Raw genomic sequence first — 57,407 nt, forward strand, 5'->3', positions numbered from 1 at the left:
CATTTTTTTTTTGGTTGTGGGGGTTTTTTTTTTTTTTATCCCCGCGGGGGGGGGGGCGGCCCCGCCCCCCCCCCCCCCCGCCCGTCGGACGCACAGCGGACGGTCTACCGCAGGAAGGGGTCCACCGCGACGGCCACGAAGAGCAGCGACACATAGGTGATGGACCAGTGGAACAGGCGCATCTCCTTGAGCTTGCCGCCGGTCACCTCGGACTTGGCCCGGTTGAGGAGCGCGTGCGCCTCCCACAGCCACCAGCCTCCCGCGGCCAGCGCGACCGCGGTGTAGAACCAGCCGGTGTAGCCGAGCGGGGTGAGCAGCAACGACACCACGACCATGACCCAGCTGTAGGCCACGATCTGCTTGGCGACCACCTTGTTGGAGGCGATCACCGGGAGCATCGGCACGCCCGCGCGCGCGTAGTCGTCCTTCACCTTCATGGACAGCGGCCAGTAGTGCGGCGGCGTCCAGAAGAAGATGACGAGGAAGAGGACGAGCGGCGCCCAGGACAGCGAGTCGGTGACCGCGGACCAGCCGATCAGCACCGGCATGCAGCCGGCGATGCCGCCCCACACGATGTTCTGCGACGTACGCCGTTTGAGGATCATCGTGTAGACGACGACGTAGAAGAGGAGCGCGCCGAGGGAGAGCCAGGCGGACAGCCAGTTGACGGTGAGGCCGAACAGGAGGGTCGAGACGACCGCCAGGGTGATGCCGAAGGCCAGGCACTCGCGCGGGCCGACCATGCCCGTGACCAGGGGGCGCTGCGAGGTGCGGTCCATCAGCGCGTCGATGTCGCGGTCGATGTACATGTTGAGCGCGTTGGCGCCGCCCGCCGACAGGTAGCCGCCCAGGCAGGTCAGCAGCACCAGCTGCAGATCGGGCACACCCTGCTGCGCCAGGAACATCACCGGAACGGTGGTGATGAGCAGCAGCTCGATGATCCGCGGCTTGGTCAACGCCACGAACGCCTTGACACGGGCCCCGATCGGCCGGTGACTCGGGCTCTGGCTCGTCCCGATAACCCCCGCAGGACGGGATTCAACGGCCGTCACTCGCACCCCTGACAGAGACATCCCAGCAAGCCCTCCCGGATGAAGCGGCGGTAAAGGCTCGCGCGTACCACGCCACCTTAGACGTTGCCCAGACCCGGACATTCGCGGGGGTCCGGTCGTGTTGGACGGGGTCGCTCACGACACGGATCCCGGCTCGATTGAGCAACCGGATGAGCGGCTCCGTATTCATCTGCCGAATGCGCATACTTCCCAGTCAGGAGGCGGATCGCCGGGATCCTGGGCAGTCTGGAAGGACTCGGGGGAAGCACGTCCCACGGGGGTAGGCTCGACTTCGCCGGTCTGTACTCGTCCGGCATCCGAAAGCATGTGGAGAGGAGCCCTGACCCAGGGTGAGCACCAAGCCGACCACCACAGACCTCGAGTGGACCGAACTGGACCAGCGGGCCGTGGACACCGCCCGCGTCCTGGCCGCCGATGCCGTACAGAAGGTCGGCAACGGCCATCCCGGTACGGCGATGAGCCTGGCGCCCGCCGCGTACACCCTCTTCCAGAAGGTGATGCGGCACGACCCCTCGGACGCCGACTGGGTCGGGCGGGACCGTTTCGTCCTGTCCGCCGGCCATTCGTCCCTGACCCTCTACACCCAGCTGTACCTGGCCGGTTTCGGTCTGGAGCTGGACGACCTCAAGGCGTTCCGCACCTGGGGTTCGAAGACGCCGGGTCACCCCGAGTACGGGCACACCACCGGCGTGGAGACGACGACCGGGCCGCTGGGCCAGGGGGTCGCCAACGCGGTCGGCATGGCGATGGCCGCCCGCTACGAGCGCGGTCTGTTCGACCCCGAGGCCGCCGCCGGCACGTCCCCGTTCGACCACTTCGTGTACTGCGTCGCCGGTGACGGCTGTCTGCAGGAGGGCATCTCCGCCGAGGCGTCCTCGATGGCCGGCCACCAGAATCTCGGCAACCTGATCCTGCTGTGGGACGACAACCACATCTCGATCGAGGGCGACACCGAGACGGCCGTCTCCGAGGACACCGTCAAGCGGTACGAGGCCTACGGCTGGCACGTGCAGCGGGTCGCCCCGAAGCCGGACGGCGACCTGGACCCGAGCGCGCTCTACGACGCGATCGAGGAGGCGAAGAAGGTCACCGACCGGCCGTCGTTCATCGCGATGCGTTCGATCATCGCCTGGCCGGCGCCCAACGCGCAGAACACCGAGGCCGCACACGGCTCGGCGCTCGGCGACGACGAGGTGGCCGCCACCAAGCGGGTGCTGGGCTTCGACCCGGAGCAGACCTTCGAGGTGACCGACGAGGTCATCGGCCACACCCGTGGGGCGCTGGAGCGCGGCAAGCGGGCGCGGGCCGAGTGGGAGAAGTCGTTCCAGGAGTGGCGGAGCAACAACGCGGAGCGCGCGGCCGAGTTCGACCGGGTCGCGGCCGGCGAGCTGCCCAAGGGCTGGGAGGAGAAGCTTCCGGTCTTCGAGCCGGGCAAGGCGGTCGCCACGCGCGCCGCGTCCGGCAAGGTGCTCCAGGCGCTCGGCGCGGTCGTCCCCGAGCTGTGGGGCGGCTCGGCCGACCTCGCGGGCTCCAACAACACGACGATCGACAAGACGTCGTCGTTCCTCCCGGCGGGCAACCCGCTGCCCGAGGCGAACCCGTACGGCCGCACGATCCACTTCGGCATCCGCGAGCACTCCATGGCCGCGGAGATGAACGGCATCGCGCTGCACGGCAACACCCGCGTCTACGGCGGCACCTTCCTGGTGTTCTCCGACTACATGCGCAACGCGGTACGGCTGTCCGCCCTGATGCACCTGCCGGTGACGTACGTGTGGACGCACGACTCCATCGGGCTGGGCGAGGACGGCCCGACCCACCAGCCCGTCGAGCACCTGGCCTCGCTGCGCGCCATCCCCGGCCTGAACGTCGTCCGCCCCGCGGACGCCAACGAGACCGCGATCGCCTGGCGGGAGATCCTCAAGCGCTGGACGAAGGAGTTCGGCAAGGGCGCCCCGCACGGTCTGGCCCTCACCCGCCAGGGCGTGCCGACCTACGGGCCGAACGAGGACGCCGCACGCGGTGGCTACGTGCTGTTCGAGGCCGAAGGCGGCGCTCCGCAGGTCGTTCTGATCGCCACCGGTTCCGAGGTGCACGTCGCCGTCGGGGCGCGCGAGCAGTTGCAGGCCGCCGGCGTGCCGACGCGCGTGGTGTCCATGCCGTCGGTGGAGTGGTTCGAGGAGCAGGACCAGGGGTACCGGGACAGCGTGCTGCCGCCGGCCGTGAAGGCCCGCGTCGCCGTCGAGGCGGGCATCGGCCTCACCTGGCACAAGTACGTGGGGGACGCCGGACGCATCGTGTCGCTGGAGCACTTCGGCGCGTCCGCCGACGGCAAGGTGCTGTTCGAGGAGTACGGCTTCACCCCTGAGAACGTGGCTGCCGTCGCCCGGGAATCACTGGCCACGACTCAGCGCTGACGCTCACATACGACACGAAACGTAGGAGATGGAATTTCCATGACAGACGCACTCAAGCGCCTTTCCGACGAAGGCGTCGCGATCTGGCTGGACGACCTGTCGCGCAAGCGGATCACGTCCGGCAACCTCGCCGAGCTGATCGACCAGCAGCACGTCGTGGGCGTCACCACCAACCCGTCGATCTTCCAGAAGGCGATCTCCGAGGGCGACGGCTACGAGCAGCAGCTCGCCGACCTCGCCGCCCGCAGGGTCACGGTCGAAGAGGCCATCCGGATGATCACGACGGCGGACGTCCGCGACGCCGCCGACATCCTGCGCCCGGTCTTCGACGCCACCGACGGCCAGGACGGCCGGGTCTCCATCGAGGTCGACCCGCGTCTCGCGCACAACACGCGCTCCACCGTGGCCGAGGCCAAGCAGCTGGCCTGGCTGGTGGACCGGCCCAACACCCTGATCAAGATCCCGGCGACCGAGGCCGGCATCCCGGCGATCGCCGAGACCATCGGTCTGGGCATCAGCGTCAACGTCACGCTGATCTTCTCCCTGGAGCGCTACCGCAAGGTCATGGACGCGTTCCTGACCGGTCTGGAGAAGGCCAAGGAGCGCGGCCTGGACCTGTCGAAGATCCACTCGGTGGCGTCGTTCTTCGTGTCCCGGGTGGACACCGAGATCGACAAGCGCATCGACGCGCTCGGTACCGACGCCGCCAAGGCGTTGCGCGGCAAGGCCGCCGTCGCCAACGCGCGCCTGGCCTACCAGGCGTACGAGGAGGTCTTCGCCACCGACCGCTGGAACGCGCTGGAACGCGCCGGCGCCAACAAGCAGCGTCCGCTGTGGGCCTCCACCGGGGTGAAGGACAAGGCGTACAAGTCCACGATGTACGTCGACGACCTGGTGGCGCCGAACACGGTGAACACCATGCCGGAGGCCACGCTGGAGGCCACCGAGGAGTCGGGCGAGATCACCGGCAACACCATCGCCGGCACCTACGCGCAGGCCCGCGCCGACCTCGACGCCGTGGAGAAGCTCGGCATCGCGTACGACGACGTCGTACGGCTGCTGGAGGAAGAGGGCGTCCAGAAGTTCGAGGCGTCCTGGACCGACCTGCTGAAGTCGACCGAGGCGGAGCTCGCGCGCCTCGCCCCTTCGGAGGGCTGAGATCTTGTCGAGCAGCAATCCGCTGCGTGACCCGGCAGACCGGCGGCTCCCGCGTATCGCGGGGCCGTCGGGCCTGGTCATCTTCGGGGTCACGGGCGACCTGTCGCGCAAGAAGCTGATGCCGGCGGTGTACGACCTCGCCAACCGGGGTCTGCTGCCGCCGGGCTTCTCGCTGGTCGGTTTCGCCCGCCGCGAGTGGGCCCACGAGGACTTCACGCAGGAGGTCCACGACGCGGTCAAGGAGCACGCCCGCACCCCCTTCCGCGAGGAGGTCTGGCAGCAGCTCGTCCAGGGCATGCGGTTCGTCCAGGGCACCTTCGACGACGACGAGTCCTTCGAGCGGCTGCGCGGCACGATCGAGGAGCTGGACAAGGCGCAGGGTACGGGCGGGAACTTCGCGTTCTATCTGTCGGTGCCGCCGCGTTCCTTCCCGGTGGTCATCCAGCAGCTGAAGAAGCACGGGCTGGCCGACCAGTCGAGCGGTTCCTGGCGGCGCGCGGTGATCGAGAAGCCGTTCGGCCACGACCTGAGGTCGGCCGAGGAGCTCAACGCGATCGTGCACGAGGTGTTCGCCCCGGACCAGGTCTTCCGGATCGACCACTACCTGGGCAAGGAGACCGTCCAGAACATCCTGGCCCTGCGCTTCGCGAACACGATGTTCGAGCCGGTCTGGAACCGGTCCTTCGTCGACCACGTGCAGATCACCATGGCCGAGGACATCGGCATCGGCGGCCGGGCCGGCTACTACGACGGCATCGGCGCCGCCCGCGACGTCATCCAGAACCACCTGCTCCAGCTCATGGCACTGACCGCCATGGAGGAGCCGGCGTCCTTCGACGCGGACGCGCTGGCCGCGGAGAAGACCAAGGTGCTCGGCGCCGTGCGGCTGCCGAAGGACCTGGGCCGGGACACCGTGCGCGGGCAGTACGCGGCGGGCTGGCAGGGCGGCGCGAAGGCGGTCGGGTACCTGGAGGAGGAGGGCATCGACGCCTCCTCGAACACCGACACGTACGCCGCGATCAAGCTGGGCGTGGACAACCGCCGCTGGGCGGGCGTCCCCTTCTACCTGCGCACCGGCAAGCGGCTGGGCCGCCGGGTCACCGAGATCGCGGTCGTGTTCCAGCGGGCTCCGCACTCGCCGTTCGACACGACGGCCACCGAGGAGCTCGGGTCGAACGCCATCGTGATCCGCGTCCAGCCGGACGAGGGTGTCACGGTGCGGTTCGGCTCGAAGGTTCCCGGTACGTCGATGGAGATCCGCGACGTGTCGATGGACTTCGCCTACGGCGAGTCGTTCACGGAGTCCAGCCCGGAGGCGTACGAGCGGCTCATCCTCGACGTGCTGCTCGGCGACTCCAACCTCTTCCCGCGCACCGAGGAGGTCGAGCTGTCCTGGAAGATCCTCGACCCGATCGAGGAGTACTGGGACAACCACGGCAGGCCGGCCCAGTATCCGGCCGGTACCTGGGGGCCCGTCGAGGCGGACCACATGCTCGAGCGAGACGGACGGAGCTGGCGCCGGCCATGAAGACAGCCCTCACGGACACCACGGCCAGCAAGATCAACAAATCGCTGGTGAAGGCCCGCCGGGCCATCGGCACCCCGGCGGTCGGCATGGTGCTCACCCTGGTCATCGTGACCGACGAGGAGAACGCCTACGACGCGCTGAAGTCCGCCGGGGACGCCTCGCGCGAGCATCCCTCGCGCACCCTGGTCGTCATCAAGCGCGTCTCCCGCCCGCACCGCGGCCGTACGCAGTCCCGGCTGGACGCCGAGGTGCTGGTCGGCGCCGACGCGGGCACCGGCGAGACAGTGGTGCTGCGGCTGTACGGCGAGGTCGCCGACCACGCCCAGTCGGTGGTGCTGCCACTGCTGCTGCCGGACGCCCCGGTGGTGGTCTGGTGGCCGGTCGACGCGCCGCTGGACCCGGCCGGCGATCCGCTGGGCGCGCTGGGCCAGCGCCGGGTGACCGACACCTACGCCTGCGAGCAGCCGGTGCGGGAGCTCGCCGCCCGCGCCGACTCCTACACCCCGGGCGACACCGACCTGTCCTGGACGCGGATCACGCCCTGGCGTTCGATGCTGGCGGCGGCCCTGGACCAGGTGACCTGCGAGGTGCAGGGCGTCGAGGTGGAGGGCGAGGAGTCCAACCCGAGCTGTGAGCTGCTGGCGATGTGGCTCGCGGACCGGCTGGGCGTCCCCGTGAAGCGTTCGCTGTCCGCCGGTCCCGGGCTCACGGCGGTCCGTCTGACGACCGACTGCGGCCCGATCGTGCTGGACCGGGCCGACGGTTCGCTGGCGACACTGTCGATCCAGGGCCAGCCGGGGCGTGCGGTGGCGCTCAAGCGCCGGGCCACGTCGGAGCTGATCGCGGAGGAGCTGCGCCGGCTGGACCCGGACGACACGTACGCGTCGGCGTTGCGGTACGGGGTCGAGCGGCTGCGGAACCCGGCGCACCGGTCGGCGGGTGAGTCGCCGGCCAAAGGAGAAGAGGCAAAAGGAGCAGGAACAAAGGGGGCGGGGAGCCCCGCTCCCGGCGAAGCGGCTGCGGAAGGTTCCCGGGCCGCCGCGGCGACGGCGCAGGCACCGGTGAAGGGGGCGGCGGCGACATGAGCACGGCACCGCAGCTCGTCGTGCACCGCGACAAGGAGCTGATGGCACAGGCCGCGGCGGCCCGGCTGATCACCCGGGTCGTGGACGCGCAGGCCTCGCGGGGCTCGGCGTCCGTGGTCCTGACCGGCGGCCGCAACGGCAACGGCCTGCTGGCCGCGCTCGCGGCGGCGCCGGCCCGGGAGGCGGTCGACTGGGGCCGGATCGACCTGTGGTGGGGCGACGAGCGGTTCCTGCCGGACGGCGACCCGGAGCGCAATGTCACCCAGGCGCGCGAGGCGCTGCTCGACGCGGTGCCGCTGGACCCGGAGCGCGTGCACGCCGTGCCCGCGTCCGACGGACCGTACGGCACCGACGTGGACGCTGCGGCGGCCGCGTACGCGGAGGAGCTGGCCCGTGCCGCGGGACCGACGAACCACGGCGGGGTGCCGGAGTTCGACGTGCTGATGCTGGGTGTCGGCCCGGACACCCACGTGGCGTCCCTCTTCCCGGAGCTGCCCGCGGTCCGGGAGACGGAGCGCACGGTGGTCGGCGTCCACGGCGCGCCCAAGCCGCCGCCGACCAGGGTGACGCTCACCCTGCCGGCGATCCGTACGGCCCGCGAGGTGTGGCTGCTGGCGGCCGGCGAGGACAAGGCGGAGGCCGCGGCGATCGCCCTGTCGGGCGCGGGCGAGATCCAGGCCCCGGCGGCGGGCGCGTACGGCCGGGCCCGCACCCTGTGGCTCCTGGACGCGGCGGCGGCCTCGCAGCTGCCGCGGGCGCTGTATCCACCGGCGTCGGCCTGATCGGCCCGTCTGGTGGTGCCCCCTGCTCGAGCGAAGCCGGGAGCTTGGGGGAGGGAAGGGGCGGCGGGGGCGAAAAACCCTCACCGCCCCTCCCCGTCCCTCACTTCACCGACCCCGCCATCACCCCCTGCACGAAGTGCCGCTGGAAGGCGAAGAACACGACCACCGGCACCACCAGGGACAGAAACGCCCCCGGTGCGAGCACATCGATGTTGCTGCCGAACTGGCGGATCTGCGACTGGAGTTCCACTGTCAGTGGCTGCGCGGAGCTGTCGGCGAAGAGCAGGGCGACCAGCATGTCGTTCCAGACCCAGAGGAACTGGAAGACGGCGAGGCTGGCGATCGCCGGGCGGCCGACGGGCAGGACGAGCCGGGTGAAGATACGCCACTCGCTGCCACCGTCCATCCGGGCGGCCTCCAGCATCTCCTTGGGCATCTCGGCGAAGTAGTTCCGCAGCAGGAACACCGCGAACGGCAGCCCGTACGCCACGTGGAACAGCACGACTCCGGGAATGGTCCCGAACAGCCCCAGCTGGCCGAAGAGTTTGGCGACCGGCAGCAGCCCGATCTGCACGGGCACGACCAGCAGCGCCACCACGAGGAGGAAGACCGCCTCGCGGCCGGGGAAGTCCAGCCAGGCGAAGGCGTATCCGGCGAGCGCCGCGACGACCACGACCAGGACCGTGGTCGGCACCGAGATCAGCACGGTGTTCCAGAACGCCTGGGTCATGCCCGAGTTCTTCAGCAGGGCCGCGTAGTTGTCGAAGGACAGCTGCCCGGGGCTGGTGAACACGGTCCACCAGCCGCCCTTGGCCGTGTCCTCGGCGGAGCGCATCGAGGACAGGAACAGGCCGGCCAGCGGGGTCATCCACACCAGGCCGATCACGACCAGGAACGCCTGCACCACGGCGTTGCCCAGGCCGCGCCGGATCGCGTTCATCGCTGACTCCTTCTGAAGCGGTGGACGTTGAAGACCATGGCGGGTACGACCAGCAGCAGGAGCAGTACACCGAGGGCGCTGCCCAGTCCCTGGTTGTTGCCGCCGCCGAACGACACCAGCCACATCTGGGTGGCGAGCACGGTCGCGTCCTCCTGCACGGGTCCGGGCGCGATGATGTAGACGAGGTCGAAGACCTTCATCACGTTGATCACCAGGGTCACGAAGACGACGGTGAGGACGGGTGCGAGCAGCGGGACGGTGATCCGGCGGAAGATCTGCCATTCGTTCGCGCCGTCCATCCGCGCCGCCTCCAGCGCGTCCCGCGGCAGGGTGGAGAGGCCCGCGCCGATCATCACCATGGCGAAGCCGGTCCAGATCCACAGGTAGGCCCCGATGATCGCCGGGGTGACCAGGGTGGGGCCGAGCCAGGAGATGCCGTCGTAGGGGGGCGCGAAGTTGGCGGCGGGCAGCTCGATGGCGTACGGGCCGCTGTCCAGGCCGGTGAAGGAGAACGAGCCGTCGGCGGCGGTCGTCGTGCTCGCGACGGTGCGTCCGTCACGGACCGCCTCGACCTTCATCCCGGGCAGTCCGCTCTCCTCCCGGTCGACGACCCCCGGTTCCCCGCCGCCGCCGGGGGTGAAGTCGAGGTAGACCACGCCGCGGACCTCGTCGGCGCCGGCCTCCTGGCCGGTGGCCGCCCCGAGCGCGGGGGCGGCACCGTCGGGGAGGTCCTTGGGGGCGACGCCGACCAGGCCGAGGGCCGTGACGGTGCCCGGTGAGACGTCCGCGCCGGTCGCGTACGCGCCGTCGGTCTGCTGCGTCAGGCCCGCCCCGGCACCCCCTCCCCCGCTTCCGTCCCCGCCGCCGGTGTCCTCGCGGGCGCGGGCGGCCGGGTAGGAGGAGCTGCCCTTGAAGGCGTCGTGGAGGGAGACGGCGGCGGCGTTCAGCACGCCCTTGTCGGGGTCGTCGTCGTAGGCGAGCCGGAAGATGATGCCGGCCGCCAGGAAGGACACCGCCATCGGCATGAACAGCAGCAGTTTGAAGGCGGTGGCCCAGCGGACCTTCTCCACCAGCACGGCGAGGATCAGTCCGAGGCCGGTGAGCAGGGTGGGGGCGATCACGACCCAGATCGCGGTGTTGCGGACGGCCTTGAGGGTGACCGGGTCGCGGAACATCTCGGTGTAGTTCTCGGCGCCCACGAACCGGGTGCCGGAGGCGTCGAAGAGGCTGCGGCCGACGGAGAACAGCACCGGGTACACGACCAGCGCGCCCAGCAGGAGCAGCGCGGGCAGCACGAACAGCGCGGCCACGACGCGCCCCCGCCGGCGCAGGCGCCGGCGGCGGGCGTCGTCGGGGTGCGGGGGTGCCGGAGGGCTCGCCTCTTTCACCAGGGTGGCGGTCATGGCCGTCAGTTCCCGTACGCCTTGGCCGCCGCCTTCTCCAGCTCGGCCGCGGTCTTCTTCGGGTCGGACGGGTCGCGCAGGAAGTCCTGGAGGATCTTCCACTCGCCGGTGCCCTTGGTGCCGCCGAAGGCCGCCGGGGCCTGGTCCGACATGTCGAAGCGGACCGAGTCGCCGGCCTCGACGAGGGACTCGGCGGTGGCGCGGGTGACGTCGTCGCCGTAGGAGGCGAGGTCGAGCTTCGTGTTCGGGGAGAGGAAGCCGCCGGCCTCGGCCCACACGGCGGCTGCCTCGGGGGTGGCCAGGTACTCGAGCAGTGCCATGCCCGCCTCGGCGTTCTTGCCGTCCTTGAGCACCACGGCCGCGTCGCCGCCGCTGACCACCGGTGCCTCGCCGTCGCCGACCGGCGGGAACGGGAAGAAGTCCGCGTCGGTGCCGATGGTCCTGCCGAACTGGTCCTTGGCGACGCCGGCCACGAAGTCGCCCTCGTAGACCATGGCGGCGTCCGGCTCGGGACCGAAGACCTTCTCCACCGAGCCGGGGAAGTCGGTGTTCAGCGCTTCCTTCCGACCTCCGGCGAGAAGCTGCTCGTCCTTGAAGAGGTCGCCGAGCGTGGTGAGCGCCTCGACCACCGTCGGGTCGGTCCACTTGATCTCGTGCGCGGCGAGGGCGTCGTACTTCTCGGGGCCGGCCTGGGAGAGGTAGACGTTCTCGAACCAGTCGGTCAGCGTCCAGCCGTCCTGCCCGGCGACCGAGAAGGCGGCGAGGCCGGAGTCGGAGATCGTCCGCCCGTCCTTCAGCAGGGCGTCGTAGGTCTTCGGCGGGGTGACCCCGGCCTGTTCGAGGGCCTCGGGGCTGTACCAGACGGTCGACTTGTGGGCGGCCTTGAAGTAGAGGCCGTACAGGGTTCCGTCGACGCTGCCGTAGTTCCGCCAGACTTCGGCGAAGTTGGCCTCGACGGTGCCCTGGACCTTCTTGTCCAGCGGCTTGAGCCAGCCCTGCTCGGCGAACTGCTTCAGGACACCGACCTGCGGGACCATCACGACGTCGGGGGCGTTGCCGCCCTCGATCTTGCTGCCGACGACGGTGGAGACGTTGTCGCCGGTGGACACGAATTGGGTCGTGGCGCCGGTCTTCTCGGTGAAGGCGTCCAGCACCTTCTGGAAGTTCTTCTGCTCGCTGCCGGACCAGACGCCGGCGACCGAGACGGTCTGGCCGCCGAGCGCCTTGTCGCCGCCGCCGGCCGCGACGGGCTCGCCCGAGCCGCAGGCGGTGGCGCCGAGGGCGAGCACGAGGGCGGTGCAGCCGGTGAGCAGGGTGGTACGTCGTCGCATCATCGTTGATGTCCCTTCGGGATACGTTCCGGGTATGTGAAGCGGGTGGGGTTCGGGATAGGTGGAGCGGGCCGGTTCAGGAGCCGTCGATCCACCAGGCGGCCGTGGAGCCGGGCAGGACCCCGGGCGGGCACGGGCCGCTGGCGAGCAGCGGGGTGCCGAGGACCGGGGCGGGTACGGGGGCGGTGCCGAAGTTGACGGCGCACACCAGGTCGTCGGCGCGGACGAACGCCAGGACGTCCGGCCCGGTCTCCATCCAGCGCAGCGTGCCCTCGCCCAACTGGGGCAGTGCGGCACGCAGTTGCAGACCGTCGCGGTACAGGTGCCAGGAGGAGCGGGTGTCGGCGAGGGCCCGGTCGGTGGCGTGTTCGGCGAACCAGTCGGGCTGCGGCAGCCAGGGGGCGGCCCCTTCGGCGCCGGAGGTGAAGCCGAACGGGGAGGCCTGCCCCGACCAGGGCAGCGGCACCCGGCACCCGTCGCGGATCCGGGCGCGGCTGCCGGTGCGGCGGAAGATCGGGTCGGTGAGCACGTCGTCGGGGAGGTCGACGACCTCGGGCAGGCCCAGTTCCTCCCCCTGGTAGATGTACGCGGCGCCGGGCAGCGCCAGCATCAGCAGCGCGGCGGCGCGGGCGCGGGCGGTGCCGAGGCCGCTGCCCTGGGGGGCGGGTTCGCCGTAGCGGGTGACGGTGCGGACCTGGTCGTGGTTGTTGAGGACCCAGGTGACGGTCGAGCCGGTGCCGGCGATGTCCTGCATGGCCTCGGAGATGACCTTGCGGAAGGCGTCGGCGTCCCAGGGTGCGCCGAGCAGGTCGAAGAAGAAGGCCTGGTGCAGTTCGTCGGGGCGCACGTACATGGCGTGTTCGCGGGCGCTCGGGACGGAGACCTCGCCGACCAGGAGCCGCTCGCGGCCGTCGCGCCGCGTGTACTCCTCGCACACCGCGCGCCAGTGCCGCCACACCTCGTGCACCTCGGGCTGGTTCCAGGCCAGCGGGTTGACCGAGTCGCGGGTGCGGGCGTCGGCCTCCGGGTCCGGGGAATCGGGCAGGTCCGGATGTTTGAAGAGTCCGGCGGCGACATCGATGCGGAAGCCGTCGGCGCCGCGGTCCAGCCAGAACCGCAGGGTGTGGTCGAAGTCGGCGGCGACCTCGGAGTTGCGCCAGTTCCAGTCCGGCTGTTCGGGCGTGAACATGTGCAGGTACCACTGGCCGGGCCGGCCGTCCGGCTCGGTGACGCGGGTCCAGGCGGGCCCGCCGAACATGGCATGCCAGTTGTTGGGCGGTTCGGCGCCGTCCGGTCCACGGCCGTCGGCGAAGTGGAAACGGGCGCGCTGCGGGCTGCCGGGCGGCGTGGCGAGCGCCTCACGGAACCAGGGGTGCTCGCTGGAGCAGTGGTTGGGGACGATGTCCAGCAGCACCTTGACGTCGAGCCGCCGGGCGGCCCCCACCAGCAGGTCGAACTCCGCGAGGTCGCCGAAGACCGGGTCGACGTCACGGTGGTCGGCGACGTCGTAGCCGTGGTCGTGCTGCGGCGAGGGGTAGACGGGGCTCAGCCAGATCCCGTCCACGCCCAGCTTCTTCAGGTACGGCAGGCCCGTCCTGACCCCGGCGAGGTCGCCGATGCCGTCGCCGGTGCTGTCCAGGAAGCTGCGGACGTACACCTGGTAGATCACTGCGTCGCGCCACCAGTGGTGGGTGTCGATGCGCTTGGGACTCACCCCGTCGACCTGTCTGTGCGTGCGGAGACCCGGGGTTCCGGGCCGACGGCGCCATCGCCGTTATGCATGCATGTTAGGTAGGCGTGTCGCAAAGGTGTCAATGAACCGGCGCAAGCTACCGGGCAGTCACTGTAAGGAAATCGCTTCTTAAGAGGATGTAACGGACACGGTTGAGACATCCGCGTTACCCAACAGGTAACTAGAGATGGATGTCCGGGTGGGAGGCCCGGGGCCGGCGCGTCTAGCGCGCGGAGACGGCGGCGAGTTCGCGTGCCAGCCGTCGCACCGCGGACTCGGGCGTCTGCCGCCCGGTCATCGCGTCGCGCACCACCGCCTGCACGACCAGGCTCACCTGGTCGTAGCGCGGGCTCTTGGGGCGCGGGGCGGCGGCGAGCACGCTCTCGCGCAGCGTCGGCAGGTACGGGAACCGCCGGACCAGTTCCGGGTCGTCGTACAGCGCCGCCCGTACGGGCGGCAGCGCGCCGCGGGTGAGCACCTGACGCTGGACGGGCTCGCTGGTGAGGTACGTGATGAGCCGCGCGGCGGAGTCGGGGTGCCGCGCGTGGGCGGCGACGGCGAGGTTGGAGCCGCCGAGGACACTGGTCCCCGGTCCGTCCGGCCCCGGCAGGGGTACGGCGCCGACCTTGCCGGCGACCGCGGAGCCCTCGGCGGACGCGGCGACGTAGGCGTAGGGCCAGTTGCGCAGGAAGAGCAGCCTGCCGTCCTGGAAGGCCTGCTTGGACTCCTCCTCCTTGTAGGTCAGCGCCTCCTGGGGGATCCAGCCGTCGCGGACCCCGCGGGCGAGGAACCCGATGCCCTCGCGGGCCGCCCGGGAGTCGACGGTGACGCGCTCGCCCTCGTCGCCCAGGATGGTGCCGCCCGCCGAGTAGACGGCCTCGGCCGCGTTGACCGTCAGGCCCTCGTAGGGCAGGAACTGGCCGGCGTAGCCGCCGAGTCCGTGCGCCGGGGCGAGGGTCTTCGCGGCCCGCTCCAGGTCCTCCCAGGTTCGCGGCGGTGCCACGCCCTCGGCGTCGAGCACGTCCGCGCGGTACAGGAGCAGCCCGGCGTTGGTCACGTACGGGACGGCGTACAGCCGGCCGTCGTAGGTCGCGGTGTCCACCACACCCGGCAGGAAGGTGTCCAGTGGGAAGCGGTCGCGCGGCAGCGGGCGGATCCAGCCTCCGGCGGCGAACTCCGAGGTCCAGCTGACGTCGATGTTGAGCACGTCGAAGCGGCCGCGTCCGGCGTCGCGCAGGTCGGTGATCATCTGCGCGCGCGTCTCGTCGGCCGAGTCGGGCAGCTCGACGAGGGTGACCTCCTCGCCGGGATGGGTGCGGTTCCAGCCGTCGAGCAGCGGGCCGAGATAGCCGGTGAGGTCCCCCGCGGTGGCCAGGGTGAGCGGGCCGCGCCCGCCGCCGGGAGCGACCTGGCCGGTCCGCGCCCCGGAGGCCACCCCCACGGCCAGGAGCACGGCCAGGACGAGAAGGCCCCTACCCGCGGCATGGATCCACCGCATAGGTTCCTCCCTGTGCACCCGTGACCGGTGCTGTCCGGCACCACCCGGCACCCTTGCCGGGGTCAGTGGCCATGTATACCTGTTAGGTATCGGCGATACTAGGGCGTGCGGCACATCGCGTGCGGCACGCGGGACATGGCATCGGGCGCGGGCACGTGGCACGAAGGACGCGGGAGGAGAGCACGAGTGCGGCAGTCCCTGCTGGCCCTGCTCGCCCGCGGCCCGGCCCACGGCTACGAGCTGAAGCAGGACCTTGAGCAACTGCTGGGCTCCGCGTACCCTCAGCCGAACGTCGGCCAGATCTACGTCACCCTGGGCCGCCTCGAGAAGTCGGGGCTGATCGAGGGCGAGGACGTCGAGCAGTCCAGCCGGCCCAACAAGAAGGTCTACCACCTCACCGATGCCGGGCGGGAGGCGCTGCGCGCCTGGTACGAGGAGACCGCGGACGAGCCGCGGGTGCGGGACGAGTTCTTCATGAAGCTGGCCCTCGCCCCGCAGACCGGCCTCGCCGACCGGATCACCCTGATCAACCGGCAGCGGCGCCAGTACCTCAACACCATGCGGCAGTTGTCGAAGCTGGCCGCCGCCGAAGACCGGGACAACCGCGTCGCCCATCTGCTGATCGAGGGCGCGATGCTGCACCTGCAGGCCGACCTCGACTGGCTGGAGCGGTGCCAGGAAGAGCTGGAGGAGCTGGAGTGAGCGAGAGCCCCGCCCCCGTGCTGCGCGCCGAAGGCCTGGTCAAGACGCACCACGGCGAGGGAGCCCCGGCGCACGCGGTGCGCGGGGTGGATCTGCGGGTGACGCGCGGTGAGTTCGTGGCGGTCACCGGTCCGTCCGGCGCCGGCAAGTCGACCCTGCTGCATCTGCTCGGCGGGCTCCAGCGTCCGGACGCCGGCAGCATCTGGCTGGACGGCGAGCGAACCGACGCCTACAGCGAGGCCCGCTGGGCGGTGGAGCGCAGGAAGCGCATCGGGATCGTCTTCCAGTTCTTCAACCTCGTCTCGAACCTGTCGGTCGCCGACAACGTGGAACTGCCGGCCCTGCTCGCCGGGACCCCGCCGAAGAAGGCCCGCGCCGGCCGGGAGGAGCTGCTGGCCGAGCTGGGCCTGACGGGCAAGGAGCGGAGCATGCCGGGCGAGCTGTCCGGCGGTGAGCAGCAGCGGGTCGCGCTGGCCCGTGCCCTGGTCAACCATCCGCCGCTGCTGCTGGCCGACGAACCCGCCGGCAGTCTGGACAGCAAGGGCACCCGCGAGGTGATGCGGCTGCTGTCCCGCTTCCACCAGCGCGGACAGACGATCGTCCTGGTCACGCACGACGCCCGGCTGGCGAGCGCCGCGGACCGGGTGATCAGCTTCTTCGACGGACGGATCGCCGACGACGCGGAACTCGACGGGACGCCGTCGCGCGGCCGCGGCGCGTCCGGGGTGCTGGAACTCAGGGACTGACCAAGGACCGACCAGGAACCGACCGGAACACGGGACCGACCAGGACTGACGAAGGACGGGCATGCGGGTGTACGACGGTCCGGGCGTCCGGCGCGGGCGAAGGAGCTGACGCCGGTGCGAGCGACCCTGCGCTGGGCGCACTCCGATCTGCGGGCGCACCGCGGCGAGGCGCTGTTCCTGGTTCTCGCCACCGCGGGTGTCGTCGCGTCCCTGCTGCTGGCCACGGCCCTGTTCGGATACGCCACCAACCCCTGGCAGCGGACCTTCGCCCAGGCCCGCGGCGCCCACGTCACCTTGCACACCACCGCTTCGGCCGACGCCTCGAAGCTGGCGGACCTCGACGGTGTGGAGTCCGTCTCCGGTCCCTACCCCACGGCCGCCGTCACCCTCGCCGCCCGCGGCAGCCGGGCCTCCGCCGAGCTGCGCGGCACCGTCGGACAGCCCGGCACCGGCCGCCCGCTGATCACCTCCGGGCACTGGCTGGACCCCGCCACCCCCGACGGTGTGGTCCTGGAGAGCAGCCTCGCCCGTGCCCTGCTCACCACGCCCGGCGACACCCTCACCCTGCCCGGCACCGCGCGGACCCTGACCGTGGTGGGCGTCGCCGACAGCGCCGAGCCGCGCTACCGGCCGGGGGAACGGCCCGGCCTGGTGTGGGCCCTGCCGTCGGCCGTGGCCGACCCCGACGGCCGGGTGACCGGGCTGCGGCTGACCGATCCCGCCGACACCGGGTACGCGGTGCAGCGTGCGGTGACGGTGCTGGGCGCCGGCGCGATCGGCGAGGTCTCCACCTGGCAGCAGGCACGGGCCGCGGCGCAGGGCGACAACCGGCTGCTCGGCCAGGTCCTCGGCCTGTTCGGGCTCGGCGCGCTGGTCGCCGCCGGGTTCGCGGTGCACGGGGCGATCAGCACCCGGATCCGGGGGCATCTGCGGGACATCTCCGTCCTCAAGGCGATCGGCTTCACTCCGGGTCAGGTCGTCCGCGTCTTCCTGCTCCAGCATCTCGGCTACGCCCTGCTGGGCGCGGTGACGGCCGCCGCGCTGACCGAGGCGCTGGGCAGCGGGATACCGGGCCGGCTCGGCGACGCGGTCGGCGTGTGGCAGGGGCTGCCGGGACACACCGTGGCGCTGTTCGTCGTACCCGTGGGGGCGGTGCTGTTCATCGGCGCCACCACCGGGCTCGCGGCGTGGCGGGCGGGCCGGGTGCCACCGGTGCCGGTGCCCGGGTCCCGTCGTCACACTCTCCTCGTCCGCCCGGAGGCGGACGGGAGCGTGACGACGGGGCCCGGGCCGGCGGCGCCGGAGGCCGGCCGGCTGACGGGTGTGGCGCGACGGGCGCTCGGGGCCCGGGTGCCTCCCGCACTGGTCCTGGGCTGGCACAAGGCGTTCAGCCGCCGCCCGCGCTCGCTGGGCATGGTGGCCAGGCTGGCGTTGCCGCTGCTGCTGATCGTGACGGCGCTGAGCGCGTGGACCACCATCGACCGCTTCCACGGCAGCCCGGAGCGGGTGGGGCTGCCCACCGCGCTGAGCGTCCGCGCGGACGCCTCGCTCGGCGACCGGGAGGCCCGCGCCCTGCTGGAACGCGATCCGCAGGTCGCCGCCGCCCACCCGGGCGTCGAGGTGGCCGCCCTGGTCCCCGGCCAGACCGCCACGATCGCGCTGCGCGGCTTCGGCACCCGCCAGGAGCCCTACCCGTTCACCCTGGCCGAGGGCCGCGCCGCGCACGGACCCGACGAGGCGGTGGCCGGGCAGGGGCTGCTGGACCTGCTGCACGTCCGGGTCGGCGACTGGGTGCGGGTGACCGTCGGCGACCGGCCGCAGATCCTGCACATCGTCGGCCGCAGCATCGAGCCGGAGAACGCCGGGCGGGTCATCTCCACCTCGCTCGACACCCTCCGCGGCAACGACCCCGGGCTGAAGCCCGCCCTCTACCAGCTCCGGCTGGACCCCGGCGCCGACCCCGCGGCCGTCGCCGAGCGGCTGGCCGGGATGGGAGACGGCCGGCTGGACGTGCATACGGTGACCAACCCCGCCGAAGGGCTGTCCGCGTTGCGCGCGGTCGTCGTCGGGCTGATCGCCGTACTCGCCCTGATCGGGCTGATCGAGCTGCTCACCGCGATCGGCGGCACGGTGCGCGAGGGCGAACGGGACCTGCTCGCGCTCAAGGCGATCGGCCTCTCGCCGCGGCAGATCACCGGGATCACGGTCACGGCCACCTCCTGCACGGCACTGGCCGCCGTGCTCGTCGCCATGGGGCTGGGGCTGCCGCTGGCGCACTGGCTGATCGACGCCCAGGGACGGTCGAGCGGCATCGGCGCCGGGATCGCCCGGGGGCCCTCCCCCGCACTCCTGGTGCTGCTCGGTACCGCCGCCGTGCTGGGCGCCGCCGCCCTGGCGGCCCTCCCGGCCGCCCGCGCGGCCCGGCGCCGCCTCGCGGACACCCTGAGCGCGGTCGCGTGAGGACCTGACGGCCCCGGGTGCTGCGGCCGGTGGGTGCGCGGAGGGGGTTCTCCGGCTGGTCAGCGCGCGTACGGGTTCTGCGGGGCGGCCGGTGCGTACGGACGGCCGGGCGTGCCCGGGGCGTACGGGGACTGCGGGTAGGCGTAGGGGTTCCCCTGCACCGGAACGTGCGGCTGCCCCGGACCGCGCGCCGGGGCGTGGGCAGAAGCGGAGGCCGGGTGCGATGCCGGTTCCGGCGCCGGAGCCGAAACCGGAACAGGGGTCTGCGGGACGAGTCCGGGGAACGGGCCCCGGGTCGCCGGGTGGTCCGCCAGCCGGACGCCGTAGCGCCGCTTGAGCCGCCGCAGTTCCAGCAGGGCGATCCCGGTGACCGTCAGCGGGGCGGCCAGGACGAAGACGATGCCCAGGGCGAGACCGAGCCCGTGCAGATCACCGGTGATCAGGTCCGGCAGGGACATCAGCCAGCAGGTGACGACGGCGAGCAGGGCCGGCAGCGAGCGGTGCACGGCGCCCGTGCCGAAGAAGTTCCCGGAGACCCGCAGCGCCGCGGCGAAGACGAAGACGAAGAGCCACAGCATCACCGGGCAGAGGACCAGGAACAGCCCCAGGTCCTCCCTCCCGAGCCCGAGCATCGCCCATCCCAGCAGCACCGGGGCGGCGAGGGCGCAGACGAAGAGCAGCAGCAGCCTGAGCGCGTCGACCAGCGGTACCCGCAGCTGCCGTACGGTGCCGGTGCGCCGCCACACCAGGAGCATCACGCCGACCGTCAGCGGGGTGAGGAGAAGGAGCACCAGGGCCGCGGTCAGGGTGTTCGTCAGCAGCTCGGTGAAGTCGAACCCGCCGGCGAGGAAGGTGTACACGCCGAGGGTGGCGGCCAGTCCGGCGATGATCCGTATGCGCTTGAGCCGTTCGATGGACGGATCGGGCGAGTCGGGTATCCACGCGGGGTGGAACAGCGCCCGCGCCAGCTGATGGGGCTTCAGGAATGTCGAGACCCTGAGCGGGCCTCTTGTCCAACTCCCGCGCGTACGTCCCAACGTGAGCGCCCCCGAGCGTCCGTCGTGATGGTGGTCGTCGTGATCGACGGGGGATTCTACGGGAAGCGGACGACAGTGCGCCGTCCGCTTCCCGCTCCGCTCTCAGCTCCGGCCGCGCAGCTTTCGGTAGGTGGCGACCAGGGCCCGGGTGGAGGCGTCCAGGCCGGGCACGTCGGCGCCCTCGGTGAGCGCGGGTTCGACGCGCTTGGCGAGCACCTTGCCGAGCTCCACGCCCCACTGGTCGAAGGAGTCGATGTTCCAGACCGCGCCCTGCACGAACACCTTGTGCTCGTAGAGGGCGACGAGCTGGCCGAGGACGGACGGCGTCAGCTCGCGCGCGAGGATCGTGGTCGTGGGGTGGTCGCCCTTGAACGTCTTGTGCGGCACCAGTTCCTCGGGCACGCCCTCGCCGCGCACCTCGTCCGGCGTCTTGCCGAAGGCCAGGGCCTGCGTCTGGGCGAAGAAGTTGGCCATCAACAGGTCGTGCTGCGCCTTGAGTTCGTCACTCAGCTCGGCGACCGGCTCGGCGAAGCCGATGAAGTCCGCCGGGATCAGCTTCGTCCCCTGGTGGATCAGCTGGTAGTAGGCGTGCTGCCCGTTGGTGCCCGGCGTGCCCCAGACCACGGGGCCGGTCTGCCAATGGACCTCGCGCCCGTCCCGGCCGACGTACTTGCCGTTGGACTCCATGTCGAGCTGCTGGAGATAGGCGGTGAACTTCGACAGGTAGTGCGAGTACGGCAGCACCGCGTGCGACTGGGCGCCCAGGAAGTTGCCGTACCAGACGCCCAGCAGCCCCAGCAGCAGCGGCACGTTGGACTCGGCGGGGGCGGTGCGGAAGTGGTCGTCGACGAGGTGGAACCCGTCGAGCATCTCCCGGAAGCGGTCCGGGCCGATGGCGATCATCAGCGACAGGCCGATCGCCGAGTCGTACGAGTAACGCCCGCCGACCCAGTCCCAGAACTCGAACATGTTCGCCGTGTCGATGCCGAAGTCGGCGACCTTCTCCGCGTTCGTCGACAGGGCGACGAAGTGCCGGGCGACAGCGGCCTCGTCATCGAGCGCGTTCAGCAGCCAGGTCCGCGCGGAGGTGGCGTTGGTGACCGTCTCGATGGTGGTGAAGGTCTTGGACGCGATGACGAACAGCGTCTCGGCCGGGTCCAGGTCGCGGAGGGCCTCGTGCAGGTCGGAGCCGTCCACGTTGGACACGAAGCGGACCGTGAGGTCGCGGTCGGTGAAGGCGCGCAGCGCCTCGTACGCCATCGCGGGGCCCAGGTCGGAGCCGCCGATGCCGACGTTGACCACGGTGCGGATGCGCTTGCCGGTGTGGCCGGTCCACTCACCGGAACGCACCCGGCCGGCGAAGTCGGCCATCTTGTCGAGGACGGCGTGCACGCCCGGGACGACGTTCTCCCCGTCGACCTCGACCACCGCGTCCCGCGGCGCCCTGAGGGCGGTGTGCAGGACGGCCCGGTCCTCGGTGGTGTTGATCCGCTCGCCGCGGAACATGGCGTCGCGCAGCCCGAACACGTCGGTGGCCGCGGCCAGTTCGCGCAGCAGCCGCAGGGTGTCGTCGGTGACGAGGTGCTTGGAGTAATCGATGTACAGGTCACCGACCCGGAGGGTGTACGCGGTGCCCCGGTCGGGATGGGCGGCGAACACCTCGCGCAACCGCAGGTCCCCGAGCTCCTCGCGATGCTTGGCCAGTGCGGTCCACTCGGGAGTCTGGTCGAGCCTGGTACGGCCGTCTGCGTTCATCTCGGACTTCAGCCTTCTTCCTTGCTGCCTGTGCTGCTTATCCGCCCCGCTGCCGGTTCCAACCTAATTGATCAGAGGTGGACATCACCTGTCGTGGCGCCGTCGTGGGGCGCAACAACGGATACGGCTGTCCGGCCTCCGGGTATCAGCACGGCGACGTGCGGGACGTCGGGGGGCTGCGGGCAGGACAGGCGGCGCTGCGGACGATCGCCGCAGCTTGTGGCACAGGTACAGCACGGTTCGGCGCAGGCGGCCCGGGCCGGCCGCACACCACAGGGCCCGGTCGGCCGTCGGATGCCGGACCGCCCGGAGCGAGCGCGAAGCGAACCGCTAGATCTCGCCCCGCAGTTTGGCGAGCGCCTCGGCGAGGATCGCCTCGCCGTCCGCGTCGCTGCGCCGCTCCCGCACATAGGCGAGGTGCGTCTTGTACGGCTCGGTACGCGGCGGGTCCGGGGGGTTCTCCCGGTCCTGACCCGCCGGAAAGCCGCAGCGGGGGCAGTCCCACGTATCGGGGACCTGCGCGTCGCTCGCGAAGCTCGGCTGGGTCTCGTGCCCGTTGGAGCACCAGAAGGAGATGCGCAGCCGCGGCGCTGACTCACCGCGCTCGGCCTCGCCCATCGGCCCCGCCCCGACCCGGCTTCCCCGGATCGCGTTGCCACTTGCCACGGTTGTAACTCCCTGCGTGATGGTGCGGCGAAGCGAGTCGGCGTTCCGCTTCGCTGCGAGCGCCTCAGTCTACGTAAGGCCCAACGCGCGTCCAGTGATTGGAGTTACCGCTCCCCTATCCAGACGCAAGCCCCATGATAGGCCGCGCTGTGCCGCGCGTACCGGACATGGGGCCTTACGTGGGGAATGCGCACCCGATGCGGGGGGATTGTCCGCCAGGGTCTTTCGCCCGGGTCAGCTCGTCTTCATCATGACGCCGAGCGCGATGATGCACACGGCCCAGAGCAGACCGACCACGACGGTGATCCGGTCGAGGTTGCGCTCGGCGACCGAGGAACCGCCCACGGAGGACTGCATGCCGCCACCGAACATGTCGGAGAGGCCGCCGCCCTTTCCCTTGTGCATCAGCACCAGCAGCATCAGCAGCAGGCTGAAGACGATCAGGGCGATCGAGAACCCCAAAACCACGGCTGGACCAACTTCCTCGGATTCGGACGGACGACGCGGGGTCCAGCACGGGACTGGACCCCGCAAGGGTACGACGGATCGCGGCTAGCGCCTACTCACTGGTCGCGAAAGCGGATGATCTTGACGAACTCGTCCGCGTCCAGCGAGGCACCGCCGACCAGGGCCCCGTCGATGTCGGCCTGGGCCATGATCTCGGCGACGTTGCCCGACTTGACCGAGCCGCCGTACTGGATGCGGACCTGGTCGGCGACGTCCTGCGAGTACAGCTCGGCGAGCTTGCCGCGGATGGCGCCGCAGACCTCCTGGGCCTCTTCGGCGCCGCAGACCTTGCCGGTGCCGATGGCCCAGACGGGCTCGTAGGCGATCACGACGGACTCGGCCTGCTCGGCGGGCAGGTCCTTCAGAGCGCCCTCGACCTGGGCGAGGGTGTGCGCGACGTGGTTGCCGGCCTCACGGACGGCCAGCTCCTCGCCGACGCACAGGATCGGCGTGATGCCGTGCTTGTACGCGGCCTTGACCTTGGCGTTCACGATCTCGTCGGTCTCGCCGTGGTACTGCCTGCGCTCGGAGTGCCCGACCGCCACGTACGTGCACTTCAGCTTGGCCAGCATCGGGCCGGAGATCTCGCCGGTGTAGGCACCGCCGTCGTGCGCCGAGATGTCCTGGGCGCCGTACCTGATCTTCAGCTTGTCGCCGTCGACGAGGGTCTGCACGGAGCGCAGGTCGGTGAAGGGCGGCAGGACGGCGGCCTCGACGGCCTCGTAGTCCGTGTCGGCGAGCGCGAAGGCGAGCTTCTGGACGTGGGCGATGGCCTCGAGGTGGTTGAGGTTCATCTTCCAGTTGCCCGCCATCAGCGGGGTGCGGCCTTTTTCAGCAGCGGTCATTGAGGGTCAGTCCTCCAGTGCGGCGAGGCCGGGGAGCGTCTTGCCCTCGAGGTATTCGAGGGAGGCGCCGCCTCCGGTCGAGATGTGGCCGAATGCCTTTTCGTCGAAGCCCAGGATGCGGACGGCCGCGGCGGAGTCGCCGCCGCCGACCACGGTGTAGCCCGGGGAGTCGAGGAGGGCCTGGGCGACCGCTTTGGTGCCCTCGGCGTAGTCGGGGTGCTCGAAGACGCCCATGGGGCCGTTCCAGAAGACGGTGGCCGCGTCGGCGAGCTTCGAGGCGTAGAGCGTGCAGGTCTCGGGGCCGATGTCCAGGCCCATCCGGCCGGCCGGCATGGCGTCCGCGGCGACCGTGGCGGGGTGGGCCGGCGCCTTGGTCTTCAGGTCCGGGAACGCCTCGGCGACCAGGGTGTCGACCGGCAGCAGCAGTTCGACGCCGTTCTTCTCGGCGCGCTCCAGGTACTCGGTGACGGCGGACAGCTGGTCCTCCTGGACCAGCGACGTGCCGATCTCGTAGCCCTTGGCCTTGAGGAAGGTGTACGCCATGCCGCCGCCGATGAGGATGCGGTCGGCCTTGCCGAGCAGTTCGTCGATGACGGCGAGCTTGTCGGAGACCTTGGCACCGCCGAGGGCGACGACGTAGGGCCGCTGGACGTCGTCCGTGAGCTTCTTCAGGACGCCGACCTCGGCGGCGATGAGGTAGCCCGCGGCGTGCGGCAGGCGGGCCGGGAGGTCGTACACGGACGCGTGCTTGCGGTGCACCGCGCCGAAGCCGTCGCCCACGTAGAGGTCGGCCAGGCCGGCCAGGCGGTCGGCGAAGGCGCCGCGCTCGGCGTCGTCCTTGGCCGTCTCGCCGGCGTTGAAACGCAGGTTCTCGAGGACCGCGACCTGTCCGTCGGCGAGGCCGGCGACGGTGGCGGCGGCGGACTCGCCGACGGTGTCCGTCGCGAACGCCACGTCGGCGCCGAAGAGTTCACCCAGGCGGGCGGCGGCCGGGGCGAGCGAGAAGGCGGGGTCCGGGGCGCCCTTGGGGCGGCCCAGGTGCGAGGCGACGACGACACGGCCGCCCGCCTCGGCGAGCGCCTTGACGGTGGGCAGCACCGCGCGGATACGGCCGTCGTCGGTGATGGTGGTGCCGTCCAGCGGCACGTTGAGGTCGGCGCGGACGAAGACCCGCTTGCCCGCGACCCCTTCGGAGAGGAGTTCGTCGATCGTCTTCATGAAGGGACTCCTGGAGAAGAGCTTGTGTTCGCTCGTGATCGCTCGTGATCGGAAGCGGTCGACCGCCCCGATACGCGCGTCAGGGCTCGGACAGCGCGTTGGCGCGCCGGCCGAGCCCTGCACTCGTATCAGGCGGTCTGCTCCACGATCAGAGCTGGTTGCCGATGAAGACCGTGAGGTCCACGAGGCGGTTGGAGTAGCCCCACTCGTTGTCGTACCAGCCGATGATCTTCACGCTCTTGCCGTCCTGGACCATGGTCAGGGACGAGTCGAACGTGCAGGACGCCGGGGCGTTGACGATGTCGGAGGAGACGATCGGGTCCTCCGTGTACTCGAGGAGACCCTTGAGCTCGCCCTCGGCGGCCTTCTGGAAGGCGGCGTTGACCTCCTCCTTGGTGACCTCGCGGCCGAGCTCGACGACCAGGTCGGTGACCGAGCCGGTCGGGACCGGGACGCGCATCGCGATGCCGTCCAGCTTGCCCTCGAGCTGCGGGAGCACCAGGGCGGTGGCCTTCGCCGCACCGGTCGTCGTCGGGATGATGTTCTCGGCGGCGGCACGGGCGCGGCGCAGGTCCTTGTGCGGGAAGTCCAGGATGCGCTGGTCGTTCGTGTACGCGTGCACCGTGGTCATCAGACCCTTGACGATGCCGAAGTTCTCGTCGAGCACCTTCGCCATCGGCGCCACACAGTTGGTGGTGCAGGAGGCGTTGGAGATGACGTGGTGGTTCGCCGGGTCGTACTGGTCCTGGTTGACGCCCAGCACGATGGTGACGTCCTCATCCTTGGCCGGAGCCGAGATGATGACCTTCTTGGCGCCACCGGTGATGTGCTTCCCCGCGTCGGCCTTCTTCGTGAAGATGCCGGTCGACTCGATCACGATGTCGACGCCCAGCTCGCCCCACGGGATGTCCTCGGGGTTGCGCTCGGAGAGCACCTTGAGCGTCTTGCCGCCGACGGTGATCGTGTCGGCGGTGTGGGTGACCTCCTGCTTGAGGCGGCCCAGAATGGTGTCGTACTTCAGCAGGTGGGCAGTGGTCGCGGTGTCGCCCAGGTCATTGACCGCCACGATCTCGATGTCTGCGCCCTGCTCGAGCAATGCGCGGAAGTAGTTCCGGCCGATGCGGCCAAACCCGTTGATGCCTACGCGGATCGTCACGAACCGATCTCCTCGTTGGTGCGCCGGCTCAAGTCGCCGGCGAGCTGTATTGGGATGTCCCCGACCACCCCCGACCCTACCTCTCCGGGGCCACGCCCGTGACATCGAGTCGGGCCATACCCGGCAGGCCGACCCTTACCCGCCAGTAGGGCACGGACCGCCCGGGCCGGGAGACCCCGTGCGGCTCTGTCACGAAGGGCGGCCCGACCTGGTCCGGAGGCCCTACGCCCCGTGCCCCGCTGCCGAGTTGAGCCGCCGGGCAGGCCCTAGCCGACGAGGTTGTCTGCGAGTTCCTCGCCGATGTTGGCCTCCGTGCCCGGGATGCCGAGGTCGACGGCGCGCTTGTCGGCCATCGCGAGCAGCCGGCGGATCCGGCCGGCCACGGCGTCCTTGGTCAGCGGCGGGTCGGCGAGCGCGCCCAGTTCCTCCAGCGAGGCCTGCTTGTGCTCCATGCGCAGCTGCCCGGCCGCGGCGAGGTGCTCGGGGACGTCGTCGGCGAGGATCTCCAGCGCACGCTGCACCCGGGCGCCGGCGGCGACGGCCGCGCGGGCCGAGCGGCGCAGGTTGGCGTCGTCGAAGTTGGCCAGCCGGTTCGCCGTGGCGCGCACCTCGCGGCGCATCCGGCGCTCCTCCCAGGCCAGCACCGAGTCGTGCGCGCCCAGCCGGGTGAGCAGGGCGCCGATGGCGTCGCCGTCACGGACGACGACCCGGTCCACGCCGCGCACCTCGCGTGCCTTGGCGGCGATGGACAGGCGGCGGGCGGCACCGACCAGGGCCAGCGCGGCCTCCGGGCCGGGGCAGGTCACCTCCAGCGAGGAGGAGCGGCCCGGCTCGGTCAGGGAGCCGTGCGACAGGAACGCCCCGCGCCAGGCCGCCTCGGCGTCACAGGTGGCACCCGAGACCACCTGCGGGGGCAGACCGCGGATCGGACGGCCCCGGCCGTCCACCAGGCCGGTCTGGCGGGCCAGCTGATCGCCGCCCGCGACCACCCGGACGACGTAGCGCGAACCGCGGCGCAGCCCGCCCGGTGCCATCACGATCAGTTCGGAGCTGTGGCCGAAGATCTCCAGGATGTCCCGCTTGAGGCGGCGGGCGGCCATCGCCGTGTCCAGCTCCGCCTCGATCACGATGCGCCCGCTCACCAGGTGAAGGCCGCCGGCGAACCGCAGAACGGCGGAGACCTCCGCCTTTCTGCAGCAGGTCCGGGTGACGGGGAGCCGGGAAACCTCGTCCTTCACCGCTGCCGTCATCGCCATGGGCCGATCCTTCCATGCATCCGGAAAATACGGTCGTACGCGGCGGCCAACAGCTCCGGGTCGTGCCGGGGGCTTCCGTCGGGCCGGGCCACCGGCGCCAGCTCGACCGCGGCGCCGAGCCGCTTGGCGGCGTCGGTCAGCAAGTCGCGGTCGGGCACGGCGGCCTCGTCGGCCAGCACCACGTCCAGGGCGAGTTTAGGGGCGTGTCGTCCCAAAACCTCCACATGACGCTGCGGGGAGAAGCCCTCGGTTTCTCCGGGCTGCGGGGCGAGGTTCAGGGAAAGTACCCGGCGGGCCTTGGTCCGGATGAGCGCGTCCAGCAGTTCCGGCACCAGGAGGTGCGGGATGACCGACGAGAACCAGGAGCCGGGGCCGAGCACCACCCAGTCGGCGTCGAGGACCGCCTCGACCGCCTCGGGGACGGAGGGCGGGTCGTTCGGCACGAGGTGCACGGACTGCACCTCGCCGGGGGTGAGGGCGACGGTCGCCTGCCCGCGGACGGTGGCCACGGCCTCGGGGTGCCCCGGGTCGTGGCCCTTCACCAGCGCCTGGAGCTCCAGCGGTACGGCCGACATGGGCAGCACCCGCCCGTGCGCGCCGAGCAGCCGGCCCACCAGGTCCAGGGCCTGGACGTGGTCGCCGAGCTGCTCCCACAGGGCGACGATCAGCAGATTGCCGACCGCGTGCTCGTGCAGCTCGCCCTTGGACTGGAAGCGGTGCTGGATGACCCGGGCCCAGGTCTGGCCCCAGTCGTCGTCGCCGCACAGCGCGGCCAGCGCCTTGCGCAGGTCGCCGGGGGGCAGCACACCCAGTTCGTCGCGCAGCCGCCCGCTGGAGCCGCCGTCGTCGGCCACGGTGACGACGGCGGTGAGGTCGCCGGTGATCCGGCGCAGCGCGGCGAGCGAGGCGGACAGTCCCATGCCGCCGCCGAGGGCGACCACCTTGGGCTGGGCGCCGCGGCGTCTCGGCCTGGCGCCGCGGGCCCCGGCCGGCCGTCCGGCGGCGCGCCCTTCGGGCATCACCCGGCGCAGCCGGTGCAGCCGGTGCAGCCGCGGAGTGCGTGCGGTCATTCCCGTCCCATGTCCCGGTGGACGACCACCGTCTCCACACCCTCCGCGGCGAGTCGGGCGGCGAGCTTCTCCGACATGGCGACCGAGCGGTGCTTGCCGCCGGTGCAGCCGACGGCGATGGTCACATAGCGCTTGCCCTCGCGGCGGTAGCCCGCGGCGATCAGCCGCAGCAGCTCGGCGTACCGGTCGAGGAACTCCTTGGCGCCGGGCTGGTTGAAGACGTACGCCGCCACCTCCTCGTTGCGGCCGTTGAAGGGGCGCAGTTCCGGGACCCAGTGCGGGTTGGGCAGGAACCTCATGTCCACGACCAGGTCGGCGTCGACCGGGAGGCCGTACTTGAAGCCGAAGGACATCACGGTGGCCCGCAGCTCGGGCTCCTCGTCGCCGGCGAACTGGGCGTCCATCTTGGCGCGCAGTTCGTGCACGTTGAGGCTGGAGGTGTCGATCACCAGGTCGGCGTCGCCGCGCAGTTCGCGCAGGAGTTCACGCTCGGCGGCGATGCCGTCGACGATGCGGCCGTCGCCCTGGAGGGGGTGCGGGCGGCGCACCGACTCGAAGCGGCGTACCAGGGCGTCCTCGGAGGACTCCAGGAAGACGATCCGCCGGGTGACACCCCGGTGGTCGAGGTCGGCGAGGGATTCGCGGAGGTTGTCGAAGAAGCGCCGGCCGCGGACGTCGACGACGACCGCGATCCGGGCCACGTTGCCCTGGGAGCGGGCGCCGAGTTCCACCATGGTGGGGATCAGCGCGGGCGGGAGGTTGTCGACGACGAACCAGCCCAGGTCCTCCAGACACTTCGCGGCCGTGGAGCGGCCGGCCCCGGACATGCCGGAGATGATCACCAGCTCGGGGATCGCCACCTCGGGGGCCCCGGCCGTTTCCTTGCCCGTACTCACCTGTGCTCCGTCACCTGTTCCGTCGCCGTCGTCCTGGCGTGTCTCGTGCTCGGTCATCTCTCCAGCCCCCGTCGGTCGTCCGGGGCGCCCGTGGGCACGGGCTCCCCGGGAGAACCCCCGGACTTTCCGGGTTCTTCCACGTCGTCCATGTCATCCATGGCAACCATGTCATCCATGATCTCGCCCGTCGCCGTGTTCACGGCGGGACCGGCGGGCACCGCCCCGGCGAGGGCGGCGGTGATCGCCTCGGCCGTCTTGCGGCCTATGCCGGGCACGTCGCAGATCTGTTCGACGGTCGCCGCACGCAGCTTCCTCACCGAGCCGAAGTGCTTGATCAGCGCCTGCTTGCGGCTCTCTCCGAGGCCGGGCACGTCGTCCAGCGGACCGGACCGGAAGCGTTTGGCCCGCTTGACGCGCTGATAGCCGATGGCGAAGCGGTGGGCCTCGTCCCGGACGCGCTGGAGCAGGTAGAGGCCCTCGCTGGTGCGGGGCAGCACCACCGGGTCGGCGTCGCCCGGCAGCCACACCTCCTCCAGCCGCTTGGCGAGGCCGCACACCGCGATGTCGTCGATGCCGAGCTCGTCCAGGGCCCGGCGGGCCGCCGCGACCTGGGGGGCGCCGCCGTCGACGACCACCAGCTGGGGCGGATACGCGAAGCGCTTGGGGCGGCCGTCGTCCTCGGTGAGCGTGTTCGCGGACGGTACGGCTGGGCCGTCCGCGTCCCCGGTGTCCGCGGCGGTCCCGACGGGCCCGTCCGGGCCGAGGACGGCCTCCGCGCCGGCGGTCGGGGCAGGGTCCGGGGCGCCGGCCGCCTTCTCGACGGTCCCGTCCACGGAGTGCTCGCCGTCGGGCTCCGCGCCGTCGCTCCATTCGCCGGTCCGCTCCCTGTCGGCGAGATAGCGCCGGAAACGGCGGGTGATCACCTCGTGCATGGACCGGACGTCGTCCTGGCCGGCGAAGCTCTTGATCTGGAAGCGGCGGTACTCGCTCTTGCGGGCCAGCCCGTCCTCGAAGACGACCATGGAGGCCACGACGTCGTCGCCCTGGAGGTGCGAGATGTCGTAGCACTCGATCCGCAGCGGGGCGCTGTCCAGGCCGAGGGCGTCGGCGATCTCCTCCAGCGCGCGCGAGCGCGTGGTCAGGTCGGAGGCGCGCTTGGTCTTGTGCAGGACGAGGGCCTGCTGGGCGTTGCGCTCCACGGTCTCCATCAGGGCCCGCTTGTCCCCGCGCTGCGGAACCCGCAGGGAGACGCCCGAGCCCCGCCGCCCGGTGAGCCACTGCTGGACGGGCTCCACCGGGTCGGGCAGCGCGGGGACCAGGACCTCCCTCGGGACGGCGTCGCCGGTCTCCTCGCCGTACAGCTGCTGCAGGGCGTGCTCCACGAGGGCGCCGGTGGTGATCTCCTCCACCTTGTCGGTGACCCAGCCGCGCTGGCCGCGCACGCGTCCGCCGCGCACGTGGAAGATCTGGACGGCCGCCTCCAGTTCGTCCTCGGCGACCGCGATCAGGTCGGCGTCGGTGGCGTCGGCGAGCACCACCGCACTCTTCTCCATGGCCTTCTTCAGGGCCCCGATGTCGTCGCGCAGGCGGGCGGCCCGCTCGTACTCCATCTCCTCGGCCGCCTCGGTCATCCGCTGCTCCAGGCGGCGCACATAGGTGCCGGTGCGGCCGGCCATGAAGTCGCAGAACTCCTCGGCGAGTTCGCGGTGGTCCTCGGCGGAGACGCGGTCCACGCAGGGCGCCGAGCACTTGTCGATGTAGCCGAGCAGGCAGGGACGGCCGGTACGGGCGGCGTTCCTGAAGACACCGGCCGAGCAGGTACGCACCGGGAACACCCGCAGCAGCAGGTCCACGGTGTCGCGGATCGCCCACGCGTGCCCGTACGGACCGAAGTACCGGACGCCCTTCTTCTTGTGACCGCGCATCACCTGCACGCGCGGGAACTCCTCGTTCATCGTCACCGCGAGGTAGGGGTAGCTCTTGTCGTCGCGGTACTTGACGTTGAACCGGGGGTCGTACTCCTTGATCCAGGAGTACTCCAGCTGGAGCGCCTCGACCTCCGTGGACACCACCGTCCACTCCACGGAGGCGGCCGTGGTGACCATGGTGCGGGTGCGCGGATGGAGCCCGGCGAGGTCCTGGAAGTAGTTCGCCAGGCGCTGGCGCAGGTTCTTCGCCTTTCCGACGTAGATCACCCGGCGGTGCTCGTCGCGAAAACGGTAGACCCCCGGCGAGTCGGGGATCTCACCCGGTTTGGGGCGGTAGCTGGAGGGGTCGGCCATGTCTCACACCCTACTGGCGGGGACCGACACGACGGCGGGGCCCTGCGGCTGCCGGCCGGACACCGCTCCGGAAGGGTTATGAGCGGTGGGAAGCGGGAAGGTGGGGGGTCCGGCCCCTCGGGCGGGATGCCAGCAGGATGCGGACGCGGTCACGAGTCGGAGGGCTGGTCGGACAATGCGACAGACACGGATCGAGAAATCACGACGGCCGGCCGCCCGCGCCCGCCGGTACGCGGACGAGACGGCCGCACTCCTCGACTCCCTCGACCCACGCGACCCCGACATCGTGCGCGCCAAGCGCCTGGGTCGGCGTCCGAAGGGCGGCCGGGACGCGGCGGGCCGGTCGTAGCGAGGTCACGGGGGCCCTTTCCAGCAGGGCGCCGGAGGGTGGTTCGTGAGTTGATGTCCGTTTCAAGGTGAGGTCGGGGTGGGGCTGCCGGTCCCGGTGGCCCTCCTCATTTCCTCACCGGTGGCCGCACCGCAGGGGACGGAACTGTTCGTGGAGTCCTCGTCGGCCGACGGCTCCCTCCGGGTGGTGGCGACGCAGGTCTGCGGCGAGGACGGTCACGACGATCGGCTCCCGAACTTCAGATGACGTTGTCACCTTGGCTGCGCCGCCATTTCGGATGACATCGTCAACTGCATGATGGTCGCCATGGTCACCCGTGCGGAGTCCGCCGCCGTCACCCGCCGCGCCCTGCTCGACGCGGCCGCCGAGCTCCTCGACCTCGGCGGCCCCGAAGCCGTCACCTTGCGCGAGGCGGGCGCGCTGGGCAGGCGTGACGCGGGGAGCGCCGTACCGGCGTTTCACGGGCAGGGACAGCCTGCTGACCGCCGTCGCGACCGAGAGCCGGGAACGGATCGCCGACCAGGCGCACACCCTGCGGACCGATCCGGCCCTGTCGGCCTCCGACAAGCTGCGCGGCGCTCTCCGCACCCTCATCGGCGTCGGCCGGGAGCAGCCGCACCTGTACCAGATGTCGTTCAGGCGCCGCGGACACCGGCCCGAAGAACCTGGTGAAGGACTCGATCGCGTCCGGCGTCGGCTGTGCACACCGGCGGGTGACCCGGCCGCGGACCGCGTCCACGCGGCCGGACGCTTCCAGGACGAGTTCCCGGCCGTCGTCACCGCCCTCGTGGGGGAGCGGGACACACGACGCTACGGCGCCCTGCTGCTCACCGGCGCCCACGGCATCGCGGACATGGGGCTCAGCGGCCACCTCGGCACGGACGGATTGCGCACCACCTCCGACGAGCTCGTCGACACCCTCGTCCGCATGGTCGCGGACGCCGACGGAACGACATAGCAACGCCCGCGCCCCGTCGACGGCGGACTCCTCGCCCTCTCAGGGGCCGTGCCGGCCTTCGGGTCGGCACGGCCCCTGACGTGTGTGCCCCGCATGTGGGCACCGCGCGGTGTCCACATGTGGGGCATCAGGTGTTGTCGGGAATTGGCCAACACGCTTCAATGCGGGGGAACTCGGGGCCCTGAACGGCGGCGTACGGATGTGAGGACCCGTCCGTGCCGACGGGGGAGGGACCCGGGGTGCGTCGAGCGAACGGCCTGACCAGCCGTTGTGGACATTCAGAGAAAGGCCCCTGCATGCCGCACGCCACACCGCACACGGACGCCACCACCGCGGAACTGGACTCGGCCCTGCGCGGCGGCCCCTTCCATGTCGCCCTGCGGGCCGCGATAGCCGCCCGCGGCCTGCCGCTGCAGCGGGTGCAGCACCATCTGTCGCGCCGCGGCGTGAAGGTGGGTGTCACCAGCCTCAGTTACTGGCAACAGGGCGCCCGCCGCCCGCAGCGTGCCGAGTCGCTGCGGGCCGTACGGGCGCTGGAGGAGATCCTGGAGCTGCCGGAGGAGTCGCTGATCCGTCTGCTCGCCGAGTCCGACGAGCAGGCCCCGGACGGCCGCCCCGCGGGCCGTTCCTACCGTTCGCTGGTCGAGGCGGCGGGCGTCCTGGCGAGGCTGCTGGCCGAGCTCGACGCCACCCGGGACAGCGGGCTGCAGACCCTGGGGCACCATGAGCGGGTCCGGATCGGGAAGCACCGGGAGTTGGCGGAGCGTGAGTCCCACCACATCGTGCGCGCCCACCGGGACGGCATCGACCGCTTCGTGGCCGTCCACCACGGCGACCCCGGTTCCGCACCGGCCCGGATGACCGTGCACGCCCTGGAGAACTGCCGTACCGGCCGGGTCCGTCGGCAGCAGGACACCGGCCTGCTCGCGGTCGAACTGCTCTTCGACACACGGCTGCGGGCCGGTGACACGTTCCTCTTCCGGTACGCCGTGGAGGACGGCACGGCCGGTGTCTCGCGCGAGTACGTGCACGGGACGGACTCCCCCGGCGGCCAGTACGCGCTCCAGGTGTGCTTCGACGCCGGGGCCCTCCCGGCGCGCTGCCACCGGTTCACCCAGCACTCCGCGGCGGCACCGCGCGGCGGCCGTCAGGAGCTGGCGGTCAGCGCCCGGCACCGCTCGGTGCACCTGGTCGAACCGCGCGTGCGGACGGGGTACGTGGGGATCGGCTGGGACTGGGACTGAACCCGGCTCCGGACTGAACCCGGCTCCGGGCTGGGCCGAGCCCAGCGGCTCGGCTCAGTGGCTCAGGTCTGCGGCTTCGCGACGATCGTGCCGTTGCGGACCTCGACGGAGAGCGGCGCCAGCGGTGCCACCGCCGGCTCGCGCAGCACCTTGCCGGTGGTGGCGTCGAACTCGCTGCCGTGACAGGGGCAGATCAGCTTCGTCCCCTTCAGCCGGTTGATGGGGCAGTTCGCGTGCGTGCAGAGGGTGCTGTACGCCGTGAAGGAGCCGCCATCGTCCCGGCTGACCACGATGTTGTGGTCCCGGAACAGCTTGCTGCTCCCCCGGGCGACCTCGCTCTCCGCACCGAGTTCGACGGGCCCGGTCGGCTGCGAGGGCCTCTCCTCGCCTCCCCCGCAGGCGGCGAGGCCGAGTCCGGCGACAGGGGTGAGGGCCATACCTCTCAGGACGGTACGACGGCTCGCGGCGGATCGGCCGGACATGGGATCTCCACTGGTCGGACGGCGGTACGGGGCGACCATACCGGGGGTGGTCCTTCCGGTTGCCGGGTGGGGAGCGGGCGCGGACGGCGGGACGGGACCAGCCGGGACCGGACGCGCGGGACTGACGTAAACGTTTGCGCAAGCGTTTACGTCTGCCGTCGGATGGGATAGCTTCCCCGTCACGGAGCCGCGGCGGGGCACCCACGTCGGCCGGGTACGCGAAGGGAGTGGGCGATGGCGACCATGACGGACGTGGCGCGGTGTGCCGGGGTCTCGGTCGCGACCGTCTCGCACGTCCTGAACGGCACACGGCCGGTGCTCCCGCGCACCCGCCAGGCGGTCCTGGACGCCGTCGAGGAGCTCGGCTACACCCCGAACACGCTGGCCCGCTCGCTGGTGACCTCCCGCACCCGTTCGATCGGGCTCGCGGTGTCGGCGATCAGCAACCCGTACTTCACCGAGATCCTCCAGGGCGTCGAGGCGGCCGCCCTGGAGTACGGCTACAGCCTGCTCATCGCCGATCCCCACGACGACCCCGAGCACGAGCGCAAGGTGGTGCAGCTGCTGCACGAGCGCCGGGTGGAGGGTGTGGTCGTCGCACCGTCCGCGCAGCCGCGCGAGCTGCTCGCCTACCTCGGGCGCCATCAGGTGCCGGCCGTGTTCCTGGACCGGGTGGTCGGGGACTCCGGGAAGGGCGGCCCGCGCTTCGACCAGGTCTGCGCCGAGAACACCGAGCCGACGGCCCTGCTGGTCACGCACCTCGCCGGGCTCGGTCACCGCCGGATCGCCCTGGTCGCCGGGCGTCCCGGGTTCAGCACCACCGCCGAGCGGATCACCGGCTACCGGCACGGTCTGGCGGGTGCGGGGCTGCCGTTCGACGAGCGGCTCCTGGTGCACGGCGACTCCGAGTCGGCGGGCGCCGAGCGGGCCACCGGTGACCTGCTCTCCCTCGGCGCTCCCCCGACCGCGCTGGTCACCGGGAACAACGCCATGACGATCGGCGCCCTGCGCGCCCTGCGCGCCCACGGCCTCTCCGTGCCCGGGGACATCGCGCTGTGCTGCTTCGACGACTTCGCCTGGGCGGACCTGTTCTCCCCCCGGCTCACCGCGATCGCCCAGCCCGGCAGGGACATCGGCGCCCGTGCCGTCCAGGTGCTCCTGGACCGCCTGGCCGCGCCGGACCGGCCCGTGCGGACCGAGCGGCTCTCCTGCGCCTTCGTGCACCGCACGTCCTGCGGCTGCCCGGACCCGACAAGCCCCCACGGAACCCGAGAAAGGGACCCCTCGTGATCGTCGTAGCCGGTGAGGCACTGATCGACCTGGTACCGCAGGGCGCGGGTGCGCTCGCGGCGTTGACGCCGGCGCTCGGCGGCGGCCCCTACAACACGGCGGTGGCGCTGGGCCGTCTCGGCTCCCCCGCCGCCTTCTGCTCCCGGGTGTCGCGCGACGCCTTCGGCGAGGCGCTGCTGGACCGGCTGCGCGAGACCGGCGTGGCGGTGTCGTCGGTGCAGCGCGGTGGCGAGCCCACGACGCTCGCCGTCGCCACGGTCGCGGCGGACGGCTCGGCGGTCTACTCCTTCTACGTGGAGGGGACGGCGGACCGGCTCTTCGCGGCGCCGGACGCGTTGCCGGCCGGCACCCGCGCGGTGTCGTTCGGCACCTGCTCCCTCGTGCTGGAGCCGGGGGCGAGCGCGTACGAGGAGTTGATGCGCGCCGCCCACGCGCGGGGCGTGTTCACGGCACTGGATCCCAACATCCGGCCGGGGCTGATCCCGGACCCCGACGCCTACCGGACCCGGTTTTTGAGCTGGCTGCCGTCGGTGTCGCTGCTGAAGCTGTCCGAGGAGGACGCCCGGTGGCTCGGCGGCACCCCCGCGCGGTGGCTGGCGGCCGGTCCGGCGGCGGTCGTGGTCACCCGGGGCGGTGACGGGCTGACCGTGTTCACGCGGGAGGGTGGCGAGTACACCGTGCCGGGTGAGCGGGTCGAGGTGGTGGACACGATCGGCGCGGGTGACACCGTCAACGCGGCGTTGCTGCACGGTCTGGCGGTCCGGGACGCGCTCAGCGAGGAGGGGGCGGCCAAGCTGGGCGCGGACGGCTGGCGGGAGCTGCTCGGTTTCGCGGCGCGCGCGGCGGCGATCACCTGCTCACGCGCGGGCGCGGAGCCTCCGTACGCCCACGAACTGGACGCTTGAGGCCCCAGGCCCCAGGCCCCAGGCCCCAGGCCCCAGGCCCCAGGCCCCAGGCCCCAGGCATGATCCACCGGACGGGCCGTACGTGCCGTGAGCCTTCACACCGTGCCGGACGCACCGGCCGGACGGACCCAGGTCCGTCCGGCCGGGCAGGTCGGGTCAGGCCTTCGCCGTCCGGGCCGTCCCCTTCCCGGCGGTCCTGGCGGCGGCCGTCTTGCCGGCAGGTGTCTTGGTGACGACCTTCTTCTTGGCCGGAGCCTTCTTCACCGCTGCCTTGCGCGGGGCCGTCACCGGGGCGGCGTCGCTGATGCGGTCCGCGCCGAGGGCGTCCCGCAGGAACTTGCCGGTGTGGCTGGTCGGAACGCTCGCCACCTGCTCGGGCGTGCCCTCCGCGACGACCAGGCCGCCGCCCGAACCGCCCTCGGGGCCCATGTCGACGACCCAGTCCGCGGTCTTGATCACATCGAGGTTGTGCTCGATGACGATGACCGTGTTGCCCTTGTCGACCAGGCCGGACAGGACGGTCAGCAGCTTGCTGATGTCCTCGAAGTGCAGTCCGGTGGTCGGCTCGTCCAGGACGTAGACCGTGCGGCCGGTGGAGCGCCGCTGCAGCTCGCTCGCGAGCTTCACCCGCTGGGCCTCGCCCCCGGACAGGGTCGTGGCCGCCTGGCCGAGCCGTACGTACCCGAGACCGACGTCGTGGAGCGTCTTCAGGTGGCGGGAGATCGCCGGGACGGCCTCGAAGAAGTGCATGGCCTCCTCGATCGGCATGTTCAGGACGTCGGCGATGGACTTGCCCTTGTAGTGGACCTCCAGGGTCTCCCGGTTGTAGCGGGCGCCGTGGCAGACCTCGCACGGGACGTAGACGTCCGGGAGGAAGTTCATCTCGATCTTGATGGTGCCGTCGCCCGAGCAGTTCTCGCAGCGGCCCCCCTTGACGTTGAAGGAGAACCGGCCGGGCATGTAGCCGCGGACCTTCGCCTCGGTCGTCTCGGCGAACAGCTTGCGGACGTGGTCGAAGACGCCGGTGTACGTCGCCGGGTTGGATCGCGGGGTGCGGCCGATGGGCGACTGGTCGACGTGGACGACCTTGTCGACGAGGTCGTCGCCGTCCACGCGCGTGTGCCGGCCGGGCACGCTCCGTGCGCCGTTCAGTTCGCGGGCCAGGTGCGTGTACAGGATGTCGTTGACCAGCGTGGACTTGCCGGAGCCGGAGACGCCGGTGACCGCCGTGAACACGCCGAGGGGGAAGGACACCTCGATGTCCCGCAGGTTGTTCTCGCGGGCGCCGTGCACCGTGAGCCGGCGCGACGGGTCGAGCGGGCGGCGGATGTCCGGCAGCGGAATGGCCTTGCGGCCGGACAGGTACTGGCCGGTCTGCGACTCGGTGTTCTCGAGCAGTTCCTTCAGGGCACCGCTGTGCACGACCTTGCCGCCGTGCTCACCGGCGCCCGGCCCGATGTCGACGATCCAGTCGGCGACCTTGATGGTGTCCTCGTCGTGCTCCACGACGATGAGCGTGTTGCCCATGTCGCGGAGCCTGACCAGGGTCTCGATCAGCCGGTGGTTGTCGCGCTGGTGCAGGCCGATGGACGGCTCGTCGAGGACGTAGAGGACGCCGACGAGACCGGAGCCGATCTGGGTGGCCAGGCGGATGCGCTGGGCCTCGCCGCCGGAGAGGGTGCCCGCCGCGCGGTTCAGCGAGAGGTAGTCGAGGCCCACGTCGACCAGGAACCGCAGCCGCTCGTTGACCTCCTTCAGCACCCGCTCGGCGATCTTCTTGTCGCGGGCGGAGAGCTTGAGCTCGCCCAGGAAGTCCGCGCACTCGCTGATGGACATGGCCGAGATGTCGGCGATCGACTTCCCCATCACCGTGACGGCGAGGACGATGGGCTTGAGACGGGTCCCCGCGCAGGAGGCGCAGGCGACCTCGCGCATGTAGCCCTCGAGGCGCTCGCGGCTGGCGTCGCTCTCGGCCTCGCTGTGCCGGCGCTTGACGAAGGGGAGGGCGCCCTCGAAGGCCGTCGTGTACCGGCGCTCGCGTCCGTACCGGTTGCGGTAACGGACCTCGACCTGGGTCTTGTGGCCGTTCAGCAGGGCCTTCTTGGCGCGCTGCGGCAGACCGGCGAAGGGGATGTCGGTGCGGAAGCCGAGCGCGTCGGCGAGGGCGCCGATCAGCCGGGCGAAGTAGTCCTTGGTGTGCCCGTGCGACCAGGGGTGGATGGCGCCCTCGTCGAGGCTCTTGTCCGGGTCGGGGACGATCAGCTCCGGGTCGACCTCCATGCGCGTGCCGATGCCGCCGCACTCGGGGCAGGCGCCGAAGGGCGAGTTGAAGGAGAAGGAGCGGGGCTCCAGCTCCTCGAAGGACAGGTCGTCGTAGGGGCAGTACAGGTGCTCGGAGAACATGCGCTCGCGCTCGGGGTCGTCCTCCGGGAGGTCGACGAAGTCGAGCACGACCATGCCGCCGGACAGGCCGAGCGCGGTCTCGACGGAGTCGGTGAGGCGGCGCTTGGCGGTGTCCTTCACCGTGAGGCGGTCCACGACCACCTCGATGGTGTGCTTCTCCTGCTTCTTCAGCGTGGGCGGGTCGGACAGCTGGACGGTCTCGCCGTCCACCCGCGCGCGGGAGTAGCCCTTGGTCTGGAGTTCGGCGAAGAGGTCGGCGAACTCGCCCTTTCGCTCCCGCACCAGCGGCGACAGCACCTGGAAGCGGCTGCCCTCCGGCAGCTCCAGCACCCGGTCGACGATGGCCTGCGGCGACTGGCGCGAGATGGGCCGGGAGCACTGGGGGCAGTGCGGCTTGCCGATGCGCGCGAAGAGCAGCCGCAGGTAGTCGTAGACCTCGGTGATGGTGCCGACCGTGGAGCGCGGGTTGCGCGAGGTCGACTTCTGGTCGATGGAGACGGCCGGGGACAGGCCCTCGATGAAGTCGACGTCCGGCTTGTCCATCTGACCGAGGAACTGCCGGGCGTACGAGGAGAGCGACTCCACGTAGCGCCGCTGCCCCTCGGCGAAGATCGTGTCGAAGGCCAGCGAGGACTTGCCCGACCCCGACAGGCCCGTGAAGACGATGAGCGAGTCGCGCGGGAGGTCGAGCGAGACGTTCTTGAGGTTGTGCTCGCGCGCTCCACGGACGATGAGACGGTCGGCCACGCCGGTCCGCACCTTTCTTGAGAGAAGTGACAGGGGCGGGGCCCCCGTGCTTTCTCACACTAGGGCGAGCCACTGACAACGCCGGTCGGATTCACGGGTTGACAACAATCCCCGGCTCTCCAGCATGCCCGACGCCGCGCCCGAGCTTATAGCACGTGCATTCGATTCACGGTCTTCCTTCGCCACCTTCACCCGAAGGTGTGGCGGGATTAGGGTCGGCTCCATGATTGATCACGCTCATGACCTGGCGTCCGTACACGACGCGACCGAGCGGCTGCTCCTCGCGGTCGGCACACTGGACAACGCCGCTGTGACGAAGGCGTCACGGCTTCCGGGCTGGACCCGCGGACATGTGCTGGCCCACCTCGCGCGCAACGCGGACGCCTTGGTGAACGTTCTGGAGGGGCGCCCCATGTACGTCTCCGGCGCCGCGCGGGAGGCCGACATCGAGCGGGACGCCCCGCGCCCCCTCGACGTCCAGCTCGCGGACCTGCGGGAGACGGCGGCCCGCGTCCAGCAGGTGGGCGCGGCACCGGCGGACTGGTCACGCACCGTGGAGCTGCGCGGCGGTGTCACGGACCGGGCGGCCCGGGTGCCGTTCCGGCGCTGGGTCGAGGTGGAACTGCACCACGTGGACCTCGACATCGGCTACGAGCTGGAGGACCTTCCGGCGGAGTTCACCGAGCGGGAGATCGGCTTCCTGGCGGCGCGGTTCGACGGCCGCCAGGACGTGCCCACGACCCGCCTGACCACCACCGACGGCCGGACCTGGACCACCGGGGGCGGGGCGGCCGGCGACCCGGTCGAGGCCGAGGGGCCGGCCGCGGCTCTGCTCGGCTGGCTCGCCGGGCGCCGTGACGGCTCGGGGCTGACGGTGACGTCCGGCGCCCTGCCCGCCCTCCCCCCGCTATAGGCTGGCCGCCATGACGTACAGCGGGCGTGTGACGGTCGGCGGACCGGCCGACGTGCACGAACTCAAGGACCTGATGATCACCAAGGTCGCCGTCGGTCCCATGGACAACAACGCCTATCTGCTGCGCTGCCGGGCCACCGACGAGCAGTTGCTGATCGACGCGGCCAACGACGCGGACACCCTGCTGGGCACGATCGGTGACGACGGCATCGCCTCCGTCGTCACCACGCACCGGCACGGCGATCACTGGCAGGCGCTGGACCGGGTGGTGACGGCCACCGGCGCCCGCACCCACGCGGGCCGGGACGACGCCGAGGGCATCCCGGTGCCGACGGACGTCCTGGTCGACGACGGCGACACGATCCGGGTCGGGCACGTGGAACTCACCGCACGCCACCTCGTCGGCCACACACCCGGCTCGATCGCCCTCGTCTACGACGATCCGCACGGGCATCCCCATGTGTTCACCGGGGACTGCCTGTTCCCGGGCGGCCCTGGTCGGACAACACTTCCGGAAGAGTTCAACTCCCTGATGGACGGCCTGGAGACCAAGCTGTTCGACGTCCTGCCGGACGAGACCTGGATCTATCCCGGCCACGGCAACGACACCACGCTGGGTGCGGAGCGCCCGCAGCTGTCCCAGTGGCGCGCGCGGGGCTGGTGAGCGGCCGGGGGAAACGGCCCGGGCGCCGGTTCGGGTGAGCCCCGTCCTCCGGGGCGGATGCCAGGGGGCGGGGCTTACGCCGGTGCCCGTCCGGTGCCGGCCAGCGCAGCGATCCGCTCCACCGCGAACACGTACCCCTGGACCCCGCAGCCCGCGATGACCCCGTCGGCCCGCAGCGAGACGTAGGAGTGGTGCCGGAAGGACTCGCGCCGGTGGATGTTGGAGATGTGGACCTCCATCACGGGCAGGCCGTCACAGGCGTTGAGGGCGTCCAGGATGGCGACGGAGGTGTGCGAGTAGGCACCGGGGTTGATCACGATGCCGCTGTGGTTCAGCCGCGCCTCGTGGATCCAGTCCACCAGCTCGCCCTCGTGATTGGACTGCCGCAGGTCCACCGTGCCTCCGTGCGCGCCTGCCGCCCCGACGCACAGGGCCTCCACGTCGGCGAGCGTCTCGGATCCGTAGATCTTCGGCTGACGCTGCCCGAGCAGGTTCAGATTGGGGCCGTTGAGAATCATGATCGGGGCATCGGCCAGGCTGCGGTGCACAGTTCCTCCGGTCCGTTCGGAAAGATCGGGAAAGGTCGGGAAGAGGTCTATCACGCCCCCGCCGACGGTTGCCCCGGTCCCGCCGTGCTGCCGGAGCCGCCTCCGGGCGGGGGTGCGTCGGCGCGGGGGTCTGCGCGGGGCACGTCCCCGCCCGGAGGCGGTTTCCGAAGTCGGTGCTACGGGTTGATCGCCAGTTCGAGATAGGCCGCGAGGATCACCAGGTGCACCCCGCCCTGGAGCGGTGTGGCCCGGCCGGGGCGCACGGTCAGGGCGCCGACCACCACGGTCAGTGCGAGCAGCACCATATGGGTGTTGCCGAGGCCCAGGACGAGCGGACCCGAAAGCCACAGGGAGGCTATGGCGACCGCGGGGATGGTCAGGCCGATGCTGGCCATCGCCGAGCCGAGCGCGAGATTCACACTGGTCTGGACCCGGTTGCGCTGCGCGGCGCGCACGGCGGCGATGGTCTCGGGCAGCAGGACCAGCAGCGCGATGATCACACCGACGACGGCGTGGGGCAGCCCGGCCGACTTGACACCGGACTCGATGGCGGGCGAGACGCCTTTGGCCAGGCCGACCACCCCCACGAGGGCCAGACCGAGCAGCCCGAGACTGGTCAGGGCGGTGCGGTCGGAGGGCGCGGCCGCGTGCTCGTCCTCCGGGGCCACGACCGGTGTGGGCTTGCCGGGCTTGACCACGGGCAGGAAGTAGTCACGGTGCCGGACGGTCTGTGTCGCGACGAACAGGCCGTAGAGGATCAGCGAGGTGACCGCGGCGAAGGTGAGCTGCACCCCGGAGAATTCCGGGCCCGGCTTGCTGGTGGTGAACGTCGGCAGCACCAGGGTGAGGGTCGCCAGCGTGGCCACCGTGGCGAGCGCGGCGCCGGCGCCTTCCGGATTGAAGGTGGCCGTGCCGTGCCGCAGCGAGCCGACCAGCAGACTCACTCCGAGGATGCCGTTGCAGGTGATCATCACAGCCGCGAAGACGGTGTCCCTGGCCAGGGACGCGGTATCGGGCCCTCCGTCGATCATCAGGGTGACGATCAGTGCGACCTCGATGATCGTGACGGCGACCGCGAGGACCAGCGAGCCGAACGGTTCGCCGACCCGGTGGGCCACCACCTCCGCATGGTGCACGGCAGCCAGCACGGCTGCCGCCAGCACCACGACCGCCACGGCGATGACCGCGCCGGACAGTTTGCTCCCCCAGGTCAGAGCCAGGAGCACCACCGCGAGGATGGGGAGCGCGGTCGTCCACCGGCCCGCGAGTGTTCTGATCCACGTGGTCATGCGGAGCCCTCAGACCTGAAGGAACCACGGACTTCGGCCACTCGGCGCCCCGGGGAATGAATCACCATATTGATCACTTTAAGTCCCCCGCTCTGTGCGGGTGCCCGACCGTGCGACCGGTCTCGCCGACGTCCGGCCGACCCGGTCGCTCGCATGCTCCTTGTCGTTTTGAGGTGGTGGTCGTGGTGGTCGCGCATGATCTCCTCTACTGGCTGAGGGGACGGTCATTGGCGGACGGCAGTGAGCGTTGCCGCATCCCCCGCGGGTCGTTCTTTCCTGGTCCGGCACGAGACCGGCAGACGCCGGGAGCGGTGCGCGGCTGCCTGCCGCGCCCCGCTCCCGGAAATCCCCTGTCCGTTCCCGGACGGGTCGGACGTCGGGTCAGACGTCGATGCTGTCCTTGTCGGTGCCCTCGACCCGGCCCTCCTCGGCCTGGTCCTTCAGCGCCTGCTTCTTGGAGGCCCTGAGGCTGGTGATCGTGGTGACGATCAGGACGCCGCAGATCACACCCAGCGACACAGGGATGCTGATCTCGGGAACGTGTACCCCGGACTCGTGCAGTGCGTGCAGCACCAGCTTCACACCGATGAAGCCGAGAATGATCGACAGGCCGTAGGACAGGTGGACCAGCTTCCGCAGCAGACCGCCGATGAGGAAGTACAGCTGCCGCAGACCCATGAGGGCGAACGCGTTCGCGGTGAACACGATGTACGGGTCCTGGGTCAGACCGAAGATCGCGGGGATCGAGTCGAGCGCGAAGAGCACGTCCGTGGTGCCGATGGCGAGCATCACGACCAGCATCGGGGTCATGACCCGCTTGCCGTTCTGCTCGATCCACAGCTTGGTGCCGTGGTACCGGTCGGCCACGCCGAACCTGCGCTCGGCGGCCTTGAGGAGCTTGTTCTCCTCGAACTCCTCGTCCTCCTCGTCGGCGCGGGCCTCCTGGACGAGCTTCCAGGCCGTGTAGATCAGGAAGGCGCCGAAGATGTAGAAGACCCACGAGAAGCTGGCGATGATCGCGGCGCCCGCGGCGATGAAGATCGTCCGCAGTACCAGGGCGATGATCACGCCGACCAGGAGCACCCTCTGCTGGTACTGCGACGGCACCGCGAACTTCGCCATGATCAGGACGAAGACGAACAGGTTGTCGACGCTCAGCGATTTTTCGGTGATGTAGCCGGCGAAGAACTCGCCTGCGGGTTGCCCCCCGCTGAAGACCAGCAGGCCGAGCCCGAAGAGCACGGCCAGGGCGATCCAGACCATGGTCCAGATCCCGGCTTCCTTGATGGAGACGTCGTGCGGCTTGCGCCCGATGAAGAAGTCGATCGAGATGAGGGCGAGAAGGCCCACAACGGTCAGGGCCCAAAGGGTCGGGGTAACTTCCACTGCGCCTCCGGCAGATACGTCTCACGGAAAATGTCAGCGTCATTGCTGCCGGAGGTCTCTTCCACCCAGGCCCCCCGGCGCTTGACAGCAGCCGGACGGACTCATGGGCCGACGCCCCGGGATCAGGCCTGATCCGTATTGACGGGGTCGCCGCACAGACAGGGAGTACTCCCCTCCGTGTGCAAAACTTTACCCTCATCACCAAGGTTTGGTAAAGAGCGAGGTAAAAGAAACCCCAAAGCCCCAGGTGGGAGGCGGCCATAAGGGAGCACGGTCCAAGAGATGGGACACCACCGCGGCGATTGCGGACGCACGGTCACAGGTTCCCGGTCAGGGACGCCCTGTCCGTCGGGCCTCGGCGACCCGGGTGAGCACCTGCTGGAGAACCTGGCTGCCCGGCGGCACGAGCGGGGGCTCGTACGTCCAGGCGTGTCCGACCCACGGATCGGCCAGATGACTGTCGGCCACCGGGGTCAGCCGCAGCAGGGAGCGCCACAGGGGGTCGAGCAGCGGTCCGTATCCGGCGGACTCCTCGCGGTCGGCGACCATCATCAGGTGGACGCCGCCGGACGGGCCCTCGTCGGCGAGGTAGCGCAGCTGGTTCACGGCACGGTCGTCGAAACCGTGCGGGAAGTCGTTGACGATCAGCAGTTGCTGGGAGGTGTCGAAGCCGGGCGGCAGCGAGTCGGCCGCTCCGCCGCGCAGCGCCATCTGCACCAGGTCGACGCGCTGGGTGAGCCGGCTCAGGACGTCCGTGACGCCCGCGGCGCCCTGGGCGGGCGGCGCCGCCAGCACACCGCTCCGCGTCAGCGGTACCAGCGGCTGCGCGCCCGATCCGGCCGGGTCGACGACGTGCACGGTGAACTCGCCCGCCGGGTGGACGGCGAGCAGGCGTGCCGCGTGGGCCACCGCCGTCTCCATGGCGAGACGCCGCATGTCATGGGCGTCGGTGAACGACTCGTCCAGGGCGTCGGTCCGGCCGCTGTCGATCCACAGGCCGCGCTCCAGCGGCAGCCGGAGCAGCATCGGGATGCGGATCCGGTCGGCCTCGGGCAGCCGGAGGTCACCCAGGCGCAGCGCCATGGGAATCTCCATCGGTACCCGGTAGGCGTGCCAGACGGGGTTGTCCCAGCGGGCGTACGCCGGGGGCAGGGCGGGTTCGACGACCTCGGCCTCGGCGACGAGCTGGGCGAGGTCGCGGTCGAGGGCCTCCCTCGCCCGGTCGACGAGCTGGGCCTGCCGGGCCCTGGCCGCCTCGCGCGCTGCGTCGCCCTGACCGCCGATCCGATTGCGCGGATCGGACAGGACCTGCTCCAGCTCCTTGTCCATGCGGGACTCGGCGAAGTCGACGGCACTGCGGTAGGCGGCGGTGGTGCGGGCCAGGTCCTCGAACATGCCCCAGACCTGGTTGTAGAGGCGCTCCTCCATGGACCAGCCGGTCGCGTCGCCCGCGACGGGCTGCGCGGGCTGGCCCGGCGGGACCGGGGGCGCGGCCGGCGGGGGAGACGGCGGGGCGGCTTTGCGCCGGCGGGGGTGGCTGTAGTCGATCGGACCACCGGCCGTCGCCGCGGACGGACCCGCGGCTCCTCCGGGGTGGGCCGGCGGCCCGGCCGGCTGCCCGCCGTACGCGGGCGGCACGGGGCCGGGGGCGCCCCGGGGTGCGGTGCCGCCGCCCTGGTCGGGGTGGCGGGCCGGAGTGGCCGCCTGACGGGAACGGTCGCCCTCGGAAGGGCGGGGCGGGGGCGCCTGCACGGAGCGGGCGAGCCCCCGGGCGACCGCTTCCTCGATGCTGCCCGCGAGCTGCCGTGCCTGGGGCAGGGCCTGGTCGGTGAGGAGCTCGGCCAGGCCGCCGGCGTATCCCTGACCGACCGCGCGCACCTTCCAGGCGCCCTGGCGCCGGTAGAGCTCCAGGGCGACGACGGCCGTCTCCGCTTCCAGGCCGGTGACGGTGTAGCTGGCCACTTCGGTGCCGTCCAGCCCGGTGACCGCGACGAAGGGTGCGGCGACGGCGCCGAAGCGGGCGGGGCCCTGCCCGGCGGGGGCGGGCAGCGCGAGCAGCACACTGACACGGTGGACCGCGTCGGCCAGGGCGTCCAGGTCCACCGCGAGCCGGTGGTCGGCCGCGGCCTGCCGCGACACCTCCAGGCCGGGCTGGGTGGGCGAACCCGGGTGGGCCACCCACTCCACCCCGTGGATCCTGCCGTCCTCGTCGCCGAGCGCGGCCACGGTCACGACCGGCGTGCCGGCCGAGACCCGGATCTCGAGACGCGACTGGGAGAGCGGGTGGTTCTGTCCCCGCACCAGCTCGGCCGTCATCGCCCTCGTCCCCCCGTGTCGCGTGCTTCGCGCGTGCCGCTCGTGTTCCGTCGTTCGTGACGCACCGCTTGTGACGTGCTGCTTGTGACGTGCTGCTTGTGACGTGCTGCTCGTCCGGGTGCCGCTCCGGACGCTCAGAGCACCGGCAGGATCGCCGGCATCAGGTCCTGGAAGGTACGGCCGTTGGCCGGGTTGCCCAGGGCCGTCATCGTCCAGCCCGTGCCCGAACGGTGCACCTTCGCCATCAGCTGGGCGGTGTAGGAGCCGCCGCCGGCCAGCGTGTAGCGGGCGAGCTCCTCGCCGTTGGTCTCGTCGACGAGACGGCAGAACGCGTTCTGCACCTCCTGGAAGGTCTGGCCCGTGAAGGAGTTCACGGTGAAGACGATCTGGTCGATGTGGACCGGGACGCGGGACAGGTCGACGAGAATGGCCTCGTCGTCGCCGCCCTGGCCGACGCCGCCGACGAGGTTGTCACCGGTGTGGCGCACGGAGCCGTCGTCGCTCACCAGGTGGCGGAAGAAGACGACGTCGACCGGCTGCTTGTCCGCGAACAGGACAGCGGAGGCGTCCAGGTCGATCTCCCGGGTACGCGAGCCGAACAGGCCGCGGCGGGGGGCAGCCTGCCAGCCGAGACCCATACGGACCGCGGTCAGGCTGCCGCCGTCGTTCTTCTGCAGACTGATGGCCTGACCCTTGGTCATGTTGACGGTCACGCGCTGATCCCCTCTCGGACTTTCCCCTGTTGCCGCGAAACCGCGGATGACCAGAACCCTACGCAGGAGCACTGACAGTGACGCACCCCGGTCCGCACTTTGTGTCGGTCTTGCAACACAGCCCGTGCCGGACGGGCACCGTGCCGGAACGCGGCGCCGTCAGGACAGGCCCGCCTCCCGCATCTGCCGCAACTCCTTCTTCATTTCGGACACCTCGTCGCGCAGCCGGGCCGCGATCTCGAACTGCAGGTCGGCGGCTGCGGCCCGCATCCGCGCGGTGAGCTCCTCGATCTGCCCGGCGAGCTCCGCCGCGGGCCGGTCGGTGGGCACCGGCTCGGCACCCTTGGCCCTGCCCTTCGCGCCCTTGGCCGCCTTGGTGCCGAGCGCGGGCACGGGGGCCTTGGCCCCGCCACCGTCCTTCTTGGCCTGCCGGTAGCCGGAGCCCAGCAGCTGCTCGGTGTCGATGTCCTCGCGGGCGATCTGGGAGACGATGTCGTTGATCTTCTTGCGGAGCGGCTGGGGGTCGATGCCCTTCGCCCGGTTGTAGGCGACCTGCTTCTCCCGGCGGCGGTTGGTCTCGTCGATGGCCTTCGCCATCGCCGGGGTGATCTTGTCCGCGTACATGTGGACCTGGCCGGAGACATTGCGCGCCGCGCGGCCGATGGTCTGGATCAGGGAGGTGCCCGAGCGCAGGAAGCCCTCCTTGTCGGCGTCGAGGATCGCCACCAGGGACACCTCGGGCAGGTCGAGACCCTCACGCAGCAGGTTGATGCCGACGAGGACGTCGTACTCGCCGCTGCGCAGCTCCCGGAGCAGTTCGACGCGGCGCAGGGTGTCGACGTCGCTGTGGAGGTAGCGCACCTGGATGCCGAGTTCGAGGAAGTAGTCGGTGAGGTCCTCGGCCATCTTCTTGGTGAGCGTGGTCACCAGGACGCGCTCGTCCTTCTCGACGCGCGAGCGGATCTCGTGCACCAGGTCGTCGATCTGGCCCTCGGTGGGCTTGACGACGACCTCGGGGTCGATCAGGCCGGTGGGGCGGATGATCTGTTCGACGACGCCGTCCGAGCGGGAGAGCTCGTACTGGCCGGGGGTGGCCGACAGGTACACGGCCTGGCCGATGCGCTTCTGGAACTCCTCCCACTTCAGCGGGCGGTTGTCCAGGGCGGAGGGGAGCCGGAAGCCGTGGTCGACGAGGGTGCGCTTGCGGGAGGCGTCGCCCTCGTACATGGCGCCGATCTGGGGCACGGTGACGTGCGACTCGTCGATGACGAGGAGGAAGTCGTCCGGGAAGTAGTCCATCAGGGTGTTCGGCGGGGAGCCGGGCAGGCGGCCGTCGAAGTGCATCGAGTAGTTCTCGACGCCGGAGCAGCTGCCGATCTGGCGGAGCATCTCGAGGTCGTAGGTGGTGCGCATCCTCAAACGCTGGGCCTCCAGGAGCTTGCCCTGCTTGTCCAGCTCGGCGAGGCGGCCGGTGAGCTCCTTCTCGATGTCGCCCACGGCCCGCTCCATGCGTTCGGGGCCGGCGACGTAGTGGGAGGCCGGGAAGACGTACAGATGCCGGTCTTCGCTGATGATCTCGCCGGTGACCGGGTGGAGCGTGGAGAGCGCCTCGATCTCGTCGCCGAACATCTCGATGCGGACGGCGAGCTCCTCGTAGACCGGGAAGATCTCGATGGTGTCGCCGCGGACGCGGAAGGTGCCCCGGGTGAAGGCCAGGTCGTTGCGCGTGTACTGGATGTCCACGAAGCGGCGCAGCAGCTCGTCCCGGTCGAACTCCTCGCCGACGCGGAGCGGCACCATGCGGTCCACGTACTCCTGCGGGGTGCCGAGACCGTAGATGCAGGAGACGGAGGCGACCACGACGACGTCACGGCGGGTGAGCAGGGAGTTGGTCGCGGAGTGGCGCAGCCGCTCGACCTCCTCGTTGATCGAGGAGTCCTTCTCGATGTAGGTGTCCGACTGCGGGACGTACGCCTCGGGCTGGTAGTAGTCGTAGTACGAGACGAAGTATTCGACCGCGTTGTTCGGCAGCAGCTCGCGGAACTCGTTGGCCAGCTGGGCGGCCAGGGTCTTGTTCGGCGCCATGACCAGGGTGGGGCGCTGGAGTTTTTCGATCATCCACGCGGTGGTGGCGGACTTGCCGGTGCCGGTCGCGCCCAGGAGGACGACGTCCTTCTCGCCGGCTTCGATACGCCGGGCGAGATCGGCGATGGCCGCCGGCTGGTCGCCGCTGGGCTGGTAGGGGCTGACGACCTCGAAGGGCGCCACCGTGCGTTCGATCTGGGAAACGGGCCGCATGCCACCCACCGTACGACCCTCCACTGACAACGGGTCCCGGTCAGCGGTTCTGCGGGGTGCGGGGGCGGTGCTCGACCGGGCCGCGGGCGCGCAGTCGCAGGCGCGTCGGGCGCGCCGGGTGCGTCGAGGAGTGGTGCCGGGAGCGGGCGGGGACGCCGGGCTTGTGTTCGACGGGCGCGGGGCCGGGCCGCCCCATGATCACCAGCGGGTCGAAGATCACCACGATGCCGGCCAGGACCAGGAGGGCGAGCGGGCCGAGCATCATGGGCGCGAGCAGGGCGGCTGCGGATTCTCCCGTGGCGGGATCCGCCGTCCCGTGGATGTGGATCTCCAGGGCGGCCATGCCGGTGTAGTGCATGCCGGTGACCGCGAAGCCCATGACCAGGCTCGCGCCCACGCTCCACAGGAAACCCTTGGCCTGCGCGGCCGCCCACAGGGCGGCGGTCGCGGCGGCCATGGCGATGGCGACGGACGCGGCGACGGTGAGGGTGTTGTACTCCAGTTGTCCGTCGAGGCTCATGCTGGCCATGCCCAGGTAGTGCATGGAGGCGATGCCGAGGCCGGTGATGGTGCCGCCGGTGAACAGGGACGTTCCGGTGGCACCCCGGTAGCCGACGATGAAGATCCCGACACCCACCATGACGACGGCGACGGCGAGGCTGGCGAACGTCATCACACGGTCGTAGTGGATCGGCGTGTTCTCGACCGTGAAGCCCATCATCGCGATGAAGTGCATCGTCCATATGCCGGATCCGATGGCCGCCGAGCCGAGGGCGAGCCAGCCGGGGCGCCACGACCCGGCCACGACGAGCGGCCGGGTGGCGCATCTCAGCCCCAGGGCGCCGCCGAGGCAGGCCATGAGGAAGGCCACCACCGGTGTGACCAGACCGTAACTGAATCCGTCGACCGTGCTCTGCATGCGCGGCTGCCCCTCCCGCCCTTTGCGTCCCGGAATTCCCGGTTGTGAACCCCCTCCCAGGACCGCGTCGGCGGTCAGGGTTGACGCAGAGAGTATGACCTCACCGGAATGGTTGAACGACCATCGGGCAAAGAAACACGACCTTGCCCCACTTGTGCGGCACCAGTGTGCGCAGTTGGGCAAGCCCGTTCAATCCGTGGTCATCCCGCGCCCACTCCCCATTGACGCTCCGCTGTCACAGTTGAGCTGTCCGTGACGCCCCGGCGCCGGACGACGATCCGACCGACGCCGATCATCAGGTGATGATCCGCCTGCTCGACGATGGCCCGACCGCTCGACGCGAGGAGTACGCATGCACACGCGCACCGTTGTCGCCTCGACCACCGCGCTCCTGGGAACCGCCGCCCTCCTGCTCCCCCTCTCCCCCGCACATGGCGCCGACAGTGACACGTTTCCCCTGGTCGTCGCCCACCGGGGCGCCTCCGGGTACGCACCTGAAAACACTCTTGCCGCCGTCGACAAGGCGGCCGGGCTCGGTGTCGACTGGGTGGAGAACGACGTCCAGCGCACCAGGGACGGCGAGCTCGTCGTCCTGCACGACGACAGCCTGGCGCGCACCACGGACGTCGAGAAGGTCTTCCCCGGCCGGTCGCCCTGGAAGGTGAAGGACTTCACCGCGGCGGAGATCGCCCGGCTCGACGCGGGCAGCTGGTTCGGTCCCGCGTTCGCGGGCACGCGCGTGCCCACCCTGGAGCAGTTCGTCCGGAGGGTCGAGCGGCACGACCAGAAGCTGCTCCTGGAGATCAAGAACCCCCGGCTGTACCCCGGCATCGAGGGCGAGACCCTGAAGGTCCTGAGCAACGAGGGATGGCTCGACCGCGCGCATCGGGAGAACCGGCTGGTCGTGCAGAGCTTCAGCGCGGACAGCGTGCGGACCGTGCACGAGCTGAAGCCCGGGGTGAGGACCGGCTTCCTCGGTGCGCCTCCCGTGAAGGACCTGCCCGTGTACGCGGACTTCACCGACCAGATCAACCCCTCGCACACCTCCCTGTCCCTCGGCTACGTCGCCGTCGTCCAGGGCTTCGAGGGACCGCACGGCAAGCCTCTGGAGGTCCTCGCCTGGACGGTGGACGAGGCGGCCGCGGCCCGGCGGGCCGCCGGGCTCGGTGTCGACGGGATCATCAGCAACAAGCCCGACGTGGTGCGGGACGCGGTGGGCGGCTGATCTCTCCTCGCCCCTTCACGGGGTTGTCAGTGGCGGGTCGTACGGTGGGGCGCATGGACAGCCATGGGCAGTACGAGCGGCGGGTCGTGTGGGCCGTCGTCGGCACCGGCATCGGCCCGCTGCTGCTGGCCGCGACCCGTGAGGGCCTGGTCAGCGTCGTGTTCCACGCCACGGACGAGGTGCGCGACAGCGCGCTGGAACGACTGGCGTCCCGGCTCGGCACCGAGCCCGCCGAGGAGCCCCGCTCTCCGCTGCTCACCGAGGCGATACGCCAGGTCGAGGCGTACTTCGCGGGTGAGCGGCGCGATTTCGACCTGCCCCTGGACTGGTCGCTGATCTCCGGCTTCAACCGGGAGGTCCTGCGCGAGCTGGCCGCCGGCGTGCCGTACGGCACGGTCGTGGGGTACGGCGATCTGGCCGGCCGGGTCGGCCGGCCGGAAGGCGCCCAGGCCGTCGGCGCGGCGATGGGCGCGAATCCCCTGCCGGTGGTCGTGCCCTGTCACCGGGTCGTGGAGAGCGACGGCGGCATCGGCGGGTTCGGGGGCGGGCTGGAGGCCAAGCGCCGGCTGCTCGCCCTGGAGGGCGTGCTGCCGGAACCCTTGTTCTGACGGGCGGGTCCGGTCGCGCGGGTCAGCCGTAGTGCCGTGCTTCGAACATGTTTCCGTCGGGGTCGCGGAAGTAGAAACTGTTCCTGGCGCGTCCGCGTGCGCCGAAGGAGTCGTGCGAGAGGCCCGTCATGGGTACGGACTGTTCCTCGAGGCGGCTGCGGAGGGCGTCGAAGTCGTCCGCGGACAGGGACAGACAGACGTGGTTGACGGGGTGGCCGGAGGCTTCGGCGGCGCCGGGCAGCATCGTCATGCGTTCCGCCATGGCGAGCGGCATGAGGTCGAGGATGGTCTCCCCGTTGACCCGTACCGAGGGGAAGGGCGCCTCGCCCGCGGAGAAGTCGGCGAGTCTGACCGGTTCCAGGCCGACCGCCTTCTCGTAGAAGCCGGCGGACGCGATCGGATCGCGCACCCAGAGGACGACGTGGTCGAGACGTGCCGTGTTCTCCGTCATGGGTTCCAGGTTCCGTGAGGTCCGTGGCGGCCCGCAAGGTGTTTGACCGGCCGCCCGGCCCGCCAGGGATGGGGGAGGAGCGACAGACGGGAGACGGCGCGTGATCCTTACGGTGTCCGAAGAGGTACGGGAGGCGATCGCCGCCCGCCGGCCGGTGGTGGCCCTGGAGTCCACGATCATCGCGCACGGGCTGCCCCGGCCGCGCAATCTCAAGGTGGCGGGGGAGCTGGAGGCGGCGGTGCGGCAGGAGGGTGCCGTGCCCGCCACGGTCGCCGTGCTCGACGGGCGGCCCCGGGTCGGCCTGGACGAGGAACAGCTGGAGCGGATCGCCCATGGGGACGGCGTCCGCAAGCTCGGCCATCGCGACCTGCCGCTCGCGGTGGCGTCCGGGGCGAGCGGTGCCACCACGGTGTCGGCCACCGCCCTGCTGGCCGCGCTCGCGGGCGTACGGGTGTTCGCGACCGGCGGGCTCGGTGGCGTGCACCGTGAGTGGACGGTGACCCAGGACGAGTCGGCCGATCTCGGGCTGCTGGCGCGGACCAGGATCACCGTGGTGTGCGCGGGCGTGAAGTCGATCCTGGACGTACCGGCGACGCTGCAGCGGCTGGAGACCCTGGGGGTCGCGGTCGCCGGGTACGGCACGGACCGCTTCCCCGGCTTCTATCTGTCGGACTCCGGGCACCCCGTGGACTGGCGGCTGGACGCGCCGGAGCAGGTGGCGGAGGTGATGCGGGCGCAGGACGCGCTGGGCGGGCCCGAGTCGGCACTGGTCGTGGCCAACCCCGTGCCCGAGGGGGAGCAGTTGGACCCCGGGCTGCACGCGCGGGTGCTCGACGAGGCGTTGCGCGCGTGCGAGGAGGAGGGCGTCACCGGTCAGGCGGTCACTCCGTTCCTGCTCGACCACCTGGTACGGCACACCCACGGCGCCTCCCTCGCCGCCAACCTGGCGGCGGTCCGGGGCAACGTACGGCTGGCGGCCCGCATCGCGACGGCCTGGACCGGGGCGTGAGGTGACGTGACGGCGGCAATCCCGGGTGACGGGGGCGGCACGGCCGGGGCGGGCCGTGCGGCGGGGGCGGCCGGCGCCCGCTCCGGCGCGGGTCCCGGTGCGCGGTCCGGCGCGGGTGCCGGTGCGCGGTCCGGCGCGGGTGCCGGTGCGCGGTCCGGCGCGGGTGCCGGTGCGCGGTCCGGCGCGGGTGCCGGTGCGCGGTCCGGCGCGCTGCTGGTCGTCGGTGACGTCGTCACCGATGTGGTCGCCCGGCACCGGGAGCCGCTCGCCCCGGGTACGGACACCGCGGCGGCGATCCGGACGGTGCCCGGCGGTGCGGGAGCCAATGTGGCCTGCTGGGCAGCGTGCTGGGGCGACGCGGAGGTGCGGCTGCTCGGACGGGTGGGCGAGGACGCGGCGGCGTGGCACACCCGGGAGCTGGCCGCCTGCGGGGTGCGTCCCCTGCTGGTGGTCGATCCGCAGGCGCCGACCGGGACCGTGGTCTGCCTGGTCGACGAGGGCGCGGCGGCCGAGCGGACCTTCCTCACCGACAGTGGCGCCTCGCTGCGGCTCGAACCCGCTGACTGGTCGGACGCGTTGCTGGACGGGGTGGCCCGGCTGCATCTGTCGGGGTATCTGCTGTTCAGCGAACCGGGCCGGGCATTCGTGGCGGTGGCTCTGAAGGCGGCACGCGTGCGTGGAGTGCCGGTGAGTCTGGATCCGGCGTCGGCCGGTTTCCTCACGCGGCTGGGTGCCGACCGGTTCCTGGCCCTCGTCGAGGGCGTGGACATCCTGCTGCCCAGTCGTGACGAGGCGTGTCTGCTCACGGGGTCGTCGGGGGCGGCCGACGCGGCGGCGCGGCTGAGCCGACGGGTCCCGCTGGTCGTGGCCAAGCAGGGGGCCGAGGGCGCGCTGCTGGCCCGGTCCGGCCAGGTGTGCGCCCGCGTTCCCGCCGTAGCGGCGACCCCCCGGGACAGCACGGGTGCCGGCGACGCCTTCACGGGCGCGTTCCTCACCACCCTCATGGCGGGCGCCGATCCGGAACATGCGGCGGCCGAGGGATGCAAGGCGGGTGCGCTGGCCGTGCGTCAGGTGGGAGGCCGCCCGGCGCCACCGACCTGACGGCCGCGGCCGACGTCCGATGTCCGATGTCCGATGTCCGACGGACCGTGATGTCAGGGGACTTGCCTCCCGCGTCCCCGGGCCGGAATCAGGCCTTGCGTCCCCGGGCCGAGAACATCGGGGGCGTCGCCAGGCCCGGGGTGCCTCGGCGACGTCGGCGAGGTGGCGGTCGATGTCCTGAGCTGCGCCGACGGTACGGTTACGACTACGGCCGCACCCCACCGCAGGGCACGACCGCAGGGCACGGCGCAATGGCACGAGGCACGGCGCGCGTTCAGCCGGACGGGGCCCTGGCGTAGACGTGCTCCGCCCAGGTGGCGATCTGGTCGTCCGTCAGGTGCCGGGCGAGATCGGCCTCACTGATCATGCCGACCAGACGCTTGTCCTCGATGACGGGAAGCCGGCGGATGCGGTGTGTCTGCATCTCCTGGAGGACCTCGCCGACGTCGGCGTCCGCCGCGATCCAGCGCGGTGTGCCCTTGGCCATCTCCCCCGCGGTGACGCCGGCCGGATCGTGGCCCATGGCGACACAGCCGACGACGATGTCGCGGTCGGTGAGGATGCCGCACAGGCGCTCGTTCTCGTCGCTGATGGGCAGTGCGCCGACGTTCAGCTCGCGCATCAGCTGAGCGGCGCGGTCGACCGTCTCGTGGGCGGGGATCCACTGTGCGCCGCGGTGCATGATGTCTCCGGCGGTGGTCATGAAGTACCTCCCGGTGCCGGACGGCCGGCGCGGCGCGGGGCGCACCGCGAGTACCGGCGCCCTTCATTGTCGTCGCGTCACCAGGGCCCCGCACCTTCGCCCGGGCGTCTCAGCCGTGCCACGCCGGGTGGCGGGGGTCGTCGGCGCGTACCAGGACGTCTGCGGTGCCGGCCGGGTCTGTCTCCCGCTCGTAGCGCTCGAAGGCGGGCAGGGTCCAGTGCCCGTCCTCGGGGGTGCGGCGGCGCAGGGCGCCCGGGGAGAGCGAGACGTGGACGCTCAGATCGAAGGGGAACCAGTGCCGCAGGAGGAGCGGGCCGTGCAGCAGCAGTACGCCACCGGGCGGGAGCGGGACGTAGGGGCTGCGGGTGGCGCGGTCGGTGACCGGGTCCCACAGATCGGGCAGGACCCGTCCGTTCCCGCCGGGTTCGAGGGGCCCGAACACCTCGCGCCAGAGGGCACCGGTGTCGTACCAGCCGTCGTAGTACGACTCCACGTCCCGGTGGCCGTACTCCAGCCGGACCGAGGCGGGGCGCAGGAAACCCTCCGCGCCCACGACGACGGAGGGACGTCCGCGGACGCGCAGGGCCTCGGCGACCCGTTCGGCGAGGTCTTCGGGACGGGCGGCCGGGGCGCCGTCGAAGGCGACGCGCGGCCAGGGGCCGCCGTCGGACGTCCTCAGCGTCGCCACACGCTCGGCGAGGAGGTCGCCGAGCCGGTCCCAGGTGATCGCTTCGAATCGCACACCGCCATGATGCGCCGGCCGGCTGGACGCCCGCGTATGGCCCCGCGACGCTCGGCCATGGGCACCGCGCCCGGGTCCGGCTTCACTGGTGGTGACGGTGGCCGCCGGGAGGATTCCCGGCCGGCCGGGGACGGGTGGGAGCTGACGACGTGATGCAGGGACCGTACTTCGTGCTGACGGTGCTGGGCGTGCTCGGAACCGGGCTGGTGGCGGGGGCCTTCTGCGCCTTCTCGACGTTCGTGATGAGAGGGCTCGCGGCACTGCCGCCCGCGCGGGGTGTGGCGGCGATGCGGTCGGTGAACGTGGCCGCGGTACGGGCGCCCTTCATGCTGGTGTTCCTCGGCTCTGCGCTGCTGTGCGCGGCGATCGCCGTGGTGACCCTGGTGACGGGGCCGGACGAGGGCGCGGCCTGGCTGCTGGCCGGCAGCGCGCTGTATCTGTTCGGCGGGTTCGGGGTCACCGCGGTCGCGAACGTGCCGCGCAACAACGCGCTGGCCGGGCTCGATCCCGGCACCGCGGAGGCCGCCGCGTACTGGACCGCGTACGTGCGCGAGTGGACACGGTGGAACCATGTGCGCACGGTCGCCTCGGCGGGTGCCTC

At 71.4% G+C, this 57,407-nt stretch carries 50 protein-coding genes (1 of these 50 running past the window's edge); 21 read left to right on the forward strand and 29 right to left on the reverse strand.

Annotated features, from left to right (window positions below):
* Positions 1-104 precede the first annotated feature (104 nt).
* Positions 105-1,073 (reverse strand): heme o synthase, encoded by a 969-nt coding sequence (locus ACFWVE_RS16595; RefSeq protein ID WP_384014070.1) that lies wholly within the window; start codon positions 1,071-1,073, stop codon positions 105-107.
* A 329-nt stretch (positions 1,074-1,402) separates the two neighbouring features.
* Between ACFWVE_RS16595 and tkt the strand changes: the two genes are divergently transcribed.
* Genes tkt through pgl form a run of 5 tightly spaced genes read left to right on the forward strand, consistent with a single transcriptional unit; the run spans position 1,403 to position 8,043 of the window.
* On the forward strand, positions 1,403-3,490 hold the full coding sequence (gene tkt, locus ACFWVE_RS16600) for a transketolase (RefSeq protein ID WP_384014073.1): 2,088 nt from the start codon (positions 1,403-1,405) through the stop codon (positions 3,488-3,490).
* Positions 3,491-3,529: 39 nt separating this feature from the next.
* Positions 3,530-4,648, forward strand: coding sequence for a transaldolase (gene tal / locus ACFWVE_RS16605; RefSeq protein ID WP_384014077.1), 1,119 nt, complete (start codon positions 3,530-3,532; stop codon positions 4,646-4,648).
* 4 nt (positions 4,649-4,652) lie between these two features.
* Entirely contained in the window at positions 4,653-6,176 is a 1,524-nt protein-coding gene (gene zwf, locus ACFWVE_RS16610) for a glucose-6-phosphate dehydrogenase (RefSeq protein WP_384014080.1), read from the forward strand.
* The gene (gene opcA / locus ACFWVE_RS16615; protein WP_384014083.1) at positions 6,173-7,261 is read left to right on the forward strand and encodes a glucose-6-phosphate dehydrogenase assembly protein OpcA; all 1,089 of its coding nucleotides are present in this window, start codon (positions 6,173-6,175) and stop codon (positions 7,259-7,261) included. Before zwf ends, opcA begins: the two co-directional genes overlap by 4 nt.
* A complete protein-coding gene (pgl, locus tag ACFWVE_RS16620; RefSeq protein WP_384014086.1) occupies positions 7,258-8,043 on the forward strand; it encodes a 6-phosphogluconolactonase in 786 nt (261 codons plus the stop codon). Before opcA ends, pgl begins: the two co-directional genes overlap by 4 nt.
* Positions 8,044-8,143: 100 nt before the next feature.
* On the opposite strand, the gene ACFWVE_RS16625 is transcribed toward pgl, so the two are convergent.
* The 5 genes from ACFWVE_RS16625 to ACFWVE_RS16645 form a co-directional block, all read right to left on the reverse strand.
* Complete coding sequence (locus ACFWVE_RS16625; protein WP_384014089.1) at positions 8,144-8,983, reverse strand: carbohydrate ABC transporter permease; 840 nt, start codon at positions 8,981-8,983, stop codon at positions 8,144-8,146.
* Positions 8,980-10,386, reverse strand: a complete 1,407-nt coding sequence (locus ACFWVE_RS16630) for an ABC transporter permease subunit (protein ID WP_384014092.1) — start codon at positions 10,384-10,386, stop codon at positions 8,980-8,982. The genes ACFWVE_RS16625 and ACFWVE_RS16630 overlap by 4 nt, the downstream gene beginning before the upstream one ends.
* Positions 10,387-10,391: 5 nt before the next feature.
* Entirely contained in the window at positions 10,392-11,720 is a 1,329-nt protein-coding gene (locus ACFWVE_RS16635; protein WP_384014095.1) for an ABC transporter substrate-binding protein, read from the reverse strand.
* A gap of 73 nt (positions 11,721-11,793) precedes the next feature.
* Positions 11,794-13,416 (reverse strand): glycoside hydrolase family 13 protein, encoded by a 1,623-nt coding sequence (locus ACFWVE_RS16640; protein ID WP_384014232.1) that lies wholly within the window; start codon positions 13,414-13,416, stop codon positions 11,794-11,796.
* Between the two features lie 256 nt (positions 13,417-13,672).
* Positions 13,673-14,947 carry an ABC transporter substrate-binding protein gene (locus tag ACFWVE_RS16645; protein ID WP_384014098.1) on the reverse strand — a complete coding sequence of 425 codons (1,275 nt, stop codon included), beginning with the start codon at positions 14,945-14,947 and terminating at the stop codon, positions 13,673-13,675.
* A 186-nt stretch (positions 14,948-15,133) separates the two neighbouring features.
* On the opposite strand from ACFWVE_RS16645, the gene ACFWVE_RS16650 reads away from it, so the two are divergent.
* From ACFWVE_RS16650 to ACFWVE_RS16660, 3 genes are all read left to right on the forward strand, one after another.
* Entirely contained in the window at positions 15,134-15,649 is a 516-nt protein-coding gene (locus ACFWVE_RS16650) for a PadR family transcriptional regulator (RefSeq protein ID WP_384014101.1), read from the forward strand.
* The gene (locus ACFWVE_RS16655) at positions 15,646-16,395 is read left to right on the forward strand and encodes an ABC transporter ATP-binding protein (RefSeq protein ID WP_384014104.1); all 750 of its coding nucleotides are present in this window, start codon (positions 15,646-15,648) and stop codon (positions 16,393-16,395) included. The genes ACFWVE_RS16650 and ACFWVE_RS16655 overlap by 4 nt, the downstream gene beginning before the upstream one ends.
* 114 nt (positions 16,396-16,509) lie before the next feature.
* The gene (locus ACFWVE_RS16660; RefSeq protein ID WP_384014107.1) at positions 16,510-18,855 is read left to right on the forward strand and encodes an ABC transporter permease; all 2,346 of its coding nucleotides are present in this window, start codon (positions 16,510-16,512) and stop codon (positions 18,853-18,855) included.
* Positions 18,856-18,914: 59 nt separating this feature from the next.
* Here the strand turns inward: ACFWVE_RS16660 and ACFWVE_RS16665 are convergent, their stop codons facing one another.
* The 11 genes from ACFWVE_RS16665 to uvrC all read right to left on the reverse strand — a co-directional run bounded on the left by ACFWVE_RS16665 (position 18,915) and on the right by uvrC (position 31,543).
* Positions 18,915-19,892 carry a hypothetical protein gene (locus ACFWVE_RS16665; protein ID WP_384014110.1) on the reverse strand — a complete coding sequence of 326 codons (978 nt, stop codon included), beginning with the start codon at positions 19,890-19,892 and terminating at the stop codon, positions 18,915-18,917.
* Between the two features lie 102 nt (positions 19,893-19,994).
* Positions 19,995-21,647 (reverse strand): glucose-6-phosphate isomerase, encoded by a 1,653-nt coding sequence (gene pgi / locus ACFWVE_RS16670; protein ID WP_384014113.1) that lies wholly within the window; start codon positions 21,645-21,647, stop codon positions 19,995-19,997.
* Positions 21,648-21,977: 330 nt separating this feature from the next.
* Positions 21,978-22,313: an RNA polymerase-binding protein RbpA gene (locus tag ACFWVE_RS16675; protein WP_078649359.1), complete on the reverse strand. Its 336-nt coding sequence runs from the start codon at positions 22,311-22,313 to the stop codon at positions 21,978-21,980.
* Positions 22,314-22,547: 234 nt separating this feature from the next.
* Positions 22,548-22,781: a preprotein translocase subunit SecG gene (secG, locus tag ACFWVE_RS16680; protein WP_266072250.1), complete on the reverse strand. Its 234-nt coding sequence runs from the start codon at positions 22,779-22,781 to the stop codon at positions 22,548-22,550.
* 95 nt (positions 22,782-22,876) lie between these two features.
* Complete coding sequence (tpiA, locus tag ACFWVE_RS16685) at positions 22,877-23,665, reverse strand: triose-phosphate isomerase (RefSeq protein WP_384014117.1); 789 nt, start codon at positions 23,663-23,665, stop codon at positions 22,877-22,879.
* Positions 23,666-23,671: 6 nt separating this feature from the next.
* On the reverse strand, positions 23,672-24,883 hold the full coding sequence (locus ACFWVE_RS16690; protein ID WP_384014120.1) for a phosphoglycerate kinase: 1,212 nt from the start codon (positions 24,881-24,883) through the stop codon (positions 23,672-23,674).
* A 148-nt stretch (positions 24,884-25,031) separates the two neighbouring features.
* On the reverse strand, positions 25,032-26,039 hold the full coding sequence (gene gap, locus ACFWVE_RS16695; protein WP_384014123.1) for a type I glyceraldehyde-3-phosphate dehydrogenase: 1,008 nt from the start codon (positions 26,037-26,039) through the stop codon (positions 25,032-25,034).
* Between the two features lie 266 nt (positions 26,040-26,305).
* Complete coding sequence (whiA, locus tag ACFWVE_RS16700) at positions 26,306-27,295, reverse strand: DNA-binding protein WhiA (protein ID WP_384014125.1); 990 nt, start codon at positions 27,293-27,295, stop codon at positions 26,306-26,308.
* A complete protein-coding gene (yvcK, locus tag ACFWVE_RS16705) occupies positions 27,286-28,365 on the reverse strand; it encodes a uridine diphosphate-N-acetylglucosamine-binding protein YvcK (protein WP_384014128.1) in 1,080 nt (359 codons plus the stop codon). The genes whiA and yvcK overlap by 10 nt, the downstream gene beginning before the upstream one ends.
* On the reverse strand, positions 28,362-29,318 hold the full coding sequence (rapZ, locus tag ACFWVE_RS16710) for an RNase adapter RapZ (protein ID WP_384014131.1): 957 nt from the start codon (positions 29,316-29,318) through the stop codon (positions 28,362-28,364). Before rapZ ends, yvcK begins: the two co-directional genes overlap by 4 nt.
* Positions 29,315-31,543: an excinuclease ABC subunit UvrC gene (gene uvrC / locus ACFWVE_RS16715; RefSeq protein WP_384014134.1), complete on the reverse strand. Its 2,229-nt coding sequence runs from the start codon at positions 31,541-31,543 to the stop codon at positions 29,315-29,317. Before uvrC ends, rapZ begins: the two co-directional genes overlap by 4 nt.
* A gap of 175 nt (positions 31,544-31,718) precedes the next feature.
* Between uvrC and ACFWVE_RS16720 the strand changes: the two genes are divergently transcribed.
* From ACFWVE_RS16720 to ACFWVE_RS16735, 4 genes are all read left to right on the forward strand, one after another.
* Positions 31,719-31,892: a hypothetical protein gene (locus ACFWVE_RS16720; protein ID WP_384014137.1), complete on the forward strand. Its 174-nt coding sequence runs from the start codon at positions 31,719-31,721 to the stop codon at positions 31,890-31,892.
* Between the two features lie 78 nt (positions 31,893-31,970).
* Positions 31,971-32,138 carry a hypothetical protein gene (locus tag ACFWVE_RS16725; protein WP_384014139.1) on the forward strand — a complete coding sequence of 56 codons (168 nt, stop codon included), beginning with the start codon at positions 31,971-31,973 and terminating at the stop codon, positions 32,136-32,138.
* A 184-nt stretch (positions 32,139-32,322) separates the two neighbouring features.
* The gene (locus ACFWVE_RS16730) at positions 32,323-32,850 is read left to right on the forward strand and encodes a TetR family transcriptional regulator (protein ID WP_384014142.1); all 528 of its coding nucleotides are present in this window, start codon (positions 32,323-32,325) and stop codon (positions 32,848-32,850) included.
* A gap of 296 nt (positions 32,851-33,146) precedes the next feature.
* A complete protein-coding gene (locus tag ACFWVE_RS16735; RefSeq protein ID WP_384014145.1) occupies positions 33,147-34,094 on the forward strand; it encodes a hypothetical protein in 948 nt (315 codons plus the stop codon).
* A 62-nt stretch (positions 34,095-34,156) separates the two neighbouring features.
* On the opposite strand, the gene ACFWVE_RS16740 is transcribed toward ACFWVE_RS16735, so the two are convergent.
* Positions 34,157-34,576, reverse strand: a complete 420-nt coding sequence (locus ACFWVE_RS16740) for a Rieske (2Fe-2S) protein (protein ID WP_384014148.1) — start codon at positions 34,574-34,576, stop codon at positions 34,157-34,159.
* 234 nt (positions 34,577-34,810) lie between these two features.
* Between ACFWVE_RS16740 and ACFWVE_RS16745 the strand changes: the two genes are divergently transcribed.
* Both ACFWVE_RS16745 and ACFWVE_RS16750 read left to right on the forward strand, forming a co-directional pair.
* Complete coding sequence (locus tag ACFWVE_RS16745) at positions 34,811-35,866, forward strand: LacI family DNA-binding transcriptional regulator (RefSeq protein WP_384014151.1); 1,056 nt, start codon at positions 34,811-34,813, stop codon at positions 35,864-35,866.
* Complete coding sequence (locus tag ACFWVE_RS16750) at positions 35,863-36,771, forward strand: carbohydrate kinase (RefSeq protein WP_384014154.1); 909 nt, start codon at positions 35,863-35,865, stop codon at positions 36,769-36,771. The genes ACFWVE_RS16745 and ACFWVE_RS16750 overlap by 4 nt, the downstream gene beginning before the upstream one ends.
* Before the next feature lie 156 nt (positions 36,772-36,927).
* Here ACFWVE_RS16750 and uvrA read toward each other — a convergent pair whose 3' ends face one another.
* Positions 36,928-39,921: an excinuclease ABC subunit UvrA gene (uvrA, locus tag ACFWVE_RS16755; protein WP_384014157.1), complete on the reverse strand. Its 2,994-nt coding sequence runs from the start codon at positions 39,919-39,921 to the stop codon at positions 36,928-36,930.
* A 223-nt stretch (positions 39,922-40,144) separates the two neighbouring features.
* Here uvrA and ACFWVE_RS16760 point away from each other — a divergent pair, with 223 nt between their 5' ends.
* Both ACFWVE_RS16760 and ACFWVE_RS16765 read left to right on the forward strand, forming a co-directional pair.
* Positions 40,145-40,834 carry a maleylpyruvate isomerase family mycothiol-dependent enzyme gene (locus ACFWVE_RS16760; RefSeq protein ID WP_384014160.1) on the forward strand — a complete coding sequence of 230 codons (690 nt, stop codon included), beginning with the start codon at positions 40,145-40,147 and terminating at the stop codon, positions 40,832-40,834.
* Between the two features lie 10 nt (positions 40,835-40,844).
* On the forward strand, positions 40,845-41,498 hold the full coding sequence (locus tag ACFWVE_RS16765) for an MBL fold metallo-hydrolase (protein ID WP_384014163.1): 654 nt from the start codon (positions 40,845-40,847) through the stop codon (positions 41,496-41,498).
* Positions 41,499-41,572: 74 nt separating this feature from the next.
* On the opposite strand, the gene aroQ is transcribed toward ACFWVE_RS16765, so the two are convergent.
* From aroQ to ACFWVE_RS16800, 7 genes are all read right to left on the reverse strand, one after another.
* Entirely contained in the window at positions 41,573-42,046 is a 474-nt protein-coding gene (gene aroQ / locus ACFWVE_RS16770; protein ID WP_384014166.1) for a type II 3-dehydroquinate dehydratase, read from the reverse strand.
* A gap of 176 nt (positions 42,047-42,222) precedes the next feature.
* Positions 42,223-43,335, reverse strand: a complete 1,113-nt coding sequence (locus tag ACFWVE_RS16775) for a calcium:proton antiporter (RefSeq protein WP_384014169.1) — start codon at positions 43,333-43,335, stop codon at positions 42,223-42,225.
* A gap of 381 nt (positions 43,336-43,716) precedes the next feature.
* Complete coding sequence (locus ACFWVE_RS16780) at positions 43,717-44,721, reverse strand: TerC family protein (protein WP_384014172.1); 1,005 nt, start codon at positions 44,719-44,721, stop codon at positions 43,717-43,719.
* 330 nt (positions 44,722-45,051) lie between these two features.
* The gene (locus tag ACFWVE_RS16785; RefSeq protein WP_384014174.1) at positions 45,052-47,037 is read right to left on the reverse strand and encodes a TerD family protein; all 1,986 of its coding nucleotides are present in this window, start codon (positions 47,035-47,037) and stop codon (positions 45,052-45,054) included.
* Positions 47,038-47,171: 134 nt separating this feature from the next.
* On the reverse strand, positions 47,172-47,750 hold the full coding sequence (locus ACFWVE_RS16790; RefSeq protein WP_257849634.1) for a TerD family protein: 579 nt from the start codon (positions 47,748-47,750) through the stop codon (positions 47,172-47,174).
* 159 nt (positions 47,751-47,909) lie between these two features.
* Positions 47,910-50,048 (reverse strand): excinuclease ABC subunit UvrB, encoded by a 2,139-nt coding sequence (gene uvrB / locus ACFWVE_RS16795; RefSeq protein ID WP_384014178.1) that lies wholly within the window; start codon positions 50,046-50,048, stop codon positions 47,910-47,912.
* Positions 50,049-50,088: 40 nt separating this feature from the next.
* The gene (locus ACFWVE_RS16800) at positions 50,089-50,967 is read right to left on the reverse strand and encodes an MHYT domain-containing protein (protein ID WP_384014181.1); all 879 of its coding nucleotides are present in this window, start codon (positions 50,965-50,967) and stop codon (positions 50,089-50,091) included.
* Positions 50,968-51,319: 352 nt separating this feature from the next.
* Between ACFWVE_RS16800 and ACFWVE_RS16805 the strand changes: the two genes are divergently transcribed.
* Both ACFWVE_RS16805 and ACFWVE_RS16810 read left to right on the forward strand, forming a co-directional pair.
* A complete protein-coding gene (locus tag ACFWVE_RS16805; protein ID WP_384014184.1) occupies positions 51,320-52,192 on the forward strand; it encodes a glycerophosphodiester phosphodiesterase in 873 nt (290 codons plus the stop codon).
* 53 nt (positions 52,193-52,245) lie between these two features.
* Entirely contained in the window at positions 52,246-52,800 is a 555-nt protein-coding gene (locus tag ACFWVE_RS16810; protein WP_384014187.1) for a methylated-DNA--[protein]-cysteine S-methyltransferase, read from the forward strand.
* Between the two features lie 22 nt (positions 52,801-52,822).
* Here ACFWVE_RS16810 and ACFWVE_RS16815 read toward each other — a convergent pair whose 3' ends face one another.
* The gene (locus ACFWVE_RS16815; RefSeq protein WP_384014190.1) at positions 52,823-53,251 is read right to left on the reverse strand and encodes a VOC family protein; all 429 of its coding nucleotides are present in this window, start codon (positions 53,249-53,251) and stop codon (positions 52,823-52,825) included.
* A 100-nt stretch (positions 53,252-53,351) separates the two neighbouring features.
* On the opposite strand from ACFWVE_RS16815, the gene ACFWVE_RS16820 reads away from it, so the two are divergent.
* Together ACFWVE_RS16820 and ACFWVE_RS16825 are read left to right on the forward strand one after the other, a co-directional pair.
* Complete coding sequence (locus tag ACFWVE_RS16820; protein ID WP_384014193.1) at positions 53,352-54,260, forward strand: pseudouridine-5'-phosphate glycosidase; 909 nt, start codon at positions 53,352-53,354, stop codon at positions 54,258-54,260.
* A 210-nt stretch (positions 54,261-54,470) separates the two neighbouring features.
* Positions 54,471-55,361, forward strand: coding sequence for a carbohydrate kinase family protein (locus ACFWVE_RS16825; protein WP_384014235.1), 891 nt, complete (start codon positions 54,471-54,473; stop codon positions 55,359-55,361).
* A 274-nt stretch (positions 55,362-55,635) separates the two neighbouring features.
* Here the strand turns inward: ACFWVE_RS16825 and ACFWVE_RS16830 are convergent, their stop codons facing one another.
* Both ACFWVE_RS16830 and ACFWVE_RS16835 read right to left on the reverse strand, forming a co-directional pair.
* On the reverse strand, positions 55,636-56,064 hold the full coding sequence (locus tag ACFWVE_RS16830) for a CBS domain-containing protein (RefSeq protein WP_384014196.1): 429 nt from the start codon (positions 56,062-56,064) through the stop codon (positions 55,636-55,638).
* Positions 56,065-56,173: 109 nt separating this feature from the next.
* Positions 56,174-56,806: a uridine kinase gene (locus tag ACFWVE_RS16835; RefSeq protein ID WP_384014199.1), complete on the reverse strand. Its 633-nt coding sequence runs from the start codon at positions 56,804-56,806 to the stop codon at positions 56,174-56,176.
* 149 nt (positions 56,807-56,955) lie between these two features.
* Between ACFWVE_RS16835 and ACFWVE_RS16840 the strand changes: the two genes are divergently transcribed.
* Positions 56,956-57,407, forward strand: partial view of a DUF1772 domain-containing protein gene (locus ACFWVE_RS16840; RefSeq protein WP_384014202.1) — the 5' portion only. Its footprint extends 28 nt past the window's final position; only the first 452 of its 480 coding nucleotides appear in the window; its start codon is at positions 56,956-56,958; its stop codon lies beyond the right edge, outside the window.

It is taken from the genome of Streptomyces sp. NPDC058632 (assembly GCF_042717095.1).
Classification (GTDB): domain Bacteria; phylum Actinomycetota; class Actinomycetes; order Streptomycetales; family Streptomycetaceae; genus Streptomyces.

Excerpts from the sequence above, each read along its gene's own strand:
- pgl (WP_384014086.1), top strand. The coding sequence starts at position 7,258 with ATGAGCACGGCACCGCAGCTCGTCGTGCACCGCGACAAGGAGCTGATG.
- ACFWVE_RS16740 (WP_384014148.1), bottom strand. The coding sequence starts at position 34,576 with ATGTCCGGCCGATCCGCCGCGAGCCGTCGTACCGTCCTGAGAGGTATG.
- rapZ (WP_384014131.1), bottom strand. The coding sequence starts at position 29,318 with ATGACCGAGCACGAGACACGCCAGGACGACGGCGACGGAACAGGTGAC.
- ACFWVE_RS16635 (WP_384014095.1), bottom strand. The coding sequence starts at position 11,720 with ATGATGCGACGACGTACCACCCTGCTCACCGGCTGCACCGCCCTCGTG.
- tal (WP_384014077.1), top strand. The coding sequence starts at position 3,530 with ATGACAGACGCACTCAAGCGCCTTTCCGACGAAGGCGTCGCGATCTGG.
- whiA (WP_384014125.1), bottom strand. The coding sequence starts at position 27,295 with ATGGCGATGACGGCAGCGGTGAAGGACGAGGTTTCCCGGCTCCCCGTC.
- ACFWVE_RS16625 (WP_384014089.1), bottom strand. The coding sequence starts at position 8,983 with ATGAACGCGATCCGGCGCGGCCTGGGCAACGCCGTGGTGCAGGCGTTC.
- pgi (WP_384014113.1), bottom strand. The coding sequence starts at position 21,647 with ATGAACGCAGACGGCCGTACCAGGCTCGACCAGACTCCCGAGTGGACC.
- ACFWVE_RS16775 (WP_384014169.1), bottom strand. The coding sequence starts at position 43,335 with ATGACCACGTGGATCAGAACACTCGCGGGCCGGTGGACGACCGCGCTC.
- ACFWVE_RS16760 (WP_384014160.1), top strand. The coding sequence starts at position 40,145 with ATGATTGATCACGCTCATGACCTGGCGTCCGTACACGACGCGACCGAG.
- ACFWVE_RS16810 (WP_384014187.1), top strand. The coding sequence starts at position 52,246 with ATGGACAGCCATGGGCAGTACGAGCGGCGGGTCGTGTGGGCCGTCGTC.
- ACFWVE_RS16690 (WP_384014120.1), bottom strand. The coding sequence starts at position 24,883 with ATGAAGACGATCGACGAACTCCTCTCCGAAGGGGTCGCGGGCAAGCGG.
- ACFWVE_RS16735 (WP_384014145.1), top strand. The coding sequence starts at position 33,147 with ATGCCGCACGCCACACCGCACACGGACGCCACCACCGCGGAACTGGAC.
- ACFWVE_RS16830 (WP_384014196.1), bottom strand. The coding sequence starts at position 56,064 with ATGACCACCGCCGGAGACATCATGCACCGCGGCGCACAGTGGATCCCC.
- ACFWVE_RS16785 (WP_384014174.1), bottom strand. The coding sequence starts at position 47,037 with ATGACGGCCGAGCTGGTGCGGGGACAGAACCACCCGCTCTCCCAGTCG.
- tpiA (WP_384014117.1), bottom strand. The coding sequence starts at position 23,665 with ATGACCGCTGCTGAAAAAGGCCGCACCCCGCTGATGGCGGGCAACTGG.
- ACFWVE_RS16645 (WP_384014098.1), bottom strand. The coding sequence starts at position 14,947 with ATGCGGTGGATCCATGCCGCGGGTAGGGGCCTTCTCGTCCTGGCCGTG.
- opcA (WP_384014083.1), top strand. The coding sequence starts at position 6,173 with ATGAAGACAGCCCTCACGGACACCACGGCCAGCAAGATCAACAAATCG.
- ACFWVE_RS16800 (WP_384014181.1), bottom strand. The coding sequence starts at position 50,967 with ATGCAGAGCACGGTCGACGGATTCAGTTACGGTCTGGTCACACCGGTG.
- ACFWVE_RS16595 (WP_384014070.1), bottom strand. The coding sequence starts at position 1,073 with ATGTCTCTGTCAGGGGTGCGAGTGACGGCCGTTGAATCCCGTCCTGCG.
- ACFWVE_RS16745 (WP_384014151.1), top strand. The coding sequence starts at position 34,811 with ATGGCGACCATGACGGACGTGGCGCGGTGTGCCGGGGTCTCGGTCGCG.
- uvrB (WP_384014178.1), bottom strand. The coding sequence starts at position 50,048 with ATGCGGCCCGTTTCCCAGATCGAACGCACGGTGGCGCCCTTCGAGGTC.
- ACFWVE_RS16815 (WP_384014190.1), bottom strand. The coding sequence starts at position 53,251 with ATGACGGAGAACACGGCACGTCTCGACCACGTCGTCCTCTGGGTGCGC.
- ACFWVE_RS16765 (WP_384014163.1), top strand. The coding sequence starts at position 40,845 with ATGACGTACAGCGGGCGTGTGACGGTCGGCGGACCGGCCGACGTGCAC.
- ACFWVE_RS16805 (WP_384014184.1), top strand. The coding sequence starts at position 51,320 with ATGCACACGCGCACCGTTGTCGCCTCGACCACCGCGCTCCTGGGAACC.
- yvcK (WP_384014128.1), bottom strand. The coding sequence starts at position 28,365 with ATGACCGCACGCACTCCGCGGCTGCACCGGCTGCACCGGCTGCGCCGG.
- ACFWVE_RS16630 (WP_384014092.1), bottom strand. The coding sequence starts at position 10,386 with ATGACCGCCACCCTGGTGAAAGAGGCGAGCCCTCCGGCACCCCCGCAC.
- uvrC (WP_384014134.1), bottom strand. The coding sequence starts at position 31,543 with ATGGCCGACCCCTCCAGCTACCGCCCCAAACCGGGTGAGATCCCCGAC.
- ACFWVE_RS16720 (WP_384014137.1), top strand. The coding sequence starts at position 31,719 with ATGCGACAGACACGGATCGAGAAATCACGACGGCCGGCCGCCCGCGCC.